This is a genomic window from Variovorax sp. 679, assembly GCF_003952185.1.
Taxonomy (GTDB): Bacteria; Pseudomonadota; Gammaproteobacteria; order Burkholderiales; family Burkholderiaceae_C; genus Variovorax.
Genome location: NZ_RXFS01000010.1, coordinates 1 through 55,826 on the forward strand (window position 1 = coordinate 1; position 55,826 = coordinate 55,826).

Annotated in this window: 55 protein-coding genes, 3 tRNA genes and 1 pseudogene (1 of these 59 running past the window's edge); 22 read left to right on the forward strand and 37 right to left on the reverse strand. The window is 65.9% G+C overall.

The window, feature by feature from the left end:
• Together EJO71_RS24460 and xseA are read right to left on the reverse strand one after the other, a co-directional pair.
• A pseudogene (locus EJO71_RS24460) lies at positions 1 to 132 on the reverse strand (superoxide dismutase [Fe]); the annotation flags it as partial.
• A gap of 49 nt (positions 133 to 181) precedes the next feature.
• Positions 182 to 1,495 (reverse strand): exodeoxyribonuclease VII large subunit, encoded by a 1,314-nt coding sequence (xseA, locus tag EJO71_RS24465; protein ID WP_125951537.1) that lies wholly within the window; start codon positions 1,493 to 1,495, stop codon positions 182 to 184.
• 313 nt (positions 1,496 to 1,808) lie between these two features.
• Here xseA and EJO71_RS24470 point away from each other — a divergent pair, with 313 nt between their 5' ends.
• From EJO71_RS24470 to adk, 6 genes are all read left to right on the forward strand, one after another.
• Complete coding sequence (locus tag EJO71_RS24470) at positions 1,809 to 2,441, forward strand: MotA/TolQ/ExbB proton channel family protein (protein WP_125951536.1); 633 nt, start codon at positions 1,809 to 1,811, stop codon at positions 2,439 to 2,441.
• A complete protein-coding gene (locus tag EJO71_RS24475) occupies positions 2,438 to 2,878 on the forward strand; it encodes a biopolymer transporter ExbD (RefSeq protein ID WP_125951535.1) in 441 nt (146 codons plus the stop codon). The genes EJO71_RS24470 and EJO71_RS24475 overlap by 4 nt, the downstream gene beginning before the upstream one ends.
• Entirely contained in the window at positions 2,879 to 3,904 is a 1,026-nt protein-coding gene (gene lpxK, locus EJO71_RS24480; protein WP_125951534.1) for a tetraacyldisaccharide 4'-kinase, read from the forward strand.
• Complete coding sequence (locus EJO71_RS24485; RefSeq protein ID WP_125951533.1) at positions 3,885 to 4,067, forward strand: Trm112 family protein; 183 nt, start codon at positions 3,885 to 3,887, stop codon at positions 4,065 to 4,067. The genes lpxK and EJO71_RS24485 overlap by 20 nt, the downstream gene beginning before the upstream one ends.
• The gene (kdsB, locus tag EJO71_RS24490; RefSeq protein ID WP_125951532.1) at positions 4,064 to 4,834 is read left to right on the forward strand and encodes a 3-deoxy-manno-octulosonate cytidylyltransferase; all 771 of its coding nucleotides are present in this window, start codon (positions 4,064 to 4,066) and stop codon (positions 4,832 to 4,834) included. Before EJO71_RS24485 ends, kdsB begins: the two co-directional genes overlap by 4 nt.
• A 139-nt stretch (positions 4,835 to 4,973) precedes the next feature.
• Positions 4,974 to 5,630 carry an adenylate kinase gene (adk, locus tag EJO71_RS24495; protein WP_093056573.1) on the forward strand — a complete coding sequence of 219 codons (657 nt, stop codon included), beginning with the start codon at positions 4,974 to 4,976 and terminating at the stop codon, positions 5,628 to 5,630.
• 45 nt (positions 5,631 to 5,675) lie between these two features.
• Here adk and EJO71_RS24500 read toward each other — a convergent pair whose 3' ends face one another.
• Positions 5,676 to 6,641, reverse strand: coding sequence for an asparaginase (locus EJO71_RS24500; RefSeq protein WP_125951531.1), 966 nt, complete (start codon positions 6,639 to 6,641; stop codon positions 5,676 to 5,678).
• Positions 6,642 to 6,714: 73 nt separating this feature from the next.
• On the opposite strand from EJO71_RS24500, the gene lexA reads away from it, so the two are divergent.
• From lexA to EJO71_RS24545, 9 genes are all read left to right on the forward strand, one after another.
• Positions 6,715 to 7,398: a transcriptional repressor LexA gene (gene lexA / locus EJO71_RS24505; protein ID WP_013541704.1), complete on the forward strand. Its 684-nt coding sequence runs from the start codon at positions 6,715 to 6,717 to the stop codon at positions 7,396 to 7,398.
• Between the two features lie 147 nt (positions 7,399 to 7,545).
• Positions 7,546 to 7,926: a hypothetical protein gene (locus EJO71_RS24510; protein ID WP_125951530.1), complete on the forward strand. Its 381-nt coding sequence runs from the start codon at positions 7,546 to 7,548 to the stop codon at positions 7,924 to 7,926.
• A gap of 89 nt (positions 7,927 to 8,015) precedes the next feature.
• Entirely contained in the window at positions 8,016 to 9,023 is a 1,008-nt protein-coding gene (locus tag EJO71_RS24515) for a D-2-hydroxyacid dehydrogenase family protein (RefSeq protein ID WP_093202278.1), read from the forward strand.
• Positions 9,020 to 10,177, forward strand: a complete 1,158-nt coding sequence (locus EJO71_RS24520) for an MFS transporter (RefSeq protein ID WP_125951529.1) — start codon at positions 9,020 to 9,022, stop codon at positions 10,175 to 10,177. The genes EJO71_RS24515 and EJO71_RS24520 overlap by 4 nt, the downstream gene beginning before the upstream one ends.
• A 150-nt stretch (positions 10,178 to 10,327) precedes the next feature.
• Positions 10,328 to 11,848 carry a 3-hydroxyacyl-CoA dehydrogenase gene (locus EJO71_RS24525; protein ID WP_125951528.1) on the forward strand — a complete coding sequence of 507 codons (1,521 nt, stop codon included), beginning with the start codon at positions 10,328 to 10,330 and terminating at the stop codon, positions 11,846 to 11,848.
• Positions 11,849 to 11,867: 19 nt separating this feature from the next.
• On the forward strand, positions 11,868 to 12,647 hold the full coding sequence (locus tag EJO71_RS24530; RefSeq protein ID WP_125951527.1) for an enoyl-CoA hydratase: 780 nt from the start codon (positions 11,868 to 11,870) through the stop codon (positions 12,645 to 12,647).
• A 77-nt stretch (positions 12,648 to 12,724) separates the two neighbouring features.
• Entirely contained in the window at positions 12,725 to 13,444 is a 720-nt protein-coding gene (locus tag EJO71_RS24535; RefSeq protein WP_125951526.1) for a Crp/Fnr family transcriptional regulator, read from the forward strand.
• A 25-nt stretch (positions 13,445 to 13,469) separates the two neighbouring features.
• Entirely contained in the window at positions 13,470 to 14,576 is a 1,107-nt protein-coding gene (locus EJO71_RS24540) for a phosphotransferase (RefSeq protein WP_125951525.1), read from the forward strand.
• Positions 14,577 to 14,603: 27 nt separating this feature from the next.
• Positions 14,604 to 15,875, forward strand: coding sequence for an acyl-CoA dehydrogenase family protein (locus EJO71_RS24545; RefSeq protein WP_125951524.1), 1,272 nt, complete (start codon positions 14,604 to 14,606; stop codon positions 15,873 to 15,875).
• A 105-nt stretch (positions 15,876 to 15,980) separates the two neighbouring features.
• On the opposite strand, the gene EJO71_RS24550 is transcribed toward EJO71_RS24545, so the two are convergent.
• From EJO71_RS24550 to EJO71_RS24570, 5 genes are all read right to left on the reverse strand, one after another.
• Positions 15,981 to 16,466 (reverse strand): GNAT family N-acetyltransferase, encoded by a 486-nt coding sequence (locus EJO71_RS24550; protein WP_125951523.1) that lies wholly within the window; start codon positions 16,464 to 16,466, stop codon positions 15,981 to 15,983.
• Entirely contained in the window at positions 16,463 to 17,800 is a 1,338-nt protein-coding gene (gene glmM, locus EJO71_RS24555) for a phosphoglucosamine mutase (protein WP_125951522.1), read from the reverse strand. The genes EJO71_RS24550 and glmM overlap by 4 nt, the downstream gene beginning before the upstream one ends.
• Positions 17,797 to 18,615, reverse strand: a complete 819-nt coding sequence (gene folP / locus EJO71_RS24560) for a dihydropteroate synthase (RefSeq protein WP_125951559.1) — start codon at positions 18,613 to 18,615, stop codon at positions 17,797 to 17,799. The genes glmM and folP overlap by 4 nt, the downstream gene beginning before the upstream one ends.
• Before the next feature lie 125 nt (positions 18,616 to 18,740).
• Positions 18,741 to 20,657: an ATP-dependent zinc metalloprotease FtsH gene (ftsH, locus tag EJO71_RS24565; RefSeq protein ID WP_125951521.1), complete on the reverse strand. Its 1,917-nt coding sequence runs from the start codon at positions 20,655 to 20,657 to the stop codon at positions 18,741 to 18,743.
• Between the two features lie 166 nt (positions 20,658 to 20,823).
• Positions 20,824 to 21,492, reverse strand: a complete 669-nt coding sequence (locus EJO71_RS24570) for an RlmE family RNA methyltransferase (RefSeq protein WP_125951520.1) — start codon at positions 21,490 to 21,492, stop codon at positions 20,824 to 20,826.
• Between the two features lie 33 nt (positions 21,493 to 21,525).
• Between EJO71_RS24570 and EJO71_RS24575 the strand changes: the two genes are divergently transcribed.
• Together EJO71_RS24575 and EJO71_RS24580 are read left to right on the forward strand one after the other, a co-directional pair.
• Complete coding sequence (locus EJO71_RS24575; RefSeq protein WP_125951519.1) at positions 21,526 to 22,005, forward strand: YhbY family RNA-binding protein; 480 nt, start codon at positions 21,526 to 21,528, stop codon at positions 22,003 to 22,005.
• Between the two features lie 5 nt (positions 22,006 to 22,010).
• Positions 22,011 to 22,769, forward strand: a complete 759-nt coding sequence (locus tag EJO71_RS24580; protein ID WP_125951518.1) for a glycosyltransferase — start codon at positions 22,011 to 22,013, stop codon at positions 22,767 to 22,769.
• A 68-nt stretch (positions 22,770 to 22,837) separates the two neighbouring features.
• Here the strand turns inward: EJO71_RS24580 and EJO71_RS24585 are convergent, their stop codons facing one another.
• From EJO71_RS24585 to rpsB, 21 genes are all read right to left on the reverse strand, one after another.
• Positions 22,838 to 23,263, reverse strand: a complete 426-nt coding sequence (locus EJO71_RS24585; RefSeq protein WP_164546906.1) for a DUF4149 domain-containing protein — start codon at positions 23,261 to 23,263, stop codon at positions 22,838 to 22,840.
• 11 nt (positions 23,264 to 23,274) lie between these two features.
• Positions 23,275 to 23,751 (reverse strand): transcription elongation factor GreA, encoded by a 477-nt coding sequence (greA, locus tag EJO71_RS24590; protein ID WP_125951517.1) that lies wholly within the window; start codon positions 23,749 to 23,751, stop codon positions 23,275 to 23,277.
• 64 nt (positions 23,752 to 23,815) lie between these two features.
• Positions 23,816 to 24,685 (reverse strand): Kdo hydroxylase family protein, encoded by an 870-nt coding sequence (locus EJO71_RS24595; protein ID WP_125951516.1) that lies wholly within the window; start codon positions 24,683 to 24,685, stop codon positions 23,816 to 23,818.
• Positions 24,686 to 24,699: 14 nt separating this feature from the next.
• Positions 24,700 to 27,948: a carbamoyl-phosphate synthase large subunit gene (gene carB, locus EJO71_RS24600; protein ID WP_125951515.1), complete on the reverse strand. Its 3,249-nt coding sequence runs from the start codon at positions 27,946 to 27,948 to the stop codon at positions 24,700 to 24,702.
• The gene (carA, locus tag EJO71_RS24605) at positions 27,941 to 29,134 is read right to left on the reverse strand and encodes a glutamine-hydrolyzing carbamoyl-phosphate synthase small subunit (RefSeq protein WP_125951514.1); all 1,194 of its coding nucleotides are present in this window, start codon (positions 29,132 to 29,134) and stop codon (positions 27,941 to 27,943) included. The genes carB and carA overlap by 8 nt, the downstream gene beginning before the upstream one ends.
• Positions 29,135 to 29,276: 142 nt before the next feature.
• Positions 29,277 to 30,062: an RNA methyltransferase gene (locus EJO71_RS24610; protein WP_125951513.1), complete on the reverse strand. Its 786-nt coding sequence runs from the start codon at positions 30,060 to 30,062 to the stop codon at positions 29,277 to 29,279.
• Positions 30,063 to 30,073: 11 nt separating this feature from the next.
• Positions 30,074 to 30,769, reverse strand: coding sequence for a ribonuclease HII (rnhB, locus tag EJO71_RS24615; protein WP_125951512.1), 696 nt, complete (start codon positions 30,767 to 30,769; stop codon positions 30,074 to 30,076).
• Positions 30,741 to 31,889 carry a lipid-A-disaccharide synthase gene (lpxB, locus tag EJO71_RS24620; protein ID WP_125951511.1) on the reverse strand — a complete coding sequence of 383 codons (1,149 nt, stop codon included), beginning with the start codon at positions 31,887 to 31,889 and terminating at the stop codon, positions 30,741 to 30,743. Before lpxB ends, rnhB begins: the two co-directional genes overlap by 29 nt.
• Before the next feature lie 10 nt (positions 31,890 to 31,899).
• A complete protein-coding gene (lpxA, locus tag EJO71_RS24625) occupies positions 31,900 to 32,688 on the reverse strand; it encodes an acyl-ACP--UDP-N-acetylglucosamine O-acyltransferase (protein WP_125951510.1) in 789 nt (262 codons plus the stop codon).
• Between the two features lie 34 nt (positions 32,689 to 32,722).
• Complete coding sequence (gene fabZ / locus EJO71_RS24630; protein ID WP_021007523.1) at positions 32,723 to 33,172, reverse strand: 3-hydroxyacyl-ACP dehydratase FabZ; 450 nt, start codon at positions 33,170 to 33,172, stop codon at positions 32,723 to 32,725.
• A gap of 23 nt (positions 33,173 to 33,195) precedes the next feature.
• Entirely contained in the window at positions 33,196 to 34,173 is a 978-nt protein-coding gene (gene lpxD / locus EJO71_RS24635) for a UDP-3-O-(3-hydroxymyristoyl)glucosamine N-acyltransferase (RefSeq protein ID WP_125951509.1), read from the reverse strand.
• 14 nt (positions 34,174 to 34,187) lie between these two features.
• The gene (locus tag EJO71_RS24640; RefSeq protein WP_125951508.1) at positions 34,188 to 34,733 is read right to left on the reverse strand and encodes an OmpH family outer membrane protein; all 546 of its coding nucleotides are present in this window, start codon (positions 34,731 to 34,733) and stop codon (positions 34,188 to 34,190) included.
• A complete protein-coding gene (gene bamA, locus EJO71_RS24645) occupies positions 34,734 to 37,169 on the reverse strand; it encodes an outer membrane protein assembly factor BamA (protein WP_125951507.1) in 2,436 nt (811 codons plus the stop codon).
• 39 nt (positions 37,170 to 37,208) lie between these two features.
• Positions 37,209 to 38,582, reverse strand: coding sequence for an RIP metalloprotease RseP (rseP, locus tag EJO71_RS24650; RefSeq protein WP_125951506.1), 1,374 nt, complete (start codon positions 38,580 to 38,582; stop codon positions 37,209 to 37,211).
• Positions 38,583 to 38,609: 27 nt separating this feature from the next.
• The gene (gene ispC / locus EJO71_RS24655; protein ID WP_240651515.1) at positions 38,610 to 39,770 is read right to left on the reverse strand and encodes a 1-deoxy-D-xylulose-5-phosphate reductoisomerase; all 1,161 of its coding nucleotides are present in this window, start codon (positions 39,768 to 39,770) and stop codon (positions 38,610 to 38,612) included.
• A 26-nt stretch (positions 39,771 to 39,796) separates the two neighbouring features.
• Positions 39,797 to 40,642 (reverse strand): phosphatidate cytidylyltransferase, encoded by an 846-nt coding sequence (locus EJO71_RS24660; RefSeq protein ID WP_125951504.1) that lies wholly within the window; start codon positions 40,640 to 40,642, stop codon positions 39,797 to 39,799.
• A 22-nt stretch (positions 40,643 to 40,664) separates the two neighbouring features.
• Positions 40,665 to 41,387, reverse strand: a complete 723-nt coding sequence (gene uppS, locus EJO71_RS24665) for a polyprenyl diphosphate synthase (protein WP_125951503.1) — start codon at positions 41,385 to 41,387, stop codon at positions 40,665 to 40,667.
• A gap of 8 nt (positions 41,388 to 41,395) precedes the next feature.
• The gene (frr, locus tag EJO71_RS24670) at positions 41,396 to 41,956 is read right to left on the reverse strand and encodes a ribosome recycling factor (RefSeq protein ID WP_125951502.1); all 561 of its coding nucleotides are present in this window, start codon (positions 41,954 to 41,956) and stop codon (positions 41,396 to 41,398) included.
• An 11-nt stretch (positions 41,957 to 41,967) separates the two neighbouring features.
• A complete protein-coding gene (gene pyrH, locus EJO71_RS24675) occupies positions 41,968 to 42,690 on the reverse strand; it encodes a UMP kinase (protein ID WP_093202350.1) in 723 nt (240 codons plus the stop codon).
• A gap of 96 nt (positions 42,691 to 42,786) precedes the next feature.
• Positions 42,787 to 43,710, reverse strand: coding sequence for a translation elongation factor Ts (tsf, locus tag EJO71_RS24680; protein ID WP_125951501.1), 924 nt, complete (start codon positions 43,708 to 43,710; stop codon positions 42,787 to 42,789).
• A gap of 81 nt (positions 43,711 to 43,791) precedes the next feature.
• Positions 43,792 to 44,544 carry a 30S ribosomal protein S2 gene (rpsB, locus tag EJO71_RS24685; protein ID WP_125951500.1) on the reverse strand — a complete coding sequence of 251 codons (753 nt, stop codon included), beginning with the start codon at positions 44,542 to 44,544 and terminating at the stop codon, positions 43,792 to 43,794.
• 207 nt (positions 44,545 to 44,751) lie between these two features.
• On the opposite strand from rpsB, the gene EJO71_RS24690 reads away from it, so the two are divergent.
• On the forward strand, positions 44,752 to 46,074 hold the full coding sequence (locus EJO71_RS24690; protein ID WP_125951499.1) for an amidase: 1,323 nt from the start codon (positions 44,752 to 44,754) through the stop codon (positions 46,072 to 46,074).
• Positions 46,075 to 46,130: 56 nt separating this feature from the next.
• Positions 46,131 to 47,384 (forward strand): D-amino acid dehydrogenase, encoded by a 1,254-nt coding sequence (locus tag EJO71_RS24695; RefSeq protein ID WP_125951498.1) that lies wholly within the window; start codon positions 46,131 to 46,133, stop codon positions 47,382 to 47,384.
• Here EJO71_RS24695 and EJO71_RS24700 read toward each other — a convergent pair.
• Complete coding sequence (locus EJO71_RS24700) at positions 47,374 to 47,802, reverse strand: hypothetical protein (RefSeq protein ID WP_125951497.1); 429 nt, start codon at positions 47,800 to 47,802, stop codon at positions 47,374 to 47,376. The genes EJO71_RS24695 and EJO71_RS24700 overlap by 11 nt on opposite strands.
• A 41-nt stretch (positions 47,803 to 47,843) precedes the next feature.
• Between EJO71_RS24700 and EJO71_RS24705 the strand changes: the two genes are divergently transcribed.
• A complete protein-coding gene (locus tag EJO71_RS24705; protein WP_125951496.1) occupies positions 47,844 to 49,307 on the forward strand; it encodes an NAD(P)H-hydrate dehydratase in 1,464 nt (487 codons plus the stop codon).
• 6 nt (positions 49,308 to 49,313) lie between these two features.
• Here EJO71_RS24705 and EJO71_RS24710 read toward each other — a convergent pair whose 3' ends face one another.
• Complete coding sequence (locus tag EJO71_RS24710; RefSeq protein ID WP_125951495.1) at positions 49,314 to 50,078, reverse strand: SDR family oxidoreductase; 765 nt, start codon at positions 50,076 to 50,078, stop codon at positions 49,314 to 49,316.
• A gap of 64 nt (positions 50,079 to 50,142) precedes the next feature.
• Positions 50,143 to 52,440, reverse strand: coding sequence for a ribonuclease R (rnr, locus tag EJO71_RS24715; protein WP_125951557.1), 2,298 nt, complete (start codon positions 52,438 to 52,440; stop codon positions 50,143 to 50,145).
• Between the two features lie 54 nt (positions 52,441 to 52,494).
• Between rnr and EJO71_RS24720 the strand changes: the two genes are divergently transcribed.
• Positions 52,495 to 52,579 (forward strand) — tRNA-Leu (locus EJO71_RS24720).
• Positions 52,580 to 52,788: 209 nt separating this feature from the next.
• Positions 52,789 to 52,873: transfer RNA gene (locus EJO71_RS24725), tRNA-Leu, on the forward strand.
• 81 nt (positions 52,874 to 52,954) lie between these two features.
• Here the strand turns inward: EJO71_RS24725 and rimO are convergent.
• From rimO to EJO71_RS24750, 5 genes are all read right to left on the reverse strand, one after another.
• Complete coding sequence (gene rimO / locus EJO71_RS24730; protein WP_125951494.1) at positions 52,955 to 54,361, reverse strand: 30S ribosomal protein S12 methylthiotransferase RimO; 1,407 nt, start codon at positions 54,359 to 54,361, stop codon at positions 52,955 to 52,957.
• A gap of 78 nt (positions 54,362 to 54,439) precedes the next feature.
• Positions 54,440 to 55,000: a polyhydroxyalkanoate synthesis repressor PhaR gene (gene phaR / locus EJO71_RS24735; protein WP_125951493.1), complete on the reverse strand. Its 561-nt coding sequence runs from the start codon at positions 54,998 to 55,000 to the stop codon at positions 54,440 to 54,442.
• 74 nt (positions 55,001 to 55,074) lie between these two features.
• A complete protein-coding gene (locus EJO71_RS24740; protein WP_125951492.1) occupies positions 55,075 to 55,443 on the reverse strand; it encodes a hypothetical protein in 369 nt (122 codons plus the stop codon).
• Between the two features lie 171 nt (positions 55,444 to 55,614).
• Positions 55,615 to 55,691 (reverse strand) — tRNA-Val (locus EJO71_RS24745).
• Positions 55,692 to 55,739: 48 nt separating this feature from the next.
• Positions 55,740 to 55,826 carry the 3' end of a bifunctional (p)ppGpp synthetase/guanosine-3',5'-bis(diphosphate) 3'-pyrophosphohydrolase gene (locus EJO71_RS24750; RefSeq protein ID WP_240651519.1) on the reverse strand. The gene runs 2,103 nt beyond the window's last position, so the window shows 87 of its 2,190 coding nt (coding positions 2,104-2,190); its start codon lies off the right edge, out of view — the gene reads right to left on this strand; its stop codon occupies positions 55,740 to 55,742.

A 55,826-nucleotide genomic window follows, 5' to 3' on the forward strand; every position in this document is an offset into this window, starting at 1 on the left:
CTTCTGCAGGTTGTTGAGGTTCACCACGTAGGCGTTGTGGTGCTTGCCGTAGTGGTACTCGAGGGTTTCCTTCGAATACTCGGGTGCCAGCGCGTCCAGGGCGTACGGCAGGGGTGGGAGCACATGTTCCATGGTTTTTTCTCGTGGGTTGGTTGTGGGAATCAGGGATTCTAGGAAGTAATTATTGAGGTGGCGTCGGACGCCTTCCCGTTGCGCCGCCCGGCGTGACGGTCAGGTCGACTTCGCCATCGGCGAGCCGCGCCTTGACAGCGTCGCCGGGTGCAAGTTGCGCGGTGCTGACGACCGCACGGCCACCTGAGTCGGTCAGCCACGCATAGCCACGTTGCAAGACCAACGCCGGATCCAGCAATCGCATGCGCAGGGCCACGCGCTCCAGCCGGTCGCGGCGCTGCACCACCGCGCGCCCCAACTTCAAGGGAAAGTCGGCCGCGATCAGGCGCGGCACCTGCGTCAGGCGCTCTCTTCTGGACATCACCGTGTAGCGAAGGCGCTGCGCGTGATGCGCAAGCCGCAACTGCTGGCGAGTCACGAGATTCGAAGGGCGGCCAAGGCGGCCCGCCGCCTGATCCAGACGCTGTCCGAGTACGTCGACGCGCCCGCCCAGCGCATCGCCGAGCCGCTCCTCGATCAGATCGAGCGCACCGAGCCACACGTCGCGCGGTGCGCTCACCAGTTCGGCGGCGGCAGTGGGCGTAGGGGCGCGCAGGTCGGCGCAAAAGTCGGCGATGGTGAAGTCGGTTTCATGCCCCACGCCACTGACCAGCGGTACCGGGCTCCGAACAATGGTCCGCGCCAGAGTCTCGTCGTTGAAGGCCCAGAGATCTTCGATGGAGCCGCCGCCTCGAACCAGCAGGATCACATCGACAGCCGGCGCAAGGTCATAGAGCGATTGCAGCGCCCGCACCAGTTCGGCCGGCGCGTTGGCCCCTTGCACCGCCGCCGGGGCAAGCACAACCGGAATGTGTGGAACACGTCTTCGTAGCGCGGTGACCACGTCATGCAAAGCAGCCGCACCCAGCGAAGTGACGATGCCGATCGAGCGCGGGATGGTCGGCAGCGCCCGCTTGCGCGCCGGGTCGAAGAGGCCTTCGGCTTCCAGCCGCGCCTTGCGCTGCATGAACTGCTCGAACAAGGCGCCCTGCCCGGCCCGCCGAAGGCTCTCGACAACCAGTTGCAGATCGCCGCGCGGCTCGTACACCGCGAGGCGTCCGCGGACCTCGACCTGATCGCCATCGCGCGGTGAGAAATCGAGCAGGCCGGCGGCACGGCGGAACATCGCGCAGCGCAGCTGACCGGACTCGTCCTTGAGCGCGAAGTAACAATGTCCACTTGGCGCGCGAGAGAAACCGGAAATTTCGCCGCGCACCGTCACCGGGTTGAAGCGGGCGTCGAGTGCGTCGGCGACAGCCCGGCACAAGGCCCCGACGGCCCAGACTCGCGGCCCCGGCGCGGAATTCGGTTCACGCTGGTTCACAAAACGCACGCTCGGTCGGATGCCACTCTTCCACAACGGGCAGCACGGCCCCCTTCTTCAGGCCCCAGGGCGGGACAAGCGCACGGTTTCTCGTGCAAGCCATTGATTTCATTGAAAAAAGTGCTGCTCAAAATTCAGTCGATCCAGCGAAAAGGCCGCCCCATGCGGGCTCGGGCGAGTTGCGCAGCAGGTTAGTCACAAAGTTATCCACAGAATCTGTGCGTCCTTGCCGACACAAAAACAAGGCGCGTGACGATGGTGGGCTCAGTGGATAATCGCCGCGCATTTGCAGTCTACGGGCCGGAGGATTTTCTTGTTTTCCATCATAGTTGCCGCGGGTTGGCCGATCTGGCCCTTGCTCGCATGTTCGATCATTGCGCTCGCGCTGGTTATAGAACGTTTCACGAGCCTCAAGACCGTGAGGGTACTGCCGCCGAAGCTCCTCGATGAAACCATCACGGCATCGCACGGCACCATTCCCGGTCCGGATATCGTGACAAAGCTCGAACGCAACTCGATGCTCGGTCAGGTCCTGGCTGCCGGCCTGCGCGCGCTGAATGCCAATCCGCGCTGCACCGAAGACGACCTGCGCGCCGCCATGGAGGCCTCGGGTCGCACCGTGGCGCACAAGCTCGAACGCTACCTGCCGGCGCTCGCCACCATCGCCTCGGCAGCCCCGCTGCTGGGGCTGCTGGGCACGGTCATCGGCATGATCGAGATCTTCGGCTCGCAGTCGCCCGGCAGCGGCGCTGTCGGCTCCGGCAACCCGGCCCAACTGGCGCACGGCATCTCGATCGCGCTCTACAACACCGCCTTCGGCCTCATCGTCGCCATTCCGACGCTGATCTTCTGGCGCTACTTCCGCAGCCGGGTCGACGAGTACCTGCTGAACCTCGAACTTTCCGGCGAGCGCTTCGCCCGCCACCTGAACGCGCTGCGCAAATGAGCCGTGCCCGCATGCAGTTCCGCCACGGCGCGCGCGACGAGCCGGAGATCAACCTGATCCCGTTCATCGACGTGCTGCTGGTGATCCTGATCTTCCTGATGCTGTCGACCACTTACAGCAAGTTCACCGAGATGCAGCTGCGGCTGCCCACGGCGGACGTCGACGCGCAGCGCGACTATCCGAAGGAAGTGATCGTGGCGGTCTCGGCCGACGGCCGTTACTCGGTCAACAAGAACGCCGTAGCCGACCGCAGCGTCGAAACCGTGACGGCCGCCCTCGCCGCAGCTGCAACGGGCGGCAAGGACAGCGTGGTGATCATCAGCGCCGACGCGACCAGTCCGCACCAGGCCGTGGTGACGGTGATGGAAGCCGCGCGCCGCGCCGGACTGATGCAGATCACCTTCGCGGCCCAGTCGACGGCGCAAGCCGGGCACTGAGTGCCTACCGACGGCGGCAAGGGCGGCAACACGGGTTCCTCGCAGCAGCTGCAGGACGCCTGGCTGCGTCGAGGCCCCCTGGCTTGCCTGCTGTGGCCGCTGTCGCTCGTCTACGCCGCGCTCTTCGCGGTGCGCGGCTGGCTGTATCGCGCGGGATGGCTGCGGACCGCGCGGGTGCGCGTGCCGGTGATCGTGGTCGGCAATGTGATTGCAGGTGGAGCCGGCAAGACACCAGTCGTCATGGCTGTCGTCCGGCATCTTCAGGCGCGGGGCGTGCAAGTCGGCGTGGTGTCGCGCGGTTACGGACGCCGCACCGATGACTGCCGCGAAGTGCTCGGCGACAGCGACCCACGGGATGTCGGCGACGAGCCCGCGCTGATCCACCATGCCACCAGGGCGCCGGTGTTCGTGGCGCGCCGTCGCATCGATGCAGCGCGCGCCCTTCTCGAACGGCACCCGGGCACGCAAGTCATCGTGAGCGACGACGGCCTGCAGCATCTGGCGCTCGCCCGCGACATCGAGATCTGCGTGTTCGACGACCGGGGCATCGGAAATGGCTGGCGGCTGCCCGCCGGCCCGCTGCGCGAGGCCTGGCCGCGCCGCTGCGACCTTGTGCTGCACAGCGGCGCGCGACCGGCCTTCGCCGGAGGCCATACCGCTACCCGGGCTCTCGCGGCTGAAGCCCTGCGCGGCGATGGCCAACGAGTGCCGCTGGCCTCGCTTGCAGGACGGCCCGTGATCGCGCTCGCGGCCATCGCGCGGCCCCAAGCCTTTTTCGAGATGCTGCGCGCGCGCGGCCTCACGCTTGCCGAAGCCATCGCGTTGCCCGATCACTTCGACTTCGAAAGCTGGCAGCAACCGCCGGACGCCACTCGAACCCTCATCTGCACGGAGAAAGACGCCGTCAAGCTGTGGCGCAAGGCGCCAGATGCGCTGGCCGTACCGCTGGAGTTCGCGCCCTCCGCGGAATTCTTCGCCGCACTCGACGCAAAGCTATCATCGCTCGATGGATACCAAGCTGCTTGAATTGCTCGTCTGCCCCGTCACCAAGGGGCCGCTGACCTGGAACCCCGAGAAGCATGAGCTGTGCTCGCGCAGCGCGCGCCTCGCCTATCCGGTGCGCGACGGTATTCCGGTGCTGCTCGAGAACGAGGCTCGCACGCTCTCCGACGAAGAGCTCGGGCTGTGAGCTTCACTGTTCTGGTGCCGGCGCGGCTGGCCTCGACGCGACTTCCCAACAAACCCCTGGCCGATATCGCCGGCGTACCCATGGTGGTGCGCGTGGCGCAGCGCGCCGGTGAATCCGGCGCGTCGCGCGTGGTGGTCGCGGGCGACGATGCTTCCATCATCGCGGCGTGCAAGACCCACGGCGTCGAAGCCATCCTCACCCGCCAGGACCACCCCAGTGGCACCGACCGGCTGGCTGAAGCCTGCGAACAACTGGGCCTGGATGGCGACGATATCGTCGTCAACGTACAGGGCGACGAGCCGCTGATCGATCCCGCGCTGATCGACGCCGTGGCGTCCACGCTGGCCACGCACGCCGAAGCGGCCATGAGCACCGCCGCCCACGAGATCGATTCGGTCGGCGACTTCATGAATCCCAATGTGGTGAAGGCCGTGCTCGATGCACAAGGCAACGCGATGTACTTCAGTCGCGCGCCGATCCCGTGGTGGCGTGATGGCTCTGCCAATGGAGCCGCGCCAGCGGTGCTGCCTGCTCCTGCTCCGTTGCGCCACATCGGAATCTATGGCTATCGCGCGGGCTTCGTGCGCCGTTTTCCCTCCTTGCCGCCGGCCCCCGTTGAGGCGACGGAAGCGCTCGAACAGTTGCGCGCGCTCTGGCACGGCCATCGCATTGCCGTGCATGTGAGCCATGTCGCGCCGGGCCCTGGCATCGACACGCCCGAAGACCTGGCACGCGTGCGCGCGATCTTCGCAGCGGCCGGCTCCTGAGCCCCGAGGCGTCTCCAAGGCTGCAGGCAGCGGGAATTCCTCGGGGGCACGCATGCTATCCTCGAAGCAACTCCGCCTCGCCCAGCCTTGGGGCCGACGCTTGGCGCGACACAAAATCTAAGAACCGTCCGAGGACACCATGAGACTAATTTTGCTGGGCGCGCCCGGGGCGGGCAAAGGCACGCAAGCGGCCTTCATTTGCCAGAAATACAGCATCCCCCAGATTTCGACCGGCGACATGCTGCGCGCCGCAGTCAAGGCCGGCACACCGCTGGGGTTGCAGGCCAAGGCTGTCATGGACGCCGGCGCGCTGGTCAGCGACGACCTGATCATCAATCTGGTGAAGGAACGCATCGCGCAGCCCGATTGCGCCGCCGGCTTCCTGTTCGACGGTTTCCCTCGCACCATTCCGCAGGCCGACGCCATGAAGGCCGCCGGCGTCAAGCTCGACTACGTGCTCGAGATCGACGTGCCCTTCGGCGACATCATCGAGCGCATGAGTGGCCGTCGCTCGCACCCGGCTTCGGGCCGCACCTATCACGTCAAGTTCAATCCGCCCAAGGTGGAAGGCAAGGACGACGTGACCGGCGAAGACCTGATCCAGCGCGAGGACGACAAGGAAGAAACCGTGCGCAAGCGGCTCGACGTGTACAGCCAGCAGACGCGTCCTCTGGTCGACTACTACTCCGCCTGGGCCAAGACCGATCCCGCCGCTGCGCCGAAGTACCGCGCAATCAAGGGTGTCGGCACGGTCGACGAGATCACGCAACGTGCACTCGCTGCGCTGAGCAGCTGACCTGATTTCACGGCAACCGCCCCTTCGACAGGGGCGGTTTCATTTTTACCCCAGCAGTTCCAGCATCAAGGCGATGCGCGCCTTGACGGGCGTCAGCGCGCCTGCATCGCGAAGCGCATCTCCGGCCTTCGGCAGGATTCGCCCGCTCACGCACCGCGTGGCCCGAATCACCGAGACTCCGGCGTCCTGTGCCTTGAGTGCAGCCGCTTCCAGCGCATGGTGCAGGGTGCCGTTGCCGGTGGTGGCGAGCACCAGCCCGCGCAGGGGCTCCGTGCCTACAGACAGCAGGAGCGCGTCGATCACCGCGCCAGAGGCACCGGCATGGCTCATGACGATCTCGACCCGAGGCCACTGCACGCCAGCCGTACCCAGAAGCTTAGTCGCCGGCAATGCCTCCCCCTGCGGCCACGCCCGGACGAGGCGCACCTCACCCTCCTCCACGTAGCCGACAGGCCCGGCGTCGCCCGACGCGAAGGCGTCAAGCCGGTAGGTATGCACCTTCAGGATGTCTACGCCGCCATGGACGACACCGGCGCACACCACCGTCACGCCCCGAGCCCCCTGCGTCGCGGCAACGCTGATCGCGTCGCGCACGTTCTGCGGCCCGTCCGGCGACAACGCAGTAGCTGGACGCATCGCGCATGTGAGCACCACCGGCTTGGACGGCGCCAGCACCGAGTGCAGGAAGAACGCGGTCTCCTCGATGGTGTCGGTGCCATGAGTGATCACCACGCCAGCCACATCGGCCTGTGCCAGCCACTGCGCACAGCGCCGGGCCAGTTGCTGCCAGATGTCGAAGGACATGTCCTTGCTGTCGACCTGCGCCACCTGCTCGGCCTCGAGCGTCACGCCTTCGGGCGCTTCGATTCCGCCCAGCAGGTCGGCCACGCCCACCTGTGCGGCGGTGTAGCCGATGTTGTCGTCGCTGCTGGCGGCCCTGCCCGCGATGGTGCCGCCGGTACCCAGAACCACCACACGACGGAGCAGTTCAGGCGAAGAGGAATTGACCATGGCTTGTCAACTTAAAAAAACTGGTTAAAAATACAGCCACTGGATATCCAGCCAGTACCGCAAGGAACCACATATGCAGTTCGCCGTGAAGCTTACAGCCCGCCAGCAGCAGATCCTGGATCTGATCCAGAGCGCAATCGCACGTACCGGTGCGCCACCCACGCGCGCCGAAATCGCCAACGAACTCGGGTTCAAGTCGGCCAATGCCGCCGAAGAGCACCTGCAGGCGCTGGCACGCAAGGGCGTCATCGAACTCGTCAGCGGCACCTCGCGCGGCATCCGCCTCAAAGGCGACGCATTGCGCTCGCTCAACGAAACGCGGCATCGCGAAGGCGGACAGTTCTCGCTCTCGCTGCCCGGCATGGCCCAACTGGCGCTCCCGCTCATCGGCCGCGTCGCAGCCGGCTCGCCCATCCTGGCGCAGGAGCACGTCGACCAGACCTACTACGTCGAGAACACGCTGTTCCAGCGCCAGCCCGACTACCTGCTCAAGGTGCGCGGCATGTCGATGCGCGATGCCGGCATCATGGACGGCGACCTGCTCGCGGTGCAAGCCACCAAGGAGGCGCGCAACGGCCAGATCGTGGTCGCACGCCTGGGGGACGAAGTGACCGTCAAGCGCCTGAAACGCAACAAGCAGGTCATCGAACTGCACGCCGAGAATCCCGACTACCCGACCATCATCGTCCAGCCCGGCGAGCCCTTCGAAATCGAAGGCCTCGCGGTCGGTCTCATCCGGAACACCATGCTGATGTAGGCCCCGGGCGGCCTTTGCGGCCCGGCACCTCATCCCCCATCCGGCCTCGACAGGTGGCGGGCGTATGGCGAAGAGTCGCCATCACCCTGTCGCGGCCGATTCAAGAAATCCTGCCTGTGTTCAACCTCATACTTTCTTGGAGTTCACATGGGAATCGCCCTCCTCGCCATCGCCGATATCTGGATGCCGCTGCAATCGCTGGCCAGCCGCTTGATGCCGGCACGCCGCGCTCATCGCAGGAATCACCTCGACACCGCTGAGTCTTCTGCCGGACTGCGCTATGTGGCGGTGCGCCCCGCCTGTACTGCCCGATCGGGTAGCGGTGCCACGCCCGACGCAACGGCCAGTATGCCGGTTCGCCCCCTGCGCGTGGTCCGCGTGGTCGACGGCAAGGGCCGTCAGTGCAGCAATAACCGTGTGTTGATCTCCGGCCGCATGGCCGACGTATGCGCCGAACTCGACCGACTGGCCGCGCTCGAAGCCGCCGAAACCCTGGCGACTGCCCCGCATTCCACGCGGCTGCACTGAGCCCGAACGGCTCTGCGAGCGGCTTGGGGGTGGGTATCCAAACGTTCGCGGGCGCGACATTCCAATGCTGCGAGGCACAATGGCACGCCATGAACATTGTGATCCTCGACGATTACCAGGACGCCGTGCGCAAGCTGCGCTGCGCCTCCAAGCTGGACGCATACGCGGCCAAGGTCTATACCAACACGGTGAAAGGCATTGGGCAGTTGTCGGTTCGCCTCAAGGACGCCGACGTGATCGTGCTGATCCGCGAGCGCACGCAGATCTCGCGTCAGCTGATCGAGAAGCTGCCCAAGCTCAAGCTCATTTCGCAGACCGGGCGCGTCGCCGGGCACATCGACGTTGCGGCCTGCACCGAACGTGGCGTGGCCGTGGCGGAGGGCTCCGGCTCTCCCCAGGCGCCAGCTGAGCTCACTTGGGCGCTCATCATGGCCGCCATGCGCCGGCTGCCGCAGTACATCAGCAACCTCAAGCACGGTGCGTGGCAGCAGTCGGGGCTCAAGTCGGCGTCGATGCCACCCAACTTCGGAATCGGCTCCGTGCTCAAGGGCAAGACGCTCTGCATCTGGGGCTATGGCCGCATCGGCCAGCTGGTCGCGCGCTACGGGCAGGCCTTCGGGATGCAGGTCGTCATCTGGGGTCGTGAAGCCAGTTGCGCAAAGGCGCGGTCCGACGGCTTCCAGGTTGCGCAGAACCGCCACGAATTCTTCGCCGCGGCCGACGTGCTGTCGGTGCACCTGCGGCTCAACGAGGAAACCAACGGCCTCATCACGCTGGAAGACCTCTCGCGCATGAAGCCGACTGCCCTTTTCGTGAACACCTCGCGCGCGGAACTGGTCGAGGCAGATGCGCTGCTCGCCGCTCTCAACCGCGGCCGCCCCGGGCTGGCGGCCGTCGACGTGTTCGAGAGCGAGCCGCCGCTGCAGGGCCACGCGCTGCTGCGCCTCGAAAACTGCATCTGCACGCCGCACATCGGCTACGTCGAGCAGGAAAGCTACGAGAGCTACTTCGGCCAGGCCTTCGACAACGTCGTGAGCTACATCAACGGCAACCCCACGAACATCGTGAATCCGGGCGCACTGCAGGTCCGCCGGTGAGCCAGCCGGCGTCCCGGGGTGCGCTCTGGGCGCTGCTCGTCGGCAACTTCGTGATCGGCACGGGCGTGATGGTCGTGCCCGGCACGCTCAACGAGATCAGTTCCTCGCTCTCGGTCACGGCCGCCACGGCAGGGCAGCTCATCACGGCCGCCGCGGCGGTGATGTGCATAGGCGCCCCGCTGCTGGCCGCCGCTGTCGCGGGCTGGGACCGCCGGCAGCTCCTCGCCCTCTCCCTGCTCTGGTACGCCGCCGGGCACGTCCTCTGCGCGCTGATGCCTAGCTTCGGCGCCCTGCTGCCGGTGCGCATGCTCACGGTGATTGCGCCGGCCATCTTCACACCACAGGCGGCTGCCTGCGCCGGCCTGCTGGTGCCGCCCGAGCATCGCGGGCGCGCCGTCACCTTCGTTTTCCTTGGCTGGTCGATGGCCTCGGTGCTTGGCCTGCCCATCGGCGCGCTGATCGGCGGGCATCTGGGCTGGCGCATGGCTTTCGCGGCCATCGCGGTTCTCAGTGTCGCGAGCGCGACAGCGATCTGGCTCACCTTGCCGAACGGTATCCGCCCCGCTGCATTGACGGCCGCCGCATGGTCGCGCGTGCTGCGCAGCCCGGTGCTGATGGGCATCGTGTCGGTCACGGCGCTGCAGGGTGCCGGTCAGTTCGTGCTGTTCAGTTACTTCGGCCCGATCCTCAAGCAGAGCTTCGGCGCCGACGCCACCACGCTGAGCGTGATGTGGGCGCTGTTCGGCGTTTTCGGCCTGGCCGGCAACATGGTGGTCAGCCGGTACATCGACCGCGTGGGCGCGGGCCGCATGGTGCTGGTCACGACGGTGCTGATCGCCGCGAGCCTGCTGCTGTGGCCGTTGGCCTCCACGCTCGCCTGGCTGGCCGTGGTGCTCGTTCCCTGGGGCCTGGGTTGCTTCTCCACCAATTCGGCGCAGCAGGCCCGGCTGGTGGGCCTGGCGCCTGGGCTCGCGCCGGGCTCGGTAGCGCTCAACAGCTCCGGCATCTATACCGGCCAGGCGGTGGGAGCTGCACTCGGCGGCTGGCTGCTCGCCAACGACGCCGCGGCCTGGATGAGCTGGGTCGGCCTGGCCCTGGTGTTGATCGCCATTTCGCTGAGCGTGGCCATCGACCGCAGCCGCCGCACGCCCTGAAAGCGCGCCCCCGCGTAAAACCCGTCACGCCTCACCCGCGCGGGACTGCAAAATCGGAGCCTTCGACCGCAGCACCTGCATGCATGGCACCTGCGGCGACGCCTGCGTGGCAGGCCCGGATACCACCCAACCAGTGAAAATCTCCAGCAAATGACAGTGAACTACTCCCGAATCGGCGTCGTCGGCGCCGGCGCCATGGGGCGCGGCATCGCGCAGATCGCCGCGCAGGCAGGCAGCGAGGTGCTGCTGCTCGACAGCTTCGCGGGTGCTGCCGAACGTGGCCGCGAAGCCCTCGTCGCCCAATGGAACAAGCTGCACGAGAAGAACAAGATCGACGCAGCCACGCGCGACGCATACATCGCCCGCGTGAAGGCGGTCGATTCGATCCAGGCGCTGGCCGGCTGCGACCTGGTGATCGAGGCCATCGTCGAGGACCTGGAAGTCAAGCGCAAGCTGTTCCGCGAACTCGAAGGCGTGGTGGCCGAGACAGCCACGCTGGTGACCAACACTTCGTCGCTCTCGGTAACGGCCATCGCCGCCGGGCTCAAGCGCCCCGAACGCATTGCGGGCTTCCACTTCTTCAACCCGGTGCCGCTGATGAAGGTGGTCGAGGTGGTCGCGGGCTTCAAGACCGCGCCTGAAGTCTGCAAGCAGCTCGCAGGCTATGCCACGCAGATGGGCCACAGCGCCGTGCAGGCGCAGGACACGCCCGGCTTCATCGTCAACCACGCGGGCCGCGGCTACGGCACCGAGGCGCTGCGCATCGTGGGCGAAGGCGTGGCCGACTTCGCGACCGTCGACCGCATCCTCAAGGACCAGGCCGGCTTTCGCCTCGGCCCGTTCGAGCTGCTGGACCTGACCGCGCTCGACGTGTCGCACCCGGTGATGGAGTCGATCTACCACCAGTACTTCGAGGAGCCGCGCTTCCGCCCCAGCGTGATCACCGCGCAGCGCCTGGCTGCCGGCGCACTGGGCCGCAAGACCAACGAAGGCTTCTATCGCTACAACGACGGCGTGATGCAGCAGGTGCCCGAGGCGCCCGCGCCGGTGGTCGAGGGCACGCCCTCGGTCTGGGTGTCGCCGCGCGCCGCGCGCCGCGCCGAGCTGCTGCGCCTCGTGAACACGCTGGGTGCACAAATCGACAGCGGCGCCACGGCCGCGCCGCAATCGCTGATCCTCGTCGCACCGCTGGGCTTCGACGTGACCACGGTGGCCGCTGTCGAGCGCCTGGACGCCACGCGCACCGTCGGCATCGACATGCTGATCGACGATGCCGCCACCAAGCGCCGCGTGCTCGCCACCAACCCCGCCACGCGCCGCGACATCCGCGACGCCGCGCACGCCCTCTTCGCGCGCGACGGCAAGGCCGTGAGCGTGATCCGCGACAGCGGCGGCTTCGTCACGCAGCGCGTGATCGGCACCATCGTCAACATCGCCGCCGACATGTGCCAGCAGCGCGTGTGCACACCGGCCGACCTCGAGACCGCCGTGCAACTGGGCCTCGGCTACCCGCGCGGCCCGCTCGCCATGGGCAACCTCTACGGCCCGACCAACATGCTCGAGGTGCTGTTCAACCTGCAGACGGTGTACGGCGACCCGCGCTATCGCCCGAGCCCGTGGCTGCGCCGCCGCGGCGCGCTGGGCCTGAGCCTGCTGCACGAAGAAGAATAAACAGGCACACGACAAAGCCATGACCGCCGAACTCAAGAGCACGAGCGAAGGCAGCACGATGGTGCTGACGATCGCCAACCCCACCCAGCGCAACGCACTGGGCCCCGAAATCTACGCCGCGGGCATCGAGGCGCTCAACGGCGCCGAGAACAGCGCGGAGATCCGCAGCGTCGTCATCGTGGGCGAAGGCGCGTGGTTCTGCGCCGGCGGCTCGCTGCAGCGCCTGCTGGCCAACCGGCAGCTCGACCGCTCGGTGCAGGCCGAGAGCATCGAGGGCCTGCACAACTGGATCGATTCGATCCGCACCTTTCCCAAGCCCGTCATCGCGGCCGTCGAAGGCGCGGCGGCGGGCGCGGGCTTCTCGCTCGCGCTGGCCTGCGATTTCGTGGTGTCGGCACGCGACGCGGTCTTCGCGGCCTCCTACAGCAACGTGGCACTGTCGCCCGACGGCGGCCTGAGCTGGCACCTGGGGCAGCAGCTGCCGCGCCAGCTGGCGAGCGAATGGCTGATGAACGGCGAACGCATCGACGCCCCGCGCCTGCACGCGCTGGGTCTCGTCAACGAGCTCACCGAAAGCGGCCAGGCGCTCGCGGGCGCACTGGCGCTGGCAACCCGGCTCAACGCACGCGCGCCGAACTCGCTGGCCAGCATCAAGGAACTGCTGAGCGAGGCGCGGGGCGCCACGCTGGCCTCGCAGCTCTCGCAGGAGCGCGACCACTTCGTGCGCAACCTGCACCACGCGAACGCGGGCATCGGCATCGCCGCGTTCCTCGAGAAGAAGCCGCCGCAGTACGAATAGCCCAGTCCCCGAGCGACGCCGGACGGCGTCGCTCCCGTGACACCCACCAGCTTTCCAGTCGCCGAGAGGACAGACCAATGGACGACCCCATTCTTACCATCGAAGAACGTGAAGCGATCAACAGTGGTCGCTGGTTTTCTTCCCTTTCTCCATCGCTGCGGCACGACATCCTCCGATGCGCCTTCGTCAAACGCTACAAGGACGGCGACCTGATCGCTGCCCGAGGCGATCCGCCCGAACACTGGATTGCCTGCGCCAAGGGCGCGGTGCGCGTGAGCTCGACGGCCGTCTCGGGCAAGCAGGTGACGCTGACCTACGTGGAGCCGGGCATCTGGTTCGGCGACGTGGCGATGTTCGACGGAGACCGGCGCACGCACGACACCTACTCGCATGGCGACACCACCATCCTGTGCGTGGCGCGCGCCGATTTCCAGAAGATTCTGGCCTCGCACGTGGAACTGTACGAGGCGCTGATGCGGCTGCAGGCGCGCCGCATCCGCACGCTGTTCGGGCTGGTGGAAGACCTCAACACCCTGCCGCTGCGCGCGCGGCTGGCCAAGCAGCTCATTCACCTCGTACGCAGCTACGGCGTGCCGAACCTGGAAGACGGCAGCCAGATGCGCATCGGCCTGCAACTGGCGCAGGAAGAACTGGCGCAGCTGCTGGGCGCATCGCGCCAGCGCGTCAACCAGGAACTGAAGACCATGGAGCGCGAGGGCACCATCCGCATCGAGCCGGGTGGCCTCGTGGTGCTCGACCGCGCGGCGCTGATGCGCGTCTCGGAAGCTGAAAACTAGAACGCAGGCAGACAAAGATACCGACATGAGCCAGGACTTCTCCAACTTCATCGGCACCCGTGCCGTCTCGCAACAGCACGCCTTCGACGTCGACGCGCTCGCGGCCTGGCTCGGGAAGAACCTCGACGGTTTCAAGGGCCCGCTGACGGTCGAGATGTTCAAGGGCGGCCAGTCGAACCCGACCTACAAGCTGGTCACGCCCACGCAGAGCTACGTGATGCGCGCCAAGCCGGGCCCGGTCGCGAAGCTGCTGCCCTCGGCCCATGCGGTGGAGCGCGAGTTCAAGGTGATGAGCGGCCTGGCCGGCACCGACGTGCCGGTGCCGCGCATGTACTGCCTGTGCGAGGACGAGAGCATCATCGGCCGCGCCTTCTACGTCATGGAGTTCATGCAGGGCCGCGTGCTGTGGGACCAGTCGCTGCCCGGCATGAGCAACGCCGAGCGCGACGCCCACTACGACGAGATGAACCGCGTGATCGCGGCGCTGCACACGGTCGACTTCGCCGCCCGCGGCCTGGCCGACTACGGCAAGCCCGGCAACTACTTCGAGCGGCAGATCGGTCGCTGGAGCAAGCAGTACAAGGCCTCGGCCGACGGTGCCGGCGAGCTCTCGCAGCCCATCGATGCCATGGAGCGGCTGATCGACTGGCTGCCCGCGCACATGCCGGCGAGCGCGCGCGACGAGAGCAAGGTGTCGATCGTCCATGGCGACTACCGCCTCGACAACGTGATGTTCCACGCCACCGAGCCGCGCATCATCGCGGTGCTCGACTGGGAGCTCTCCACGCTGGGCCATCCGCTGGCCGACTTCAGCTACCACTGCATGTCCTGGCACATGCCGCCCAGCACGGGGCGCGGCATCGGCGGCGTCGACCTCGTCTCGCTGGGCATTCCCACCGAGAGCGAATACATCCGCCGCTACTGCGAGCGCACCCACATCAGCACACCCGAGGCGCTGGCGCCCGACTGGAACTTCTACCAGGCCTACAACCTGTTCCGCATGGCCGCGATCCTGCAAGGCATTGCCAAGCGGGTCGAGGCCGGAACCGCGTCGAGCGAGCAAGCCGTGGCTTCTGCCCGCGGCGCCCGCCCCATGGCCGAAATGGCCTGGCAGTTTGCCCAAAAGGCATAAGCCGCCCCACCCCACCAGGAGACGAAGATGGATTTCGAATACTCGGCCAAGACCAAAGACCTGCAGAAACGCGTCCAGGCATTCATGGACGACCACATCTATCCGGCCGAAGCCGAGTACCACGCCGAGCTGGCCGCCAACACGGTGGCCGGCAAGCGCTGGTCGGCGCTCAAGACCGTCGAGAAGCTCAAGGACAAGGCCAAGGCCCAGGGCCTGTGGAACCTGTTCCTGCCGGTCGACAGCGCCGCAGCATCGGGCTATGACGGTGCGGGCCTGACCAACCAGGAATACGCCCCGCTGGCCGAGATCATGGGCCGGGTGCCATGGGCCTCTGAAGCCTTCAACTGCTCGGCGCCCGACACCGGCAACATGGAGACCATCGCGCGCTACGGCTCGGAAGAGATCAAGGCACGCTGGCTCAAGCCGCTGCTCGAAGGCCAGATCCGCTCGGCCTTCGCCATGACCGAGCCCGAAGTGGCTTCGAGCGACGCCACCAACATCTCGACGCGCATCGAGCGCCAGGGCGACGAGTACGTCATCAATGGCCACAAGTGGTGGATTTCCGGCGCGGCCGACCCGCGCTGCGCGGTCTTCATCACCATGGGCAAGAGCGACCCCGAGGCGCCGCGCCACTCGCAGCAGAGCATGATCGTGGTGCCGGCCGACGCCAAGGGCATCCGCATCGTGCGTCCGCTGAACGTGATGGGCTATGACGACGCGCCGCACGGCCACGTCGAGATGTACTTCGAGAACGTGCGCGTGCCGGCCGGCAACATGCTGCTGGGCGAAGGCCGCGGCTTCGAAATTGCACAAGGCCGCCTCGGCCCCGGACGCATCCACCACTGCATGCGCCTGATCGGCCTGGCCGAGCGCGCGCTGGAGCTGATGTGCAAGCGCGCCTCCTCGCGCGTGGCTTTCGGCAAGACCGTGGCTTCGCAGACGGTGACGCAGGAACGCATCGCCGAGGCTCGCTGCAAGATCGACATGGCCCGCCTGCTCACGCTCAAGGCCGCGTGGCTGATGGACGTGGCCGGCAACAAGGTCGCCAAGAACGAGATCGCGATGATCAAGGTCGTCGCGCCGTCGATGGCCTGCCAGGTGATCGACTGGGCCATGCAGGTCCACGGCGGCGGCGGCATGTGCGACGACTTCCCGCTGGCGGCTGCCTATGCCGGCGCACGCACGCTGCGCTTCGCGGACGGTCCGGACGAAGTGCACCGCAACGCGATCGCCAAGTGGGAGCTGGGCAAGTACGCACCGGGCAAGGCCGATGCCGAAATGCCGGTGACGCGTTTCTGACTTGATTCGTCCCCTCCTCTCCTGCCGGGAGAGGTCGGACAAGAAACAACAAGGGCCGATGGCGACTGATACGCCTCGGCCCTTTGTCTTTTCAGCAAGCGGGCTTCAGAGCTTCTTCTGCAGGAAGACAGCGTTGCCGAATGCCGGATCGAGCTGGTAGCCCATGAATCCTTCGCGCTCGTAGGCGCGCAGCGCGGGCGCATTGCCCGACAGCACCTCCAGCGTGAGCTTGCAGGCACCGCGCCTGCGCGCCTCCTGCTCCACCTGCGTGAACATCTTCTGCGCCACGCGCTGTCCACGATGGCTGGCCAGCACCACCACGTCGTGCACGTTCACCAGCGGCTTGCAGGCGAAGGTCGAGAAGCCCTCGATGCAGTTGACCAGGCCCACGGGCTGCTCGCCGTCGTAAGCCAGCACGCTGAAGGCCTGCGGGCGTGCCGCCAGGGCCGCAGGCAGGCCCGCGAGCACCGCTGGGTCGAGCGGCGCACCGCCGCCTGCCGGGTCGCTGGCATAGGCATCGAGCAGGCCCACCAGCGCGGCGGCCTGCGCCGCATCGCGATAGTCGGCCATGCGGACCTCGATCTGCTTCATCGGACAGGCTCCAGCGTGGCTGCCAGCCTCCTGGCGCAGGATTCCGACTGCGCGGCATCGCGCGCCTCGACCATCACCCGCACCAGCGGCTCGGTGCCGCTCGCGCGGATCAGCACACGGCCGCTGTCGCCGAGCTCGGCCTCGATGCGTTGCGTTTCGGTCGCGAGCGCCTTGTTGGCCTTCCAGTCCTGGTCGGGCGCGAGGCGCACGTTGATCAGCGTCTGCGGAAAGAGAGTGACACCTTCGAGCAGCTGCGCCACCGTCTTGCCGCTGCGCACGCAGGCCTGCAGCACCTGCAGGGCACTCACGATGCCGTCGCCGGTGGTGTGGCGGTCGAGCGCCAGCAGGTGGCCGGAGCCCTCGCCGCCGAGCAGCCAGCCGCGCTTGTCGAGTTCCTCGAGCACGTAGCGGTCGCCGACCTTGGCGCGCACGAACTCGATGCCCTGCTTGCGCAAGGCCATCTCGACGGCCTTGTTGGTCATGAGCGTGCCGACCACGCCCACCGGCTTGTCGCCGCGCGCGATGCGCTCGGACACCATCAGGTAGAGCAGTTCGTCGCCGTTGAACAGGCGCCCGCTGGCATCGACCAGCTGCAGGCGGTCGGCATCGCCGTCGAGGGCAATGCCGTAGTCGGCACCTTGCGTCGTCACCGCAGCCACCAGTGCCTCGGGATGCGTGGCGCCGAAGCCCTTGTTGATGTTGAGCCCGTCCGGCGAAACGCCGATGCTCGTCACTTCCGCACCCAGCTCGTGGAACACGTTGGGTGCCACCTGGTAGGCCGCGCCGTGCGCCGCATCGACCACCAGCTTCATGTCGCGCAGGGTCAGGTCGTTGGCGAAGGTGCTCTTGCAGAACTCGATGTAGCGGCCGGGCGCATCGTTGAGGCGGCGGGCCTTGCCGAGGTTGGCGGAATCGACCCACACCGGGTCTTCTTCCAACGCGGCCTCGACGGCCAGCTCCCAGGCGTCGTCGAGCTTGGTGCCCTGCGCACTGAAGAACTTGATGCCGTTGTCGGGGTAGGCGTTGTGGCTGGCGCTGATCACCACGCCGAGGCTGGCCCGCTGGGCGCGCGTGAGATAGGCCACGCCCGGTGTCGGCAGCGGGCCGAGCAGCACGACGTCGACGCCGGCCGAGTTGAAGCCCGATTCAAGGGCCGATTCGAGCATGTAGCCCGAGATGCGGGTGTCCTTACCGATGAGCACCGTGGGGCGCGACTGGCTCTTCTTGAGCACACGGCCCACGGCATGCGCGAGGCGCAGGACGAAGTCGGGCGTGATGGGTGCCTGGCCGACGGTGCCGCGGATGCCGTCGGTGCCGAAATATTTACGGGTCATGTTGTTGATATTTGCTCTTGTGTTTGTTGTTGCGACTCTTGCGCCTTCATGGCGCGCCATACCGCGAGCGCCACCACCGTGTCGCGCACGTCGTGCACGCGCACCACGGCCGCTCCCCTGTCCACCGCCAGCACCGCCGCGGCGACGCTGGGCACGATGCGCTCGCCCGCCACCTCGATGCCGGTGACCGCGCCGATCGACGACTTGCGTGACCAGCCCAGCAGCAGCGGATAACCGCCAGCAAGCAGTTCACACTGCCGCGCGAGCAAGGCGAAGTTCTGCGCCACCGTCTTGCCGAAGCCCACGCCGGGGTCGAGCGTGATGCGCGAGGGATCGACTCCCATCGTGCGCAGGAGTTGCACCTGCGCCTCGAGGAACGACAGCACTTCGGGAATCACGTCGCCCGCCATGGGCACGGCCTGCATGGTCTGCGGGTCTCGATGCATGTGCATCAGGCAGATGCCGCACGAAGGATGTGCCGCGACGGCTTCGCGCGCTCCCGGCTGGCGCAGCGCCCAGATGTCGTTGACGATGTCCGCGCCCAGCTCGAGCACAGCGCGCATGACTTCGGGCTTGTAGGTGTCGACGGAGATCGGCGCGTTCAGCTTCACCGCCTCGCGCACCACGGGCAGCACGCGCGCCAACTCAGCCTCGAGCGGCACCGCGGGGCTGCCGGGGCGGGTCGATTCGCCGCCGATGTCGAGGATGTCGGCCCCCTCCTTCAGCAGCTGCTCGCAGTGCCGAAGTGCCGTCTCGGTGGAGGCGTGAGCGCCGCCGTCGGAGAAAGAGTCGGGCGTGACGTTGACGATACCCATCACGCGCGGCCGCGAGAGATCGATGCGGAAGCGGGAGGTCTGCCAGAAGGCGGCGCCGGCAGCCAAGTGCCCGCCATCGAAAACGGGGCCAGAGGCCCCGTTGTGGTTTGACGCCTGGCTCGCGCTCACGCTGCGTTGGGAGCCGGGTCGGTCGACACGGCCGGCGTGCCGCCGCTGCCACCATTGCCCGAAGGCGGGATGCGCGGCGTCCAGTCCTTGGGCGGACGCGGAGCGCGACCGGCCATGATGTCGTCGAGCTGTTCGCTGTCGATGGTTTCCCATTCGAGCAGCGCCTTGGCCATGGCGTGCATCTTGTCGCTGTTCTCTTCGATCAGGTGACGCGCCAGGGCGTACTGCTCGTCGATGATGCGGCGCACTTCGGAGTCGACCTTTTCCATGGTCTGCTCGCTCATGTTCGTGGTCTTGGTGACCGAACGGCCCAGGAACACTTCGCCTTCGTTCTCGGCGTAGACCATCGGGCCCAGGGCATCGCTCATGCCGTATTTCATGACCATGTCGCGCGCCAGATTGGTGGCACGCTCGAAGTCGTTGCTGGCGCCGGTGGTCATCTGGTGCATGAACACTTCTTCGGCAATGCGGCCACCGAACAGCATGCTGATCTGGTTCAGCATGTATTCGCGGTCATAGCTGTAGCGGTCCTGCGAAGGCAGGCTCATGGTCACGCCGAGGGCGCGGCCGCGCGGAATGATCGTGACCTTGTGGACGGGGTCGCACTTGGGCAGCAGCTTGCCGATGAGGGCGTGGCCGGACTCGTGGTAGGCCGTGTTGCGGCGCTCTTCCTCGGGCATGACCATGCTCTTGCGCTCGGGGCCCATGAAGATCTTGTCCTTGGCCTTCTCGAAGTCCTGCATCTCGACCACGCGCGCGTTGCGGCGGGCGGCCATCAGGGCAGCTTCGTTGCAGAGGTTGGCCAGGTCGGCGCCGGACATGCCGGGCGTGCCGCGGGCGATCACGCTCGGGTTCACGTCCTGGCCCAGCGGGACCTTGCGCATGTGAACGCCAAGGATCTGCTCGCGGCCGCGGATGTCGGGCAGCGTGACGTAGACCTGGCGATCGAAACGGCCGGGGCGCAGCAGCGCGGCGTCCAGGATGTCGGGGCGGTTGGTGGCTGCCACCACGATCACGCCGAGGTTGGTTTCGAAGCCGTCCATCTCGACCAGCATCTGGTTGAGCGTCTGCTCGCGTTCGTCGTTGCCGCCGCCGAGGCCGGCGCCGCGCTGACGGCCCACAGCATCGATTTCGTCGATGAAGATGATGCAGGGAGCGTTCTTCTTGGCGTTCTCGAACATGTCGCGGACACGGGCAGCACCCACGCCGACGAACATTTCAACGAAGTCGGACCCCGAGATCGAGAAGAAAGGCACCTTGGCTTCGCCGGCGATCGACTTGGCCAGCAGCGTCTTGCCGGTGCCGGGAGGGCCGACCAGCAGCAGGCCACGGGGAATACGGCCGCCGAGCTTCTGGAAGCGCTGCGGATCTTTCAGGAAGTCGACGACTTCACGGACTTCTTCCTTGGCTTCATCGCAGCCCGCGACGTCGGCGAAAGTGACCGTGTTGTTGTTCTCATCCATCATGCGGGCCTTGCTCTTGCCGAAGCTGAACGCCCCGCCCTTGCCGCCGCCCTGCATCTGTCGCATGAAGTAGATCCAGACGCCGATCAGCAGCAGCATCGGGCCCCAGCTGACCAGCAGGGTCATGAGCAGGGAGCTTTCCTCGCGCGGCTTGACGTCGAACTTGACGTTGTGGTCGATCAGGTCGCCCACGAGGCCGCGGTCGAGGACCGTGGCGGTCGTGCGGATCTTGCGATCGTCATTGGTGACGGCAATGATCTCGCCGCCGGCGGCGCCTTCAGGAATGACGGCGCTCTTGATCTGGTTGTTCCGGACCTGGTCCAGGAACTCGGAGTAGCTGACTGTCCCCGAGCCGACGCCACCGCGGGTGTCGAACTGCTTGAACACAGTGAACAACACCATGGCAATGACGAGCCATACGGCAACTTTGGAAAACCACTGATTGTTCAAACGAAACTCCAGGCTAAGGCGCGTGACAGGTGGATGAAAAAACGCGCTGTGGGTACGCAATTGCGCCCCATTTTAGGCTTTTCAAGCTACGAAAAGCGGGCATTTCCCTAATGCGGCCATAGCCTGGCATGGCTTTGTGCCGCCGGCCGTGTTGCTTGGCACGGTTTCAAGGCGTATCCACGGCCTTCAGTCCTACGCCGACCAGGAAAGTCTCGGCCGACTTGTCCCGCGACGCCTTGGGCTTGAAGGGCTTCGCCACGCGGAAATTCGCCTTGAAGAGCTTCACCAGCTCGTCGTAGCCGCTGCCGTGGAAAACCTTGGCCACCAGCGCTCCCTCGGGCTTCAGGTGGTGCTGGGCGAAGTCGATGGCGAGCTCGATCAGGTGCGACACCCTGGCGGCATCAGCCGAATGGATGCCCGACAGGTTGGGCGCCATGTCCGAAACGACAAGATCGGCCTTGCGGCCCGCCAGGACGCCCAGCAGTTGCTGCAGCAGCGCGTCTTCGCGGAAATCCCCCTGGAGGAAAGTCACGCCCTCGATGGGCTCCATCGGCAGGATGTCGAGCGAGATGATGGTGCCGTTCAGCTCACCGGACGCGGCGCCGCCGGGCGACATGCGCCGCCGCAGGTACTGGCTCCAGGCGCCGGGGGTGGAACCGAGGTCCACCACCAGTTGGCCCGGCCTGACGAGGCCGAGCGCCTCATCGATCTCCTTGAGCTTGTAGGCGGCGCGCGCGCGATAGCCCTCCTTCGTGGCCAGCTTCACGTAGGGGTCGTTGATATGGTCGTGCAGCCACGCCTTGTTGACTTTCTTGCTTTTGGCTTTGGTGCTCATGGGGGTCTTCGTGTACGGGTCGATAATACGGGGATGCCCGCCATTCAACTTACCCCTGCCGAGCGCAAGGTGCACCGCGCCGAAGCTCACCACCTGGATCCGATCGTCATGGTCGGTGGAGACGGGCTCACCCCAGCCGTGAAGAAAGAAGCCGACGCGGCGCTCAAGGCCCACGGCCTGATCAAGATCCGCGTTTTCTCCGACGACCGCCTGGCCCGCGACGCCATGCTGCGCGAGCTGGCCGAAGAGCTCGACGCCGCCCCGATCCAGCACATCGGCAAGCTGCTGGTGCTGTGGCGCCCCAAGGTCGAGAAGGAACGCGTGGTCGACGAAGACCGCATGCCCGGCCCGCGCGATGTGAAGATCGTCAAGTACAGCAAGCGCGGCGGCCAGCGGCCTGAGATCAAGACCCTGCGCGTGCTCGGCAACCAGCGCCTGACGCCCGGCGGCACCATCAAGCGCGCCAAGGCGAAACGGCCCCTGTCGGCCAAGAAACGCAACCAGGCGGATTGAGCCTGGTGTCAGCAGTGCAAGGCGCCCAGCGCCACATCCTCTGCATGAAGTGGGGCACGAAATACGGCCCCGAATACGTCAACCGGCTCTACGCGATGGTCCGCCGCAACCTCAGCGGCGACTTCAAGTTCGTGTGCCTGACCGACGACGGCAACGGCATCCACCCCGAGGTGAGCTGCCTGCCGATTCCTCCGCTCAATCTGCACCTGGCCCCCGGCCAGCGTGACGGCGCCTGGAAGAAGCTCACCACCTTCGAGCAGGACCTGCACGGCCTGCGCGGCCCCGCCCTCTTTCTCGACCTCGATGTGGTCGTTGTGGGCAGCCTGGACGCCTTCTTCGAGCAACCGGGAGAGTTCCTGATCATCCACGACTACGACCGCCCCTGGCGGCGCGGCCGGATCACAGGCAACTCGTCGGTCTACCGCTTCGAGCTGGGCGCCCATGCCGACGTGCTGGCGTATTTCCGGAACAACATGGACAAGGTCCAGGCCGAGTACCGCAACGAGCAGACCTACCTGTCGGACGTGCTTCACAAGCAAGGCAAGCTGGCCTACTGGCCCGACGGCTGGTGCCCGAGCTTCAAGTACCACGGCATTCCTACCTGGCCGACCAACTACTGGGAAGAGCCCTTCGTGCCGGAGGGCGCGCGCATCATGGTGTTCCATGGCGAGTGCAATCCACCTGACGCCCTCGCGGGCCGCCGCAACCGAGCCTTCCGGTTCATCAAGCCGGCACGCTGGGTCGCGGAATTCTGGAAAGAATAGGTAGCGCGAGAGGTAGAAACGAAAAAGCCGACCTTCGGGTCGGCTTTTTCTTTGCCATGTCGCCGTCTTCAGCCCGCCGTGCGGCCTCCAATGCGCCACAGCACCACGCCGGCGCAGAGCCACTGCACGAAGTACATGCCGGTGCCCATCGCGTGCCAGAGCTTCAGGTTCTCGCGCGCCACGATGCGCGGGGCCACTGCGTATTGCTGGAGCAACGCCAGCAGCAGCGCCCCCAGGATGAAGAAGATGGTCGTCATCGCCGGCCCGCTCATGCGCTCATCGGCCTTCGACCTGAAATGGATCAGCAGGATCACCCCGCAGGCGATGGCGATCCAGCTCTGAGCCTCGAACAGCTGCGCCGCGAAATTGCCCGCCACCGCCGGATTGCCCAGCTTCGCGAAGAGCATCGGCACGACCAGGAAGCCGATCGTCGTCAGGCTGCCCCACCAGAAGGCAGCCAGCATCAGCGCAATACGGTCCTTCAGGTCCATCATGCGCGCGGCAATCAGAGGTAGCTGACCGCCACGATCTCGTAGCGCTTGAGGCCGCCGGGCGTCTGCACCTCGGCGGTGTCGCCCTCTTCCTTGCCGATGAGCGCGCGCGCGATCGGGCTGGACACGTTGATGAGGCCGTGCTTCAGGTCAGCCTCGTCCTCGCCCACGATCTGGTACTTGACAGCATCGCCGCTGTCTTCTTCCTCGAGCTCGACGGTCGAGCCGAACACCACCTTGCCGCCCGCATCGAGTTCGGTCGGATCGATCACCTGGGAAGCGGAGAGCTTGCCCTCGATTTCGAGAATGCGGCCTTCGATGAAGCCCTGGCGATCCTTGGCCGATTCGTACTCGGCGTTTTCGCTGATGTCGCCCTGCGCGCGCGCCTCGGCGATCGCATTGATGATGGCAGGACGGTCCACCGACTTGAGCCGGCGCAATTCTTCGCGCAGCTTCTCCGCGCCGCGCTTGGTGATGGGGATGGTCGCCATATCTAGTTCTCCATAAAGCGAAACCGCCGAACGCTGCCGTTCGGCGGTCGATGGGGGACGGCGCTCAGACGAGCGTCCGTCCAGTCAGCCGGCTCAGGATGGCGAGCGGGCTCGAAGCGGGATTGTATTGCTTGGAAGCGTCCAGGTGGAGCGTCTGCTCGAGCATGTACTGACCCGCCATCACGGCGTGCGAGGTCTGGTCGGAGAAGCACACCCACACCGAACCCGGCGGAAACTTGGCGGTTTCCTGCGGCGAGCTTTCCTGGTATGCCATGTCCGACTTCATGCCGTCGTGCAGTTGCAGCATGAGGTGGTCGTACTCGCTGCGGAACGACTTGGTCACGTGCAGCGCCTGCAGCAGCTTCGCCTGCCAGCGCGAATACGGCTTGGCGCGCGGCAGGAAGCGCTTGGCGATGTCCTCGAAAGGCTCGCCCACACGCCACACGCGCGGCGCGCCTTCAGGATTGACGTTGGTGAACACGCGCAGGATCCGCTCGCCGTAGTTAGGCCGCGACGGGAACGAATCGACGTGCAGACGCCGGTCGTCGGCGCGCCACGACTGCACCCGCGTCTCGACTTGCGCCGGCCGGTAGCTGGTGGGCGCGAGCCGCAAGGCCGGCGCGTAGTGCGGCAGCAGCCCATGGATGAGCCGCGTGGCCTGCGCCCGGAAGCGGCCCACCATCGCGGCCGCCGTGCGCTGCACCGCCTCGTCGCCCACGGCGCCCTTGAGCTTGCCGTTGGCGTCGAGGCTGATGTTGCGCACGTCCGGCGACAGCAGGTTGGGCGTCAGCAGGCTGCGCTCCTCGGGCAGCAGCTCGAAGCCCAGGCGCGGAAAGTACAGCACCTTGCCCGCTTCCAGTTCCGCGATCCACGCCTCGTTGGGCGTGGCCGCGCTCCAGTCTGTCAGGCCGAGTTCGACGAGCTGCGTTTCCATGATGGCGATGCCGCTCAGGCCGTGGCCAGTTGCGCGTGCATTTCCTGCACCGAGATCACGCCGAGCTCGTCCATGAAGCCCATGCCCTCGACTGCGGCTTCGGCGCCGAAGATCGTGGTGAAGGTCGTCACGCGGGCCTGCAGAGCCGAGGTGCGGATCTGGCGCGAATCGGTGATGGCGTTGCGGCGCTCTTCCACCGTGTTGATGACCAGTGCAATCTCGTTGTTCTTGATCATGTCCACGATGTGCGGGCGGCCCTCGGTCACCTTGTTCACCGTCGCGCACTCGATGCCGGCAGCATTGATGGCGGCGGCCGTGCCCTTGGTCGCGATCAGCTCGAAGCCCAGCTTGGCCAGGCCGCGTGCCACCTCGACGGCGCGCGCCTTGTCGTTGTTCTTCACCGAGATGAAGACCTTGCCCGACTTCGGCAGGTGCGTGCCAGCACCCAGCTGCGACTTCACGAAGGCTTCGCCGAAGGTCTTGCCCACGCCCATCACTTCGCCGGTCGACTTCATCTCGGGGCCGAGGATGGTGTCCACGCCCGGGAACTTGACGAACGGGAACACGGCTTCCTTCACGCTGAAGTACGGCGGCGTGACTTCCTTCGTCACGCCCTGCGACTTCAGCGACTGGCCGGCCATGCAGCGTGCCGCTACCTTGGCGAGCTGGATGCCGGTGGCCTTGCTCACGTAGGGCACGGTGCGCGATGCGCGCGGGTTCACTTCGAGCACGTAGATGACGTCCTTGCCGTCCTTCTGCTGGATGGCGAACTGCACGTTCATCAGGCCGACCACGTTCAGCGCGGCCGCCATGGCGGCGCTCTGGCGCTTCAGCTCGGTCACCGTCTCGGCGCTCAGGCTGTAGGGCGGCAGCGAGCAGGCGGAGTCGCCAGAGTGCACGCCGGCCTGCTCGATGTGCTCCATCACGCCGCCGATCAGGGTCTGGCCCTCGGCGTCGCGCAGGCAGTCGACATCGCACTCGACAGCGTCGTTCAGGAAGCGGTCGAGCAGCACCGGCGAGTCGTTGCTGACCTTGACGGCTTCGCGCATGTAGCGCTCGAGGTCGCGTTGCTCGTGCACGATTTCCATCGCGCGGCCGCCCAGCACGTAGCTCGGGCGCACCACCAGCGGGTAGCCCAGTGCCGCGGCCTTTTCAAGCGCCTCGACTTCGGTACGCGCGGTGGCGTTCGGCGGTTGCAGCAGCTTGAGTTCGTGCAGCAGCTTCTGGAAGCGCTCACGGTCTTCGGCAGCGTCGATCATGTCGGGCGAGGTGCCGATGATCGGCACGCCGTTGGCCTCGAGGTCGAGCGCGAGCTTCAGCGGCGTCTGGCCGCCGTACTGCACGATCACGCCAAGCGGCTTCTCGCGGTCGACGATCTCGAGCACGTCTTCGAGCGTGAGCGGCTCGAAGTACAGGCGGTCCGAGGTGTCGTAGTCGGTCGACACGGTCTCGGGGTTGCAGTTGACCATGATGGTCTCGTAGCCGTCCTCTCGCATGGCGAGCGCGGCATGCACGCAGCAGTAGTCGAACTCGATGCCCTGGCCGATGCGGTTGGGACCGCCGCCGAGCACCATGATCTTCTTCTTGTCGCTGGGGTCGGCCTCGCACTCGTCTTCGTAGGTCGAGTACATGTAGGCCGTGTTGGTGGCGAACTCGGCCGCACAGGTGTCCACGCGCTTGTAGACCGGGCGCACGCCCAGGGCGCGGCGCTTCTCGCGGATGGCCGTGTCGGTGGTGCGCAGTTGCTTGGCCAGGCGACGGTCGGAGAAGCCCTTCTGCTTCAGCAGACGCAACGTGGCGGCGTCGATATCGTCGAGCGACTTGGTTTCGAGTTCGAGCTCGATCTTCACGATCTCCTCGATCTGAACCAGGAACCAGGGGTCGATCTTGGTGAACGCGAACACTTCGTCCACGCTCATGCCCTGTGCGAAGGCATCGCCCACGTACCAGATGCGCTCGGGACCGGGCTCGCCCAGTTCCTTCTCGAGCACTTCGCGGTCCTGCGTCTTCTCGTTCATGCCGTCGACGCCGACTTCGAGGCCGCGCAGCGCCTTCTGGAACGACTCCTGGAAGGTGCGGCCCATGGCCATCACCTCGCCCACCGACTTCATCTGGGTGGTGAGGCGCGAATCGGCCTGCGGGAACTTCTCGAAGGCGAAGCGCGGGATCTTGGTGACCACGTAGTCGATCGAGGGCTCGAACGACGCCGGCGTGGCGCCGCCCGTGATCTCGTTGCGCAGCTCGTCGAGCGTGTAGCCCACGGCCAGCTTGGCCGCGACCTTGGCGATCGGGAAGCCCGTGGCCTTGGAGGCCAGTGCCGACGAACGCGACACGCGCGGGTTCATCTCGATGACGACCATGCGGCCGTCCTTCGGGTTGATCGAGAACTGCACGTTCGAGCCGCCGGTGTCGACACCGATCTCGCGCAGCACGGCCAGCGAGGCGTTGCGCAGGATCTGGTATTCCTTGTCGGACAGCGTCTGCGCGGGAGCCACGGTGATCGAGTCGCCGGTGTGCACGCCCATCGGGTCGAGGTTTTCGATGGAGCAGACGATGATGCAGTTGTCGGCCTTGTCGCGCACGACTTCCATCTCGTACTCTTTCCAGCCGAGCAGCGATTCTTCGATCAGCAGCTCGTTGGTCGGCGAGGCTTCGATGCCGCGCTTGCAGATGGTCTCGAACTCTTCCGGGTTGTAGGCGATGCCGCCGCCCGTGCCGCCGAGCGTGAAGCTGGGGCGGATGACCGTCGGGAAACCGACGTTCTTCTGCACCGCCCAGGCTTCGTCCATCGAGTGCGCGATGCCGGAGCGGGCCGAGCCCAGTCCGATCTTGGTCATCGCGTCCTTGAACTTCAGGCGGTCTTCGGCCTTGTCGATGGCCTCGGGCGTGGCGCCGATCAGCTCGACGGGCTTGTTGGTGGCTGCGCCCGTGTACTTGTCGAGCACGCCGTTGCGCCACAGGTCGAGCGCGCAGTTCAGCGCGGTCTGGCCGCCCATGGTCGGCAGGATCGCGTCGGGGCGTTCCTTGGCGATGATCTTCTCGACCGTCTGCCAGGTGATGGGCTCGATGTAGGTGACGTCGGCCGTGGCCGGGTCGGTCATGATCGTCGCGGGGTTGCTGTTGATCAGGATGACCTTGTAGCCCTCTTCGCGCAGGGCCTTGCAGGCCTGCACGCCGGAGTAGTCGAACTCGCAGGCCTGGCCGATGATGATCGGGCCGGCGCCGATGATGAGGATCGATTTGAGGTCTGTGCGCTTAGGCATTCTCTTTCTCCGTCTTTTCCGTCTTGTTCTTTTCCATGAGTGCCGTGAAGCGATCGAACAGGTAGCCGATGTCGTGCGGGCCCGGCGAGGCTTCGGGGTGGCCCTGGAAGCAGAACGCGGGCTTGTCGGTGCGCGCCAGGCCCTGCAGCGTGTTGTCGAACAGGCTGATGTGGGTGGGGCGCAGGTTGGCCGGCAGCGACTTCTCGTCGACCGCGAAGCCGTGGTTCTGGCTGGTGATGCTCACGCGGCCGTTGTCGAGGTCCTTCACCGGATGGTTCGCGCCATGGTGGCCGAACTTCATCTTGAAGGTCTTGGCGCCCGAGGCCAGCGCCATGATCTGGTGGCCCAGGCAGATGCCGAAGGTGGGAATGCCGGTCTCGATCAGTTCCTTGACGGCGCTGACGGCGTAGTCGCAGGGCTCCGGGTCGCCGGGGCCGTTGGCCAGGAAAATGCCGTCGGGTTTCAGCTTGAGCACGTCGGCCGCGGGCGTCTGCGCCGGCACTACGGTGATGCGCGCGCCGCGCTGGGCGATCATGCGCAGGATGTTCTTCTTGACGCCGTAGTCGAAGGCGACGACGTGGAAGCGCGGCGTGATCTGCACACCGTAGCCCGACCCCAGCTTCCACTCGGTCTCGGTCCATTCGTAGGTCTGCTTGACCGACACGACCTTGGCGAGGTCGAGGCCCGACATGCTCGGCGCGGCCTTGGCTGAGGCGATGGCCTTGTCGATCAGCGCCTGCGTCACGGTCTCGCCCGCGGCCAGGCCCAGGATGCAGCCGTTCTGCGCGCCGTTGGTACGCAGGTGGCGGGTGAGCTTGCGGGTGTCGATGTTCGCGATGGCCACGGTGTTGCCGGACACGAGGTACTCGGTCAGCGTCGCGGTCTTGCGGAAGTTGGAGGCGACGAGGGGCAGGTCCTTGATGATCAGGCCCGCGGCATGGATCTTGTCGGCTTCGATGTCCTCGCCGTTGACGCCGTAGTTGCCGATGTGCGGATACGTGAGCGTCACGATCTGCTGGCAGTAGCTCGGGTCGGTGAGGATTTCCTGGTAGCCGGTCATGGCGGTGTTGAACACCACTTCACCGGTCGTGGAGCCGGCGGCTCCGATCGAATTGCCGAGAAAGACCGTGCCGTCTGCGAGCGCCAGGATGGCGGGCGGGAAACTTCCCTTGAGAGACAAAAGCACTGGGTTCTCCGGATGGTTACGGTCGCCCGGAGCCTCAGGCGTGTAGCCTGGGGACTGCTGCTTAAGGGGAAGATGGCGTTGTAGGCGGCCGGGCGACGCTGATTTGCGAGTAAGCCCCCGATTGTAGCCCGGACTGGGTGTGTTATTTGGCCTGCAGGGCTGCTCCGCTCGCATGCAGGCAGATTGCGGCGGCGGCGGCCACGTTGAGCGACTCCTCGCCGCCCGGCTGCGCGATGCGGATGTGGTGGGTGGCGCGGGCCTCCAGCACGGGCGACACGCCCTGCCCTTCATGGCCCATCAGCCAGGCGCATGGATGCGGCAATTCGGCCTTGTGGAGCCATTCGCCGCGATGCGAACTGGTTGCCACCAGCGGCACTTTCAGGCCCTCGAGCACCTCGGCATCCACGCCCTCGATCAGCCGCAGGCCGAAATGAGCGCCCATGCCGGCGCGCAGCACCTTCGGAGCCCACAGCGCTGCCGTGCCCTTGAGCGCGATCACCTGGGTGAAGCCGAAGGCGGCGGCGCTGCGCAGGATGGAGCCCACATTGCCCGCGTCCTGCAGGCGGTCGAGCACTACGCTGGAAGCGTTGGGCAGCAATTCGGGCCTGGCTGGCACATCGAGCACGAAACCCATCGGCGCGGGAGATTCCAACCCGCTGATGCCACGCAGCAGATCGTCGGCAACGACTACTGCTTTGATAGCACCAACCGACCATTCGGCCGGCGCCTTGGGCCAGAAAGACTCCGAGAACACGGCGATGGCAGGCTTGACGCCCCGCTCGAGCGCCGCCCGGCACAGGTGGTCTCCTTCGAGCCAGAGGCGACCGAGCTTGCGATAGGCACCCGGATCCTGCGCAAGCTTGCGCAAGTCCTTGAGCAGCGGGTTGTCGCGCGAGCTGATGTGGCTGGCGCCGGTATCTGCAGTCATCGTGGCGAATTTCAGGGCACAGCTGAGCCGGCCATCTCTGCCGGCTTTCCGGATTCGGCGGGCCGCATCACGCTCAGCACGCCACCCGTACGGGCCAACGCCGCCGCCACAGGGCTGAACGACTTGCGGTGATGCACGCAGGCGCCATGGCGCTGCAGCGCCTCCAGGTGCTCGCGCGTGCCATAGCCCTTGTGGCCGGCAAAGCCGTAATGCGGAAATTCGGTGTGCAGCTGCTCGCACAGCCGGTCGCGATGCACCTTCGCCAGGATCGACGCGGCGGAAATCGCCTTGACCCGCGCATCGCCCTTGACGATGGCTTCTGCCAGCACGTCGAGCGTCGGCAGGCGGTTGCCGTCGACCAGCACCTTCACCGGCTTGAGCCGCAGCCCCTCGACCGCGCGGCGCATCGCGAGCATCGTTGCCTGCAGGATGTTGTGGGTGTCGATCTCCTCGACGGTGGCTTGCGCGATGGAGCAGCACAGCGCCTTGGCGAGGATCTGGTCGTGCAGGCGTTCGCGCTGCAGGGCGGTCAGTACCTTGGAGTCCGCGAGGCCGGGGATGGGCCGCATGTCGTCCAGGATCACGGCCGCCGCCACCACGGGCCCGGCCAGGGGGCCCCGGCCCGCTTCGTCGACGCCCGCGATAAGGCCGGGCGCATCCCACACCAGCGGGGCCTGCTCAGCCTTCAAGAACTTTCTGGATCGCATCGGCGCAAAGTGTGGGCGTATCGCGCTGCAATTGCACATGCAGCTCTGAAAATCTTTGTTGCAGGGCCTGCGTCTTCTCCGGCGCGTCGAGCCAGGCCAGCGTGGCTTGGGCCAGTGCCTCGGGCGTGGCAGCTTCCTGCAGCAACTCCGGCACCACGAACTCGCGGCACAGGATGTTGGGCAAGCCGACCCAGGGCTGCAACTGCTTGCGCTGCATGAAGCGCCACGACAGCGAGTTCATGTTGTAGGCGATGACCATCGGCCGCTTGAACAGCGCCGCCTCGAGCGTGGCAGTCCCGCTGGCGATCAGCGTGACATCGCAGGCGGCCAGCGCGGCGTGCGATTGGCCGTCGAGCAGTTTCACCCGCCCAGCCATGCCGCTGGCCTGCAACAAGGCTTCGACCTCTGCGCGCAAGCCCGGGATGATGGGGGCGATGAACTGGAGTTCCGGCCGTGCCTTCTGCATCAGCGCTGCGGCAGCAAAGAAACGTGCGGCCAGGTAGCGGATTTCGGAGCGGCGGCTGCCCGGCAGCAAGGCGACGACCGGCGCATCGGGCGACAAGCCCAGCGCGGCGCGCGCACCGGCCCGGTCGGGCGTCATCGGGATCACGTTGGCGACGGGGTGGCCGACATAGCTCGCAGCCACGCCCTGCTCCGCCAGCAAGGCAGGCTCGAACGGGAAAATGCACAGCACATGGTCGGCCGCCGCCCGGATCTTCTCGATGCGCTCCGGCCGCCAAGCCCAGATCGACGGGCAGACGAAATGCACCGTCTTCATGCCCTGGCTGCGCAGGCCGGCTTCGAGGTCGAGGTTGAAATCGGGCGCATCGACGCCGATGAACAGCTCGGGCCGCTCGCGCAGCAGCCGGGCCTTGAGTTGGCGGCGGATACCGGCGATTTCCGCGTAGTGCCGCAGCACCTCGATGTAGCCGCGCACCGCGAGCTTTTCCTGCGGCCACCAACTCTGGAAGCCGTGAGCCAGCATCCGGGGGCCGCCGATGCCGGCAGTCTGGAGATCTGGCCAACGAGCCAGGAGGCCGTCGAGCAGCAGGCCCGCGAGCAGGTCGCCGGAGGCTTCGCCCGCGACCAGCGCGAAGCGTCGCTGTCCGTCGTTCTGCATCGCCGTCACTTCAGCGCGCGATGCCGCGCGTCGAGTTGGCGAGGAAGGCTTCCATCAACGCGACATCGCCGGCAGCTTCCGGCATTTCCGTCGCAAGCTCGGCGATGCCGGCACGCGCCTCTTCGAGCGTCTTGCCCTGGCGGTACAGCAGGCGGTGCATCTGCTTCACAGCCGCAAGCCGCTGGGCGGAGAAATCGCGCCGGCGCAGGCCGACGATGTTGAAGCCACGCACGGCCAGCGGATTGCCGTCGACCAGCATGAAGGGCGGCACATCCTGCGTGACAGCGCTGGCAAAGCCGAGCATGGCGTGGGCACCGACCGAAACGAACTGGTGAATGCCCGTGAGTCCGCCGACCGTTACCCAGTCGGCCAGGTGCACATGCCCCGCCAGCGTGGTGTTGTTGGCCAGCGTAGTGTGGTTGTCGATACGACAGTCGTGCGCTATGTGCGTGTACGCCATGATCCAGTTATCGCTGCCCACGCGCGTCACGCCCCCCGCCCCCGGCACGCCGAGGTTGAAGGTGCAGAACTCGCGGATCACGTTGCGGTCGCCGATGACGAGTTCGGTCGGCTCGCCGGCGTATTTCTTGTCCTGCGGCACGGCGCCGAGAGACGAGAACTGGAAGATGCGGTTGTCGCGCCCGATGGTCGTGCGCCCCTCGATCACGCAGTGCGCGCCGATGGTAGTGCCCGCGCCGACCCGAACGTGCGGACCGATCACGGTATAGGGCCCGACCGACACCGAGGCGTCGAGTTGTGCCTGGGGGTCGACGATGGCCGTGGAATGAACCTGGGTCATGCCTATTGAAGAATCGGCTTCGGCTGTGGCCGGATCAGTTGATCTGGCGCATGGCGCACATCAGCGTCGCCTCGCAGGCGAGTTCGCTGCCCACCAGGGCCCGCCCCTTGAACTTGGAGATGCCCGCCTTCATGCGCTCGATCTCGACCTCGAGCGTCAGCTGGTCGCCGGGCTCCACGGGGCGCTTGAAGCGCGCGCCGTCGATGGCGGCGAAGTAGTAGACGGTGTTGTCGTCCGGCACGATGTCGAGCGAATGGAACGACAGCAGGGCCGCGGCCTGGGCCATGGCTTCGAGCATCAGCACGCCCGGCATCACCGGCCGGTGCGGGAAGTGACCATTGAAGAACGGCTCGTTCATCGTCACGTTCTTGAGCGCCGTGATGCGCTTGCCCTTTTCCATGTCCAGCACGCGGTCCACCAGCAGGAACGGGTAGCGGTGAGGCAGCAGCTTGAGGATTTGATGGATATCGAGCGTCGTCGTCATGATTTTCTGGTCCTGCATCGTCGTCATTTTTTCGAGGGAGCCTTCTCCAGCGCCTTCAGTCGTTCGCGCAGGCTGTGCAACTGCTTGAGCGTTGCCGCATTCTTTTCCCAGCTCGCATTGTCATCGATGGGAAACATACCGGTGTATTGGCCGGCCTTGTGGATCGAACGGGTGACCACAGTCGCGGCCGACACATGCACGCCGTCGGCCACCGTCAGGTGACCCAGCACGATGGCGCCGCCGCCGAACGTGCAGTTGGCGCCGATGGTCGCGCTGCCGGCCACGCCGACACAGCCCGCCATGGCGGTGTTCTTGCCGACCCGCACGTTGTGGCCGATCTGGATCAGGTTGTCGAGCTTCACGCCGTCTTCGATCACGGTGTCGTCGAGCGCGCCGCGGTCGATGCAGGTATTGGCGCCGATCTCGACGTCGTCGCCGATGCGCACCGCGCCCAGCTGTTCGATCTTGACCCAGCGCCCTTCGTGCGGTGCAAGGCCGAAACCGTCGGCGCCGATGACCACGCCCGGATGCAACAGGCAGCGCTCGCCGATGGTGCAGTCCTCGCTGACCGTCACACGCGACTTCAGCACGGTGCCCGCACCGATGCGCGCGCCCCGCTCCACCACGCACAGCGCACCGATGCGCGCCGTAGCGTCGACCTGCGCCTCGGCGTGGATCACTGCGCTGGGATGGATGCGATCAGCCTCCGGACGCGCGTGATGCGCCTTCCAGAGCTGCGTGAGACGGGCAAAGTAGAGATACGGATCGGGCGTGACAATGAAGGCCCCGCGCGCCGCAGCGGCCTCGCGCATGGCGGGCGACACGATCACGCAGGCAGCCTTCGAGGTCGCCAGCTCCTGCTGGTATTTGGGATGGCTCAGGAAACTGAGCGCATCGGGCTGCGCATTCTGCAGCGGCGCAAGCCGCTCGATGGACAGAGCCGAATCGCCATGAAGCTCGCCCCCGAGGGCGTCGACAATGGCTCCGAGCTGCAGTGACACGCCGGTTCGCGGCGTTACTTGCCGGCCGCGGGGGCAGGAGAGCCGACCGACGCGTTCAGCGCCTTGATCACCTTGTCGGTGATGTCGTGCTTCGGATTGATGTAGATCGCTTCCTGCAGGATGGCGTCGTACTTCTCCGCCTCGGCCACCTGCTTCACCACGCGATTGGCCCGCTCGTAGACCTGCTGGAGCTCTTCGTTCTTGCGCGCGTTCAGGTCTTCCTGGAATTCACGGCGCTTGCGCTGGAAATCGCGGTCCTGGTCGACCAGTGCACGCTGACGGGAAACCCGCTGGCTCTCGGACAGAGTGGGCGCCTCGCGCTCGAACTTCTCCGATGCGGCCTTCAGAGCGTCGCCTTGCGCGGTCAGATCCTTCTCGCGCTTCAGGAACTCGGCCTCGAGCTTTGCCTGGGCGGTCTTGGCCGGCTGCGCTTCGCGCAGCACGCGGTCCGGGTTCACGAAACCGATGCGAAAGGTTTCCTGCGCCTGGGCGGGTGCCACTGCAAGCGCAAAAGCGGGAATCAACAACGCACCGGCCGCGGCGCGAATCAAATGCTTCATTTAGAAAGACGTTCCGATCTGGAATTGGAGGCGCTGAATTCTATCCTTCGGGATCGTGACCAGGCCCGTCTTGGGGTCCGTGACCTCCTTCTGGGACCTGATGGGGAAGGCATAGGCAAGGCGCAGCGGGCCCAGCGGGGAGATCCAGCTGACGCCAAGGCCGACGGAGGCGCGCAGCCTCTTCTCAGCCTTCCATTGCTCGTCACTCACGTTGGGAGCACGCGAACCGAACACGTTGCCGACGTCGAAGAAGCCGTACAGGCGCAGCGTGCGGTCGTTGCCGGCGCCAGGGAACGGCGTGCTCAGCTCGGCGTTGAAGATCGCCTTCTTGGTGCCGCCGATAGCCGCGCCTTCGGTCTGGAACGGAAGCGGCGCGTCGCGCGGACCCAGCGAGTTCTGTTCGAAGCCACGAACCGAACCCAGGCCACCCGCGTAGAAGTTCTTGAAGATCGGATACACCTTGCTGCCGAGCGCCTTGGCATAGCCCACTTCGCCGTTGATCGAGAAGGTGTACTGCTTGTTGATCGCGAAGAACTGCTGGTACTGGTAGCTCGTCTTGAGGTACTTCATGTCGCCGGCGGCACCCAGCTCGAGGTTCGCGCGCTGCAGGCGACCCGTGGTCGGAACCAGCGCACTGTCGCGATTGTCCCGGCCCCAACCCACGGTCAGCGGAACACCCCAGACGCTCTTCTGATCGCAACTCGTCACCAACAGGCCCGTGGCGTCCTTCTTGCACTGGAAGTAGTTGAGGTATGTCGGCGGCGTATACAGGCCGGAGAAGGCCGTGACGCTGTTGGGATCGAAGGCGTAGCGCTCGAGGCCGACGCCGAAGTAGACCGTGTCGACTTCGCTGAACGGAACGCCGAAGCGGATCGAGGCGCCCTGGTTCACCAGCTTGTAGTCGCCGTCGATCGTCGTCGAGTACGGTCGCGTCGTCGTGTGATAGAGGCTGATCGTGCGCGAGATGCCATCCGGCGTGAAGTACGGGTCGGTGGTCGTCAGCGACAGCGTGCGGTTGTACTTGCTGGTGTTGACCTGCACGCCCAGGAAATTGCCCGAGCCGAACACGTTTTCCTGCGAGATACCGAAGGTCAGCGCGACCTTTTCCGCGCTCGAGTAGCCGGCGCCAAGCTGCAGGCTGCCGGTGGGCTTTTCGGCCACGTTGACGGTCAGGTCCACCTGGTCGGGCGAGCCGGGCACTTCCTGCGTTTCGACATTCACCTCGGTGAAGAAGCCGAGGCGGTCCACGCGGTCGCGCGAGAGCTTGATCTTGTCGCCGTCGTACCAGGAGGCTTCGTACTGGCGGAACTCGCGGCGAATGACTTCGTCGCGCGTCTTGTTGTTGCCGCCGACCGAGACACGCCGCACGTACACGCGGCGCGATGGCTCGGCCTGCAGCGTGAGCGCCACGCGATTGTTGACGCGGTCGATGTCGGGCCGCGCCTGCACGCGCGCAAACGCGTAGCCGAAGGTGCCGAAATAGTCGTTGAAGGCCTTGGTCGTCTCGGTGACCTGCTCGCCGTTGTACGGCTCGCCCGGCTTGATGGTGATGAGCGACTTGAACTCGTCATCGCGGCCGAGGTAATTGCCATCGAGCTTGACGCTCGACACCACGAACTTCTCGCCTTCCGTGATGTTCACGGTCACCGTCAGGTCCTTGCGGTCTGGCGAGATGGCGACCTGGGTCGAGTCGATGCGGAACTCGAGGTAGCCGCGCGTGATGTAGTACGAGCGCAGGGTTTCAAGGTCGGCGTTGAGCTTGGCGCGCGAATACTGGTTCGATTTCGTGTACCAGCTCATGAAGCCACCGCTGTCCTGATCGAACAGGCTCAGAAGCGTCGACTCGCTGAAGGCCTTGTTGCCGACCACATGCACTTCACGGATGCGGGCCGAATCGCCTTCGGTCACGGTGAAGGTCAGGTTGACGCGATTGCGCTCGATGGGCGTGACGGTGGTCACGACCTGCGCGTTGTAGAGGCTGCGACTCACGTACTGGCGCTTGAGCTCCTGCTCCGCGCGGTCGGCCAGCGCCTTGTCGTAGGGACGACCATCGGCCAGGCCGATTTCGCGCAGCGCCTTCTGCAGCGCAGCCTTGTCGAATTCCTTGGCGCCGACGAAATCGACGTCCGCGATGGTCGGCCGCTCTTCGACGATGACCACCAGCACGTTGCCGTTCACGTCGATGCGCACATCCTTGAACAACCCCAGGTCGAACAGCGCACGGATCGCGGCGGAGCCGCGTTCGTCGCTGTAGGTGTCGCCCACGCGCAGCGGCAGCGACGCGAAGATCGTGCCGGCTTCGACGCGTTGCAGGCCTTCGACGCGAATGTCGCGCACCGTGAAAGGCTCTACGGCCCAGGCTGCCGTGGCTGCGAGCGCACTGGCAACCACCGCGGCAACGCTACGCAGGCGAAAGCGACTGAAGTTTTTGTTCATCTGTGAATTGAGCCGGCACGGAAAGGGCCGGGCAGAAAGTTAACCAAAGAGCCGCGTGACGTCGTTGAAGAGTGCGACCGACATCATGACCAGCAGCAGGGCCACACCCCCGCGCTGAAGCCGTTCCATCCAGGCGTCGGAGACGCTCTTGCCGGTCAGGCCCTCCCAAAGATAATACATCAGGTGTCCCCCATCGAGGACCGGCAGCGGCATGAGATTGAGGACCCCGAGGCTCACGCTGATGAGTGCCAGGAAGACCAGATACTGAGTGAAACCGAGGCTTGCGGACTTGCCCGCGTAGTCGGCGATCGTGAGCGGACCGCTCAGGTTTTTGAGCGACGCTTCGCCGATGACCATCTTGCCCATCATGCGCACGGTCAGCGCCGACACCTCCCAGGTGCGCACCACGCCACGCCATACGCCGTCGACCACACCCTGGCGCACCGTCACCATCTCGGGCGGTGCACCGACGTACGCACCGACGCGCCCCACCTTGACACCGCCCTCTTCCCGCACCTCGGGCTTCACGTCGATGACGAGCGACCGTCCACCGCGCTCGATCTGCCAGGCCTGGGTACGCGGCTGGTCGCCGTCGACCGACGCCCGGATCACTTCGCGCAGTTGCTGCCCGTCGATGATCGCCGTGCCGCCGATGGCGCGCACGACGTCGCCGTTGTGCAGCCCAGCCGCCTCGGCCGCGCTGCCCTTCATGACTTCACCGATCTCGGGCCGGGTCAGGGGAGCCAGCACACCGATCTTGCGGAACATCTGCGGATCGGCGTCCTTCGCCTGCATGCGGCTCAGCGGAAGCACCAGCTGTTGCGCCGGCCGACCGCCCTCGCCCGCGACTTCGAGCGTCAGGTCGTGGCCGTCGAGGGCGCCGCGCGTCATGCGCCAGCGCAGATCCTCGAAGGACTGGACCGGCGACAGGTCGCCGTCGAAGCCTGCCCGCGTGATGTGCTCGCCGCCCTTCAGGCCCGCCACCTCGGCCAGGGAAGCCGCCACAGGCCGAGCCAGCGTGGCGACCGGCTCCTGCACCCCGATCCAGTTGACCGCCGTGTACAGCGCCACTGCCAGCAGCAGATTGGCAATCGGGCCGGCGGCCACGATGGCCGCGCGCGAACGCAAGGGCTGGGTGTTGAAGGCGCGATGGCGCTCCTCGGGCGCCACGGGGCCCTCGCGCTCGTCGAGCATCTTGACGTAGCCGCCGAAGGGAAATGCGCCGATGACGAACTCGGTCTGCTGGCCCGGATGCTGGCGCTTGGGCTGCCAACGGAGCAGCGCCTTGCCGAAGCCGACGGAAAAGCGCTCTACCTTGACGCCGCAGGCCACCGCGACGCGATAGTGGCCATACTCGTGCACCGCGATCAGGACACCGAGTGCAACTACGAAGGCTATGGCGGTGAGCAGCATCGGGATCCTTGGTTTCCGGGGAGAGCGTCAGGCTGCGAAACGCAGCGCCGCGGCATTGGCCGCCGCGCGCGCGCTGGCATCGATCGCCAGCAGGTCGGCCAGCGATGCCGGCTTGGAGGGAGCGACCCTCTCCAAAGTTTCCATGTTCACCGCATGTATGCAATCAAAACGCAGGCGGCGGTTAAGGAATGCTTCAACTGCGACCTCGTTGGCGGCATTGAGTACCGCCGTCGTGCCAGGCGCGGCGCGCAGCGCGTGCCACGCCAGCCCCAGGCCGGGAAAGAGCGCTGCGTCGGGGGATTCGAAAGTCAGCGAGGCCATCTGCCGGAAGTCGAGCCGGGCCGCGCCGCTCTCGATGCGCTCGGGCCAGGCCAGGCCCACCGCGATCGGCACCCGCATGTCGGGCGTGCCCAGTTGGGCGATGACCGATGCATCGGTGAACTGCACCATCGAGTGCACCACGCTCTGCGGATGGATGACGACCTCGATCTGGTCGGGCGAAATACCGAACAGGTGGCGCGCCTCGATCACCTCGAGCGCCTTGTTCATCATCGTGGCCGAGTCGACCGAAATCTTGCGGCCCATCACCCAGTTCGGATGGGCACAGGCCTGCTCGGGCGTCACCGCACTCAGGGTTTCCGGCGCGCGGGTGCGGAACGGGCCGCCCGAGGCGGTCAGGATGATCTTGTCGACGCGCCGTGCCCAGGTGGACGGGTCTTCGGGCAGCGACTGGAAGATGGCGGAATGCTCGCTGTCGATCGGCAGCAGCGTGGCACCACCTTCGCGGACAGTGCGCATGAAGAGTTCGCCGCCGACGACGAGCGCTTCCTTGTTGGCCAGCAGCAGCCGCTTGCCAGCGCGAGCGGCGGCCAGGCACGGCCCCAAACCCGCAGCGCCAACGATGGCGGCCATCACGGAATCAGTTTCCTCGTGGGACGCTATCGTTTCGAGAGCATCATCCCCCATCAAGACGGCCGTCTTCAGGCCGTTCTGCTTCAGTTTTTCGGCCAGCAGCACAGCGTGCGGCGCACTGGCCATCACAGCGAACTTCGGCGAGAACTGCGCACACTGCGCCAGCAGTTCGTCGACCTTGGTTGCGGCGGAAAGCGCGAACACCTCGAAACGCTCGGGGTGGCGCGAAATGACGTCGAGCGTGCTCACCCCGACCGAACCGGTCGAGCCGAGCACCGTGACACGTTGTCTTCTGGAAGGGTTCACAGGAAAGCCAGCATCATGGCAATGGGAAGCGCCGGCAAGAGGGCATCCACGCGGTCGAGGACGCCGCCGTGGCCGGGCAGCAGCCGGCTGCTGTCCTTGGCGCCGGCACTGCGCTTGATGAGAGATTCGACGAGGTCGCCCACGACGCTCATGGCCGCGAGGAACAGCGCGGCGAGCAGCAGCAGCCACCATCCTCGCTCGTTGAGACGGGTATACAGGCTGGCCACCGTCGCGCCCGCAGCCTTGTCGGCCCAGACCCAGGCAAACGCCAGCACCACCACGCCGATCATGCCGCCCCACACGCCTTCCCAGCTCTTGCCGGGACTGATCGCGGGCGCGAGCTTGCTGCGGGTGAACTTCAGACCGAAGGCGCGGCCGGCGAAATAGGCGAACACGTCGGCCACCCACACCAGCACGAGGATCGACAGCAGGAAGTTGATGCCGATCATGCGTGCCTGCACAGCAGCCAGCCACGCCACCCAGAGCGCCAGCAGGCCGCCGACCAGCCGCAGCCCACGTGGAATGCGGGGCCAGCCCGGCACCGCGACACGCAGCAGCGCGGCACCGCCCAGCACCCAGGCCGCGCTGGCCAGGGTCCACATCAGCACCAACGGTTGCTCCAGCAGCCTCAGCCACCAGGACAGCGCGCACAGCACCACCATCTCGACGCCCAGGAACAGAGACAACCCCTGGCCGTACCCGTTCAGGCGCCCCCACTCCCAGGCGGCGGCGCCGATCAGCACCAGCATGACGCAGGCAAAGGGGATGTAGCTTGGATAGAACAGCGCCGGCAGCAGGATCGCGAGAAGCACGACCGCCGTGATGATGCGTTGCTTGAGCATGCGGAAGGGGGTTGCCGCGCCTTCAGGCCGCGGCGGTGGAAGAGACTTGCGCGGAGGTCTGGCCGAAGCGCCGCTCGCGGCCTTGGAATGCGGCAATGGCCTCGTCCAGCGCGGCCTCGTCGAATTCGGGCCACAGCTTGTCGCTGAAGAAAAGCTCGGCGTAGGCGCTCTGCCAGAGAAGGAAATTTGACAACCTCTGCTCACCGCCGGTGCGGATGAACAGGTCGGGATCGGGCACGTGCGCCAGGGCCATGGCCCGGTCGAGGCTCAACTCGGTGATTGCTTCGCCCTGCGCCGCCAGTCTCGCTGCGGCCTGCGCGATGTCCCAACGACCGCCGTAGTTGAAGCAGACGTTGAGCACCATTCGCGTGTTGTGCGCCGTGGCGGCCTCGGCTTCGACGAGGCCTTTCACCATCTTCGGCGACAGACCGGCACGCTCGCCGACGAAATGCAGCCGTATGCCATCGGCGCTGAGCCTCGGGACCTCGCGGGCAAGAGCGCCGACCATCAATTCCATGAGCCCCGAGACTTCCTCGACGGGACGGTTCCAGTTTTCGGACGAGAAGGCGAACACCGTGAGCACGCCAACGCCGCGTTCGGCGCATGCCTTGACGCAGCGGCGCAGCGATTCGACGCCCTGCTTGTGCCCCGCGATGCGGGGCAGGAAGCGCCGCGTGGCCCATCGGCCGTTGCCATCCATGACGACGGCAACGTGGTGGGGAATGCGCGGCGCTGACGAGGCCATGGCAGGCCTCAAACGGCCATGATCTCCGCTTCCTTGGCCGCGACCAGACGATCGATTTCCGCGATGTGGCGGTCGGTGACCTTCTGGATCTCGACTTCGGCGCGCTTCTGGTCGTCTTCCGACGCCAGCTTGTCCTTGACCAGCTTCTTGACCGACTCGTTCGCGTCGCGACGCAGGTTGCGCGTGGCAATCTTGGCGCTCTCGCCTTCGTTGCGGACCAGCTTGGTCATTTCCTTGCGGCGCTCTTCGCTCATCGCAGGCAGCGGCACGCGGATCAGGTCGCCCATCGAGGCGGGATTCAAGCCCAGGTCGCTTTCGCGGATGGCCTTCTCGATCTTGGCGCCCATGCCCTTTTCCCAGGGCTGAACGCTGATGGTGCGCGAGTCGAGCACCGACACGTTGGCCACCTGGCTCAGCGGCACTTGCGAGCCGTAGTACTCGACGTGAATGGAATCGAGCAGCGCGGAATTGGCGCGGCCCGTACGGATCTTGGTGAGGTTGTTCTGGAATGCGGCGAGCGACTGGTTCATCTTCGCATCGGTCGCATTGCGGATGTCTGCAATGGTCATCTCAAATACTCCTAGGCATGCACCAGCGTGCCCTCGTCCTCGCCCATGACGACGCGCTTGAGCGCACCGTTCTTGAAGATCGAGAACACCTTGATCGGCAGCTTCTGGTCGCGGCACAGCGCGAAGGCCGTGGCGTCCATGATGCCGAGATTCTTCGCGATCGCCTCGTCGAAGGTCAGCGTGGCGTAGCGCGTTGCATCGGGGTTGGTCTTGGGGTCGGCGGTGTAGACGCCGTCGACCTTGGTCGCCTTGAGCACCAGCTCGGCGCCGATCTCGGCACCGCGCAGCGCGGCGGCGGTGTCGGTGGTGAAGAACGGATTGCCCGTGCCGGCCGCGAACACCACGACCTTGCCCTCTTCGAGGTACTGCAGGGCCTTGGGACGCACATAGGGCTCGACCACCTGCTCGATGGCGATGGCGGACATCACACGGGCCACGAGACCCTGCTTGTCCATCGCATCGGCCAGAGCCAGAGAGTTCATGACGGTAGCCAGCATGCCCATGTAGTCTGCAGTGGCGCGATCCATGCCGACCGAGCCTCCCGCGACGCCGCGGAAGATGTTGCCGCCACCGATCACGACCGCCACCTCGACGCCCATGTTCACGACCTCGGCCACCTCCTGCACCATGCGCACGATGGTCGCGCGGTTGATGCCGAAGGCATCGTCGCCCATCAATGCCTCTCCCGACAGCTTCAACAAGATTCGCTTGTGGGCTGGGCGGGCATCAGACATGGGCAATTTCCTTTGGTTTGGGCGGGACGAGTGTAAAACGTAGCGATGAAAAAGCGACGGTACGCGCGAGCGCACCGTCGCTGGAGCCGTAAAGGCTTAGGCAGCAGCCTTGGCGGCCGCGACTTGTGCAGCGACTTCTGCGGCGAAGTCGTCAACTTTCTTCTCAATGCCTTCGCCGACCACGTACAGGGTGAAGCCCTTGATCGTGGTGCTGGCGGCCTTGAGCATCTGCTCGACAGTCTGCTTGTCGTTCTTCACGAACGGCTGGTTGTGCAGCGAGACTTCCTTCAGGAACTTCTGCACGCCGCCTTCGATGCGCTTGGCAACGATGTCGGCCGGCTGCGGCTTCTTGCCCTCGGCCTCGGCCGTCTTGCGGTCTTCTTCCGCTTTGCCGGCAGCCACGGCGCGTTCCTTTTCGATCAGCTCGGCAGGCACGTCAGAAGCGGCGATCGACACGGGCTTCATGGCGGCGATGTGCATCGCGACGTCCTTGGCGGCGGTGTCATCGCCTTCGAACTCGACCATCACGCCGATGCGCGTGCCGTGCAGGTACGAAGCGAGCTTGCCGTTGCCGGCGAAGCGCTTGAAACGGCGGAAGCTCATGTTCTCGCCGATCTTGCCGATCAGGCCCTTGCGCACGTCTTCGAGCGTGGGGCCGAAGCCGTCCTGCTCGTAGGCCAGCGCGCCCAGCGCGGCGATGTCGGCCGGATTCTTCTCGGCGATCAGCTTGGCGGCGGCGTTGACCAGGGCCAGGAAGCTGTCGTTCTTCGAGACGAAGTCGGTTTCGCAGTTGACTTCGATCATGGCGCCGGCGGCGCCGTCAACGTACGCAGCCACCACGCCTTCAGCGGTGATGCGGCTCGATGCCTTGCCAGCCTTGTTGCCGAGCTTGATGCGCAGCAGCTCTTCGGCCTTTTCCATGTTGCCGTCGGCCTCGGTCAGGGCCTTCTTGCATTCCATCATCGGCGCGTCGGTCTTAGCGCGCAGCTCGCCAACCATGCTTGCGGTGATTGCAGCCATTTTGTATCTCCGTGAATTTCAAAAATCAGGTTAAAAAAAAGGGGCACCAAAGCCCCTTCTTCAGGCTCGCGGGCGCGCCAATCAGGCCGAAGCGCCCTCTTCGACTTCGACGAATTCGTCGCTGCCTTCGGCGATGGCCTTGACCACGTCGCCGGTGGCGCTGTTACGGCCTTCGATGATCGCGTCGGCGATGCCGCGGGCGTACAGCGTGACAGCCTTCGACGAGTCATCGTTACCGGGAATCACATAGTCGATGCCTTCGGGCGAGTGGTTGGAGTCCACCACGCCGATCAGCGGAATGCCAAGCTTCTTGGCTTCGGCCACGGCGATCTTGTGGAAGCCCACGTCGATCACGAAGATGGCGTCGGGCAGCGCAGCCATGTCCTGGATGCCGCCGATGTCCTTCTCGAGCTTCTCGATTTCGCGCGTAAACGTGAGCTGCTCTTTCTTGCTCAGGTTGTCGAGGCCGGCTTCTTGCTGGGCCTTCATGTCCTTCAGGCGCTTGATCGAGGTCTTGACCGTCTTGAAGTTGGTCAGCATGCCGCCGAGCCAACGGGTGTCGACGAAGGGCACGCCGGCGCGGCGGGCTTCAGCCGCCACGATTTCACGAGCCTGGCGCTTCGTACCAACCATCAGGATCGTGCCGCGATTGGCGGTGAGCTGCTTGGCGTACTTCATCGCATCCTGGAACATCGGGAGCGACTTTTCCAGGTTGATGATGTGAATCTTGTTGCGATGGCCGAAGATGTACGGAGCCATCTTGGGGTTCCAGAAGCGGGTTTGGTGACCGAAATGGACACCTGCTTCCAGCATTTCGCGCATGGTGGTAGACATTGAAATTACTCCAAAGGTTGGGTCTAAAATCCAGCCCGTTTTGCGCTCTTTGAACTGAGTCACAACACCTTGATTGGGCCGGTTTGCGGATGTGTTCGACTGGATGCAACGGGAGCCGTTGCTCAGCCAGCGAAACCCAAAGAGTATAGCACGGCCGCCGCCCTCTCCCTTGAACCCGGGCTGTCCACGCAGCCTACTGCCCCACACATGAACGACCTTCACGCCACCCGTCTCGACCTTCTGGCAGGTGGCTCCGATGCACGCACCGAAATGGAGCATGCCATCGACGTCGCCCGGTCCCCGGCCTGCGCGCACGTCTTCACCCGCACCATGTTCGACGAAGCCCGTCAGGCAGCGGCTGCGTCAAACTCCGAGAGCCGGCTTTCGGGCCTCCCATTCACGGCCAAGGACCTGTTCGACATCGAAGGCCAGCCTACCCCTGCCGGCTCCGCCGTCCTGGCCCACGCGCCTGCCGCAAAGGCCGACTCCCCTGCCGTGGCCCGGCTGCGTGCCGCGGGCGGCGTACTGACCGGCCGCACCAACATGACGGAATTCGCCTTTTCGGGCGTCGGCGTCAACCCGCATCACGGCACGCCGGCCAACACGAGTGACGCCGCCACGCCACGCATTCCGGGTGGCTCGTCGTCCGGCGCCGCGATCTCGGTGGCCAGCGGGGCCGCGTTCATCGGCCTGGGCTCAGACACCGGCGGCTCGATCCGCATCCCGGCAGCCCTGAACGGCATCGTCGGCTTCAAGAACACGGCCCGGCTGACGCCCGCGGCCGGTGCGCTGCCGCTTTCGACCACCCTCGATACCGTCTGCGCCATGACGCGCTCGGTGCGCGACGCCATCACCGCGCACGAGATCCTTGCCGCACGCCGGGTGACCGCCGGTAACGCCCCTTTGGCCGCCTACAGGCTGGCGGTGGTGAAGAACGTGTTCTTCGACGGCATCGAGCCCGCCGTGGCTGCCGCCTTCGAGCGTTCGCTGAAGGCGCTTCGCACCGCCGGCGCCCGCATCGTGGAGATCGAACTGCCTGAACTCGCCGAACTGGCGGCCATCAACGCCACCGGAGGCTTCTCCGCCGCCGAGTCGTACGCCTGGCATCGCCTGCTGCTGGAGCGCAGCGGCGCGGGCTACGACCCGCGCGTGGCACAGCGCATCCTGCGCGGCGCCACGATGAAGGCGCATGAATACATCGACCTGATCCACGCCCGCCGCGACTGGATCGCCCGCGTCGAAACCGCGCTCGCGCCGTTCGACGCCGTGCTGTCGCCGACCGTGCCGATCACCGCGCCGTCCATCGCCAGCGTGGCACCGGGTGCCGAGCGCGACGAGGAATTCTTCCGCGTCAATGCCCTGCTGCTGCGCAACCCGTCGATCGTCAACATGCTCGACGGCTGCGCCATCTCGCTGCCCTGCCACGCCGCCGGCGAACTGCCGGTGGGCCTGATGCTGTGGCACGCCGCGCTGCACGACAACGCCATCCTCGCGGTGGCGCTCCAGACCGAGCGCGCGCTGCAAGAATAAAGGCCGACGCGTCCGCTTCCGCGGGCGCGAGCCACATCTCCTATCCTGAACATTCAATGAAAATCGCGATCGTGGGCGCCGGCATCATCGGCGTCACAACCGCCTGGGAACTGGTCTCCGACGGCCATGAAGTGACCGTGTTCGAGCGCCGGGGCGCCGCCGCCGAGGAAGCCAGCTTCGCCAACGCCGGCGTGGTCGCTCCCGGATACGTCACGCCATGGGCCGCCCCCGGCATGCGCGGCAAGGTGCTGCGCTCGCTGCTGTCCTCGCACGGCGCAATCAAGCTGCGCTGGCCGCTGGCCTCGCGCGACCTCGGCTGGCTCTCGCGCTGGCAGAAGGCCTGCAAGCTCGAGACCTACCTGGCCAACCGCGCCCGCATGCAGCGACTGGCCTTCTACAGCCGCAACCGGCTGCACGAAGTGACCGAGGCTCGCGAGCTCAGCTACGAACGCAGCGACGGCTACATGGTGCTGCTGCGCTCCAAGCGCGACAGGAAACTGGTGCAGCCCGGCCTGGACGTGCTGCGCGCGGCCGGCAGCGTCTTCAAGGAAATCGACGCCGACGAAGCCCGGCTGATCGAGCCCGCCCTCAATCCCGACACCCCGCTGGTCGGCGCGATCCACCTGCCCGAGGACGAAGTGGCCAACTGCCGCCAGTTCGCGCTGCTGCTCAAGTGGGAAGCCGAGTCCTTCGGTGCCCAGTTTCATTTCAACTGCGACATCGCACCGCTGAGCCGGGCGGCCCCCACCTCGCTGTCGCTGGCGAGCGGCTCCGACCCGGTTCGCTACGACGCGGTCGTGGTCTGCGCCGGCCTGGCTTCCGCAGCGCTGCTGCGGCCGCTCGGCCTGCGCATCCCAATGGCGCCGGTCTACGGCCATTCGGTAAGCGCGCCGATCCGCGAGCCGCTCAACGCGCCGCGCAGCGCCGTGATGGACGAGCGCTACAAGGTCGCCATTTCCCGCCTGGGCCAGCGCGTGCGGGTGGCCGGCAGCGCCGAAATCGGCGGCTCGCTGGACACGATGAATCCGGCCGCGGTGCAGACGCTCTACAAGGTGCTGCACGACTGGTTCCCAGGCGCGGCCACGCTGCAGTCCGGCGTGCAGCAATGGAAAGGCGCACGGCCAATGCTGCCCGACGGGCCGCCGGTGCTGGGCGCCAGCGGCATTCCCGGCGTCTGGCTCAACCTCGGCCATGGATCGAGCGGCTGGGCACTGTCTTGCGGCAGCGCGCGCGTGCTGGGCGACCTGATCGCCGGGCAGGATCCGGGCATCGACCTCGAAGGGCTCGGGGTCGAGCGGCTCAGTCTTTAGGATCCCAGCGGCGCAGGGCCTCGGGGCTCGCGGGCCGCTCGACCGGCAGTTCGGGTTCCGGCGGGGGCCAGAGCCTTTGGGCGATCCACCCGAGCAAGGCCGGAGCAACCAACGCAAAGAAGACCAGGCACAGCACGCCGGCGCCCAGCAGCATCAGGCGCATCGGGCCGGACACAGTTTCGGCCGGCAGATCGAACCAGCGGATCACGCTGAAACCGAAGCCGACATTGGCGGCCCAGGCCGCGTCTCGCAGAGGCACCCAACGCTTCAGGTCGGCCAGCACGAAGACGGTCCACACAGCGCCCAGCAGGCCAAGGACCCAGCCCGCTCCGGCAATCCATGCAACCGCCCCGGCCAGGAAAGCGGCGAGCACCGTAAAGAGCAGGACAAGCAGCCAACCGATGCTCTTGAAGTTCATCCCCGGATGATAGGAACACGACGCGACGGCACAATGCGCCGATGCAACGCATCACCTCCGCCACCGCTGCCGACCTGTTCGACATCGCCGCCACGCGTCGCATCGAGCAGGCTGCGGCGGCCGCCCTGCCCGCCCACGCGCTGATGCAACGCGCAGGGCTCGCAGTCGCGCGGCTTGCGATGGCGATTGCCCCCCACGCTCGCACGATCTGGGTAGCCTGCGGACCGGGAAACAACGGCGGCGACGGCTTCGAGGCCGCGGCCCAACTGCGGCATCGAGGTTTCTTTCCAGTAGTCACATTCCTGGGAGACGAGAGCCGCCTGCCGCCGGATGCCAAGACATCGCTGCAGCGCGCCCGCGACGCGGGCGTCACCTTCGCGCCAACACCCCCATTGGCTTATGAACTGGCGATCGACGCGCTGCTCGGCATCGGATCGACGCGACCACCCGAAGGCACGATGGCCGAATGGCTGGCGAAGATGCACGCAAGCGGCCAGCCTGTGCTCTGCGTCGATGTGCCATCCGGCCTGAATGCCGATACCGGCACGCGGCCCGACGGCACCGACCGCGCGCAGACTTCGTCGGTCCGTACGTGCATCACCTTTCTCACGCTGAAGCCCGGCCTGTTCACCGCCCAGGGCCGCGACGCAGCCGGCACCGTGTGGTTCGACGATCTGGGGTGCAGCGCGTTCAAGGATCAGCCAGTCGCCCGGATCGCCGGCGCACCCGATGCGCAGCCGCGCGCCCACGCCTCGCACAAGGGCAGCTATGGCGATGTCGCGGTGATCGGTGGAGCGTCCGGCATGGCGGGCGCCGCCTTGCTGGCCGGCTCGGCGGCATTGCATGGCGGTGCGGGACGTGTATTCGTCGGATTGCTCGATCCGGATGCAGCCCCGGTCGACACTGCACAACCCGAGCTGATGCTGCGCGACGCCCGGGCACTCGACCTCTCCGGCATGACGGCTGTCTGCGGTTGCGGCGGCGGAGAAACCGTGCGCGAACTACTGCCGCGCGTGCTCTCGACAGCCACGGCCCTGGTGCTCGACGCCGACGCCCTCAATGCCATTGCGACCGATGACGCGCTGCAAGCCCAGCTGGCATCGCGGGGAAGAAGCGGAATGCCCACGGTGATCACGCCGCATCCGCTGGAAGCTGCACGCCTGCTGGGCCGCACAGCCGGCGAGATTCAAGCTGACAGGCTGGCTGCCGCTCGGGAACTCGCCACGCGCTTCGATGTAGTGGCTGTGCTCAAGGGCTCGGGCACCGTCATTGCCGGCACCACCGATACCCCACCGGTCATCAACCTGAGTGGCAATGCCCGCCTGGCGACCGCAGGCACCGGCGACGTGCTGGCCGGCATGATCGCCTCGGCACTGGCCGCGGGTCGGCCGGCCTTCGAAGCGGCGCGCGAAGCCGTCTGGCTGCATGGCCACATCGCCGACACATGGCCGGCCGACGCGGCCCCGCTCACCGCCGGCGCGCTGGCCCGCCGCGCGCCCATCTGAAAAGCGTCAGCCGCGCCCGACGAAAGGCATCTTCGTCGCCATGATGGTGTGGAACAGCACGTTGGCCTCCAGCGGCAGGTTCGCCATGTAGAGCACCGACTGGCCGACGATCTTGACGTCGATCAGCGGCTCGATGGCCAACTCGCCGTTGGCCTGCGGCACGCCCTTGGCCATGCGCGCGGCCAGCTCGGTCATGGCGTTGCCCACGTCCACCTGGCCCACGGCGATGTCGTACTTGCGGCCATCGAGCGAAGCGGTCTTGGTCAGCCCCTCGACCGCATGCTTGGTCGCCGTGTACGCAGCCGAGTTCGGCCGGGGCGCGGTGGCCGAGATGGAACCGTTGTTGATGATGCGGCCGCCCATCGGCGTTTGCGCCTTCATCGTGCGGAAGGCCTGCTGGATGCAGAAGAACATGCCGGTCAGGTTGATGTCGACCACGCCCTGCCACTGCTCGGGCGTCCAGTCCTCGAACGGGCCCGGCGGGTTGCCCACGCCGGCGTTGTTGAACAGCAGGTCGACGCGGCCGAAGCGCTCGACAGTGGCAGCGAACAGCGCCTGCACCGAGCCGGCATTCGACACGTCGGTCGGCACGGCGAAGGCGCGCGCGCCAGCGCCCGACTCTTCCGCCACCTGTTCCAGCGGCTCCAGCCGGCGCCCCGCCAGCGCCACGCTCCATCCGTCGCCCAGCAGCGCCAGCGCCGCGGCGCGGCCGATGCCGGAACCGGCACCCGTGACGATGGCTATACGGCCCTTGTTGTCTTCAGCGCTCATGCTGTCTGTCTCTTTCTCTTTTCGGTTTGTCGATGGGATGGTTCGTACGGTGGACGGAGCGTCATCAGCGGCGCGGCTTGCGCCCCTTGCCCTTCATCTTGCTCGCGGCCTTCTTGACCGCCGACTTGAAGGCCTGCATCGCCGACTGGGCCCCGGCCGCGGCCGAGGTGGGGCGCTCCGCGCGCGGCTCGGCCTTGCCGGCTTCCGCCTTGTGGCGCGTGCTGCGCTTGGCCGAGGCCTTGACCGGAACGCCCGATGATGCGGCGCCCTTGTCCTTCATCGCGCGGGTCGTCAGTTCTTCGCCTTCGCGCACGAGGCGGAAGTCGATCTTTCGACCGTCCAGGTCGACGCGGCTCACCTGCACCCTCACCCGCGTGCCGATGGCATAGCGGATGCCTGTGCGCTCGCCGCGCAGCTCCTGGCGCATCTCGTCGAACTTGAAGTATTCGCCGCCGAGCTCGGTGATGTGCACCAGGCCCTCGACGTACATCGCATCGAGCGTGACGAAGATGCCGAAGGTGGTGGCCGCCGTGACCACGCCGCCGTACTCCTCTCCGAGGTGCTCGCGCATGTACTTGCACTTGAGCCAGGCCTCGACGTCGCGGCTTGCCTCGTCGGCACGACGTTCGTTGGCGCTGCAATGCAGGCCCGCGGCTTCCCATGCCAGCACTTCCTTGCTGGGCGCGACGGTCGCTTTCTGCGGCTTGGCCGTGGGTGCCTTCACGCGCGACGCGAGCCGCTTGGCCAGCTTGGCATGCGCTTCGCCGGGTGTGGGCAGCATGGGCAACTGGTAGCGCGTGTTACCCAGGATCGCCTTGATCACGCGGTGCACCAGCAGGTCGGGATAGCGACGGATCGGGCTCGTGAAGTGCGTGTAGGCCTCATAGGCCAAGCCGAAGTGGCCGCTGTTGATCGGCGTGTAGATCGCCTGCTGCATCGAGCGCAGCAGCATGGTGTGGATCTGCTGCGCGTCAGGGCGCTCCTTGGTGGCCTCCGCAATCGCCTGGAACTCGCCCGGCTTGGGGTCGTCGGTGATGCTCAGGCCCACGCCCATGGCCTTCAGGTAGCCGCGCAGGATTTCCTTTTTCTCGGGCGTGGGGCCTTCATGCACGCGATACAGGCCCGGGTGCTTGCCTTCGGCGATGAAGTCGGCGCTGCAGACGTTGGCCGCGAGCATCGCTTCCTCGATCAGGCGGTGCGCCTCGTTTCGCGTACGCGGCACGATCTTCTCGATGCGGCCGGCGTCGTCGCAGATGATCTGCGTCTCGGTGGTCTCGAAATCGACCGCACCACGCTTGCCGCGCTGCTTGAGCAGCGCCTTGTAGACGTCGGCGAGGTTCAGCAGGTCCTTGACGCGATCCTTGCGCTTCGCCGCTTCGGGGCCGCGCGTGTTGCCGAGGATGGCTGCCACCTCGGTGTAGGTGAAGCGCGCATGGCTGAACATCACGGCCGGGTAGAACTGGTAGGCGTAGATCTCGCCGTCGGCCGCCACCAGCATGTCGCACACCATGCACAGGCGCTCGACCTCGGGGTTCAGCGAACACAGGCCGTTCGACAGCTTCTCCGGCAGCATCGGGATCACGCGACGCGGGAAGTAGACGCTGGTGGCACGGTCGTAGGCGTCGATGTCGATGGCCGAGCCGGTCTGCACATAGGCGCTGACGTCGGCAATGGCCACCAGCAGGCGCCAGCCCTTGCCACGGCCCACCTTTGCGGGCTCGCAGTACACGGCGTCGTCGAAGTCGCGTGCGTCTTCGCCGTCGATGGTGACGAGCGGAATGTCGGTGAGGTCGACGCGCCCCTTCTTGTCGGCGGGACGGACCTTCTCGGGCAATGCCTTGGCTGCCGCCAGGCATTCCGCGGAAAACTCATGCGGCACGCCGTACTTGCGCACGGCGATCTCGATCTCCATGCCGGGGTCGTCGATCTCGCCCAGCACCTCCTTCACCCGGCCCACGGGCTGGCCAAACAGTGCCGGCGGCTCGGTGAGTTGCACGACCACGACCTGCCCCACCTTCGCGGGGCCGGTTGCCCCCTTGGGAATCAGGACGTCCTGGCCGTAGCGCTTGTCTTCCGGTGCGACGAGCCAGATGCCGCCTTCGTGCAACAGGCGGCCGATGATGGGCTGCTCGGGGCGCTCGACGATTTCCACCACGCGGCCCTCGGGGCGGCCGCGGCGGTCCTGGCGCACGATGCGCGCCTTGACGCGATCCTTGTGCAGCACCGCGCGCATCTCGTTCGGCGGCAGGAAGATGTCTGCTTCACCATCGTCGCGCTGCACGAAGCCGTGCCCGTCACGATGTCCCTGGACAGTTCCTTCGATTTCGTCCAGCAAGCCGCTGGAAGTAACATTATTTTTGATATGATCTCCTTCTTTCCTGAAATTCAAAACGCAGTTGCTTCTGCAACTACGTGGGCCCAGATGGCGGAATTGGTAGACGCACTAGTTTCAGGTACTAGCGAGTAACATCGTGGAGGTTCGAGTCCTCTTCTGGGCACCAAGTTTAAACAGACCTTTACCGGGTCAATCGATTCAAGCCACCGGCCTCCGGTGGCTTTTTTCATTGCCGATCGAATCCGCATCGAAAGGCCAGCGCAACCGGACAGGCAAGAGCCGGACAAGTGCCAAATTTTTTCCGCGCGACCCGTTTTTTCCAGGCCACCTCGACAAATTGTGTATACTCGCAGTCTTTGCTGAAAAGCAGAGTCAGCCCAGATGGCGGAATTGGTAGACGCACTAGTTTCAGGTACTAGCGAGTAACATCGTGGAGGTTCGAGTCCTCTTCTGGGCACCAAATCCGAATTGACCCCCGCCAGGTCATCCGAAAGAAGCCACCGGTCTCCGGTGGCTTTTTTCTTGTCCATCCGGATCGGCATCAGATGGGCAGTGCGATCAGGTCGTGGCCCTCGGCACCCACGATACGCGCGCGGGTGAACTCACCCACCTTCAGCGTCTTGCTGATCTTCTCGGGCGGCAGCAATCGAACGGTGCCGTCGATTTCCGGCGCATCGGCATACGTGCGCCCCACCCCGCCCTTGCGACCCATGCCTGGAGCCGAATCGACCAGCACCTGCATCGTCGAACCGATGCGCCTTTGGAGCTTGGCGATCGACACAGCCTCTGCAACCTCCATGAAGCGCGCCCGACGCGCCTCGCGCTCTGCCTCAGGCAGCATGCCCGGAATGTCGTTGGCAGTGGCGCCCTCGACGGGGCTGTAGGCGAAACAGCCAGCGCGATCGATCTCTGCCTCGCGAATGAAGTCGAGCAGGTGCTCGAATTCCTGCTCCGTCTCGCCAGGGAAGCCTGCGATGAAGGTGCTGCGAATCACGAGCTCCGGGCACACCTCGCGCCAACGCGCCAACCGCTCCAGGTTCTTCTCGCCGCTCGCCGGACGCTTCATTCGCTTCAACACATCGGGATGGCTGTGCTGCAAGGGCACATCAAGGTACGGCAACACCTGGCCGCTCGCCATCAAAGGAATGACCTCATCGACGCTCGGATACGGATACACGTAATGCAGGCGGACCCACGCACCGTACGGCTCGGCAATCTCGCCCAGCGTGCGCACCAGTTCGAGCATTCGAGTCTTGACCGGCTTGCCATCCCAGAATCCGGTGCGGTACTTCACGTCGACACCATAGGCCGAAGTGTCCTGACTGATCACCAACAGCTCTTTCACACCGCCTTCGAACAAGGCCTTGGCCTCGCTGAGTACGTCGCCCACCGGCCGCGACACAAGATCGCCGCGCATCGAAGGAATGATGCAGAAGGTGCAGCGATGATTGCAGCCCTCACTGATCTTCAGATAGGCATAGTGCCGCGGCGTCAGCTTGAGGCCGGCGACACCGAAAGTGTTCGGCACCAGATCGATGAAGGGGTCGTGCGGTTTTGGCAGGTTGGCGTGCACTGCATCCATGACCTCCTGCGTCGCGTGCGGGCCGGTCACGGCAAGCACGCTCGGATGCATCTGGCGCACCAGATTGCCACCCTGGTCGCCGGTCTTTGCACCAAGGCAACCGGTGACGATCACTCGGCCATTCTCGGCCAGCGCTTCGCCGATGGTGTCGAGGCTTTCTTTCACGGCGTCGTCGATGAAGCCGCAGGTATTGACGATAACCAGGTCGGCGCCTTCGAAGGTCTTGGCGGTTTGATAACCCTCGGCGCTCAGCTGGGTCAGGATCAATTCGGAATCGGTAAGGGCCTTGGGGCAGCCCAGGCTCACGAAGCCGACCTTGGGGGCGGTCGGCGCGGTCGTACGTTCGGGGGAGGCAACTTCGCTCATATGCCTCTATTGTCCCAGCTATCGGTGACGGCGGGGCATCCGCCGGATAGCCTTCGCTTCCGGAAGACCGCGTTGCACTCAGGGACGCTTGATGCCAAAGGCCCCCAGCACCTGCTCGGTGTTCTTCTGCATCTGCTCTTGCATCTGCAGGAAGACATTCTTCGATTGCTCGACGTAGCTGCCCATCAGCCCCTGCAGCATGGGCGACTGCATGGTCATGAAGCGCGACCACATCTCGGGCGTCAGGCCCTCGGCCTTTTCAGCGAGCTGCGCCTGCACCTCGGTCATGGCCTGGATGTTCTTCTCGAGATACGGCCCCATGTAGCCCTGCATCGCCTGTCCGTAGAACCGGATGATGTTGGCCAGCACCTGCTCGGTGAACATCGGCGCGCCGCCCGCCTCTTCCTCAAGGATGATCTGCAGCAGGATGCTGCGCGTCAGGTCGTCGCCGGTCTTGGCATCGCGCACCACGAACTGGGCACTCTGGATGACCAACTGCTTCACCTCGGTCAGCGTGATGTACGTGGATGTCTCCGTGTCGTAGAGCCTTCTGTTCGGGTACTTCTTGATCACACGCTGCACCGGCTTAGCCCCGGACTTCTTGCTCTGCACTGCGGACTCCTTCACATGGACGCCCATGTCATCGGATGATTCTAGGGAGCGGTTTTGCTGCGCCGCGACAAGGTTTACCCTGACCAGCCCGGACACTTTCCTCAATCCGCCGATGTCGCGTACTCCGCGCCACACGCCTGGCAACCCGCCACCTCCGGCCGCTCTTCAGCGGCCTCACGGAATCGCAGCGGGCTTTTCTGCCCATACACGACCCAGCAGCGTGGACAGTGCTCCTGGCCCACCGTCGGCAGATAAGCGCGGGCGCGCTGCTCGGCACGCTCTTCGGTCAGCGGCATGCCATGACGTTGGGCACGCACAACTTCGCGCGCCGCCATGGTGTCGGTGCGCCCGCTTTCGTAGTCGTTGATGCCGTAGACAGCACGCGCAAACTCGATGGGAGCCTGCTTTAGCAACGCGGCCAGGCGCCTGTCGGCATGAGCCCGATCAACGAATGTTGATCGCGTATTCATCAGATCGCTTATCAAGAAAAATGGAATGGAGTTGCAGAGCGACCAAGGTAGCACGAGAACATGGCTAGGGTCTTTGCTTGCATCATCACAAGGGGATGAATAACGCACCGGGGAACCCGGTGCATGCTCTGTTCAACTGAACCGGTGGTTGGCCGGGATTGAAACAGAAATTGGTAGGCGCGATTGGACTCGAACCAACGACCCCCACCATGTCAAGGTGGTGCTCTAACCAGCTGAGCTACGCGCCTAAGGATGTGTCCGAGAAGCAGCTATTGTAGCAGGAGAAATCGCGTTTTTCAGCGACGACGTGCAGATCGCACACCAATAACTGCAGTGACCATTCCAAGAACCTGCGTGAGACGCGCTGCATCCGCGATCTCGAC

Excerpts from the sequence above, each read along its gene's own strand:
- uppS (WP_125951503.1), bottom strand. The coding sequence starts at position 41,387 with ATGGCCTCGTCAGCGCCGCGCATTCCCCACCACGTTGCCGTCGTCATG.
- EJO71_RS24525 (WP_125951528.1), top strand. The coding sequence starts at position 10,328 with ATGACAGTGAACTACTCCCGAATCGGCGTCGTCGGCGCCGGCGCCATG.
- EJO71_RS24475 (WP_125951535.1), top strand. The coding sequence starts at position 2,438 with ATGAGCCGTGCCCGCATGCAGTTCCGCCACGGCGCGCGCGACGAGCCG.
- EJO71_RS24530 (WP_125951527.1), top strand. The coding sequence starts at position 11,868 with ATGACCGCCGAACTCAAGAGCACGAGCGAAGGCAGCACGATGGTGCTG.
- EJO71_RS24585 (WP_164546906.1), bottom strand. The coding sequence starts at position 23,263 with ATGATGGACCTGAAGGACCGTATTGCGCTGATGCTGGCTGCCTTCTGG.
- EJO71_RS24540 (WP_125951525.1), top strand. The coding sequence starts at position 13,470 with ATGAGCCAGGACTTCTCCAACTTCATCGGCACCCGTGCCGTCTCGCAA.
- EJO71_RS24640 (WP_125951508.1), bottom strand. The coding sequence starts at position 34,733 with ATGAAGCATTTGATTCGCGCCGCGGCCGGTGCGTTGTTGATTCCCGCT.
- EJO71_RS24500 (WP_125951531.1), bottom strand. The coding sequence starts at position 6,641 with ATGGTCAATTCCTCTTCGCCTGAACTGCTCCGTCGTGTGGTGGTTCTG.
- carB (WP_125951515.1), bottom strand. The coding sequence starts at position 27,948 with ATGCCTAAGCGCACAGACCTCAAATCGATCCTCATCATCGGCGCCGGC.
- EJO71_RS24570 (WP_125951520.1), bottom strand. The coding sequence starts at position 21,492 with ATGAGCACCAAAGCCAAAAGCAAGAAAGTCAACAAGGCGTGGCTGCAC.
- bamA (WP_125951507.1), bottom strand. The coding sequence starts at position 37,169 with ATGAACAAAAACTTCAGTCGCTTTCGCCTGCGTAGCGTTGCCGCGGTG.
- folP (WP_125951559.1), bottom strand. The coding sequence starts at position 18,615 with ATGGGTATCGTCAACGTCACGCCCGACTCTTTCTCCGACGGCGGCGCT.
- lpxA (WP_125951510.1), bottom strand. The coding sequence starts at position 32,688 with ATGACCCAGGTTCATTCCACGGCCATCGTCGACCCCCAGGCACAACTC.
- EJO71_RS24535 (WP_125951526.1), top strand. The coding sequence starts at position 12,725 with ATGGACGACCCCATTCTTACCATCGAAGAACGTGAAGCGATCAACAGT.
- greA (WP_125951517.1), bottom strand. The coding sequence starts at position 23,751 with ATGGCGACCATCCCCATCACCAAGCGCGGCGCGGAGAAGCTGCGCGAA.
- EJO71_RS24610 (WP_125951513.1), bottom strand. The coding sequence starts at position 30,062 with ATGACTGCAGATACCGGCGCCAGCCACATCAGCTCGCGCGACAACCCG.
- rimO (WP_125951494.1), bottom strand. The coding sequence starts at position 54,361 with ATGAGCGAAGTTGCCTCCCCCGAACGTACGACCGCGCCGACCGCCCCC.
- EJO71_RS24550 (WP_125951523.1), bottom strand. The coding sequence starts at position 16,466 with ATGAAGCAGATCGAGGTCCGCATGGCCGACTATCGCGATGCGGCGCAG.
- EJO71_RS24575 (WP_125951519.1), top strand. The coding sequence starts at position 21,526 with ATGCCCGCCATTCAACTTACCCCTGCCGAGCGCAAGGTGCACCGCGCC.
- glmM (WP_125951522.1), bottom strand. The coding sequence starts at position 17,800 with ATGACCCGTAAATATTTCGGCACCGACGGCATCCGCGGCACCGTCGGC.
- rnhB (WP_125951512.1), bottom strand. The coding sequence starts at position 30,769 with ATGCGATCCAGAAAGTTCTTGAAGGCTGAGCAGGCCCCGCTGGTGTGG.
- EJO71_RS24695 (WP_125951498.1), top strand. The coding sequence starts at position 46,131 with ATGAAAATCGCGATCGTGGGCGCCGGCATCATCGGCGTCACAACCGCC.
- EJO71_RS24710 (WP_125951495.1), bottom strand. The coding sequence starts at position 50,078 with ATGAGCGCTGAAGACAACAAGGGCCGTATAGCCATCGTCACGGGTGCC.
- fabZ (WP_021007523.1), bottom strand. The coding sequence starts at position 33,172 with ATGACGACGACGCTCGATATCCATCAAATCCTCAAGCTGCTGCCTCAC.
- tsf (WP_125951501.1), bottom strand. The coding sequence starts at position 43,710 with ATGGCTGCAATCACCGCAAGCATGGTTGGCGAGCTGCGCGCTAAGACC.
- EJO71_RS24700 (WP_125951497.1), bottom strand. The coding sequence starts at position 47,802 with ATGAACTTCAAGAGCATCGGTTGGCTGCTTGTCCTGCTCTTTACGGTG.
- EJO71_RS24485 (WP_125951533.1), top strand. The coding sequence starts at position 3,885 with ATGGATACCAAGCTGCTTGAATTGCTCGTCTGCCCCGTCACCAAGGGG.
- lpxB (WP_125951511.1), bottom strand. The coding sequence starts at position 31,889 with ATGCAGAACGACGGACAGCGACGCTTCGCGCTGGTCGCGGGCGAAGCC.
- EJO71_RS24510 (WP_125951530.1), top strand. The coding sequence starts at position 7,546 with ATGGGAATCGCCCTCCTCGCCATCGCCGATATCTGGATGCCGCTGCAA.
- EJO71_RS24660 (WP_125951504.1), bottom strand. The coding sequence starts at position 40,642 with ATGCTCAAGCAACGCATCATCACGGCGGTCGTGCTTCTCGCGATCCTG.
- phaR (WP_125951493.1), bottom strand. The coding sequence starts at position 55,000 with ATGGGCGTCCATGTGAAGGAGTCCGCAGTGCAGAGCAAGAAGTCCGGG.
- EJO71_RS24705 (WP_125951496.1), top strand. The coding sequence starts at position 47,844 with ATGCAACGCATCACCTCCGCCACCGCTGCCGACCTGTTCGACATCGCC.
- rseP (WP_125951506.1), bottom strand. The coding sequence starts at position 38,582 with ATGCTGCTCACCGCCATAGCCTTCGTAGTTGCACTCGGTGTCCTGATC.
- EJO71_RS24595 (WP_125951516.1), bottom strand. The coding sequence starts at position 24,685 with ATGGAAACGCAGCTCGTCGAACTCGGCCTGACAGACTGGAGCGCGGCC.
- frr (WP_125951502.1), bottom strand. The coding sequence starts at position 41,956 with ATGACCATTGCAGACATCCGCAATGCGACCGATGCGAAGATGAACCAG.
- EJO71_RS24515 (WP_093202278.1), top strand. The coding sequence starts at position 8,016 with ATGAACATTGTGATCCTCGACGATTACCAGGACGCCGTGCGCAAGCTG.
- pyrH (WP_093202350.1), bottom strand. The coding sequence starts at position 42,690 with ATGTCTGATGCCCGCCCAGCCCACAAGCGAATCTTGTTGAAGCTGTCG.
- EJO71_RS24690 (WP_125951499.1), top strand. The coding sequence starts at position 44,752 with ATGAACGACCTTCACGCCACCCGTCTCGACCTTCTGGCAGGTGGCTCC.
- lexA (WP_013541704.1), top strand. The coding sequence starts at position 6,715 with ATGCAGTTCGCCGTGAAGCTTACAGCCCGCCAGCAGCAGATCCTGGAT.
- rpsB (WP_125951500.1), bottom strand. The coding sequence starts at position 44,544 with ATGTCTACCACCATGCGCGAAATGCTGGAAGCAGGTGTCCATTTCGGT.
- adk (WP_093056573.1), top strand. The coding sequence starts at position 4,974 with ATGAGACTAATTTTGCTGGGCGCGCCCGGGGCGGGCAAAGGCACGCAA.
- EJO71_RS24740 (WP_125951492.1), bottom strand. The coding sequence starts at position 55,443 with ATGAATACGCGATCAACATTCGTTGATCGGGCTCATGCCGACAGGCGC.
- EJO71_RS24545 (WP_125951524.1), top strand. The coding sequence starts at position 14,604 with ATGGATTTCGAATACTCGGCCAAGACCAAAGACCTGCAGAAACGCGTC.